Source organism: Mycobacterium sp., assembly GCF_052143115.1.
Lineage (GTDB): Bacteria > Actinomycetota > Actinomycetes > Mycobacteriales > Mycobacteriaceae > Mycobacterium.
Genome location: NZ_JBKQTQ010000191.1, coordinates 1 through 57591 on the forward strand (window position 1 = coordinate 1; position 57591 = coordinate 57591).

The 57591-nt window shown below is 64.6% G+C and carries 41 protein-coding genes and 2 pseudogenes; 25 read left to right on the forward strand and 18 right to left on the reverse strand.

Translation table 11 applies throughout. From position 1 onward, the window contains the following. Window positions 1-158 (forward strand): annotated as a pseudogene (locus ACLQI9_RS19965) (acyl-CoA dehydrogenase family protein); the annotation flags it as partial. Window positions 159-186: 28 nt separating this feature from the next. Here ACLQI9_RS19965 and ACLQI9_RS19970 read toward each other — a convergent pair. Beyond that, complete coding sequence (locus ACLQI9_RS19970; protein ID WP_442392053.1) at window positions 187-11277, reverse strand: type I polyketide synthase; 11091 nt, start codon at window positions 11275-11277, stop codon at window positions 187-189. A 293-nt stretch (window positions 11278-11570) separates the two neighbouring features. Here ACLQI9_RS19970 and ACLQI9_RS19975 point away from each other — a divergent pair, with 293 nt between their 5' ends. The 8 genes from ACLQI9_RS19975 (at window position 11571) to ACLQI9_RS20010 (ending at window position 24615) form a co-directional block, all read left to right on the forward strand. Continuing rightward, a complete protein-coding gene (locus ACLQI9_RS19975) occupies window positions 11571-12992 on the forward strand; it encodes a condensation domain-containing protein (RefSeq protein WP_442378629.1) in 1422 nt (473 codons plus the stop codon). A 142-nt stretch (window positions 12993-13134) separates the two neighbouring features. Next, window positions 13135-16101, forward strand: coding sequence for an MMPL/RND family transporter (locus ACLQI9_RS19980; RefSeq protein WP_442392054.1), 2967 nt, complete (start codon window positions 13135-13137; stop codon window positions 16099-16101). 44 nt (window positions 16102-16145) lie between these two features. Continuing rightward, window positions 16146-17276, forward strand: a complete 1131-nt coding sequence (pe, locus tag ACLQI9_RS19985) for an acyltransferase PE (protein WP_442382341.1) — start codon at window positions 16146-16148, stop codon at window positions 17274-17276. Window positions 17277-17325: 49 nt separating this feature from the next. Beyond that, window positions 17326-19059 carry an AMP-binding protein gene (locus ACLQI9_RS19990; protein ID WP_442382340.1) on the forward strand — a complete coding sequence of 578 codons (1734 nt, stop codon included), beginning with the start codon at window positions 17326-17328 and terminating at the stop codon, window positions 19057-19059. Between the two features lie 32 nt (window positions 19060-19091). Then, window positions 19092-19742 carry a GAP family protein gene (locus ACLQI9_RS19995; RefSeq protein WP_442382339.1) on the forward strand — a complete coding sequence of 217 codons (651 nt, stop codon included), beginning with the start codon at window positions 19092-19094 and terminating at the stop codon, window positions 19740-19742. A gap of 247 nt (window positions 19743-19989) precedes the next feature. Continuing rightward, window positions 19990-21054: an NAD(P)H-dependent amine dehydrogenase family protein gene (locus ACLQI9_RS20000; protein WP_442382338.1), complete on the forward strand. Its 1065-nt coding sequence runs from the start codon at window positions 19990-19992 to the stop codon at window positions 21052-21054. A gap of 184 nt (window positions 21055-21238) precedes the next feature. Further along, complete coding sequence (locus ACLQI9_RS20005; protein ID WP_442382369.1) at window positions 21239-21658, forward strand: MmpS family transport accessory protein; 420 nt, start codon at window positions 21239-21241, stop codon at window positions 21656-21658. Continuing rightward, complete coding sequence (locus tag ACLQI9_RS20010; protein WP_442382337.1) at window positions 21655-24615, forward strand: MMPL/RND family transporter; 2961 nt, start codon at window positions 21655-21657, stop codon at window positions 24613-24615. The genes ACLQI9_RS20005 and ACLQI9_RS20010 overlap by 4 nt, the downstream gene beginning before the upstream one ends. A gap of 1 nt (window position 24616) precedes the next feature. On the opposite strand, the gene ACLQI9_RS20015 is transcribed toward ACLQI9_RS20010, so the two are convergent. From ACLQI9_RS20015 to ACLQI9_RS20055, 9 genes are all read right to left on the reverse strand, one after another. Then, window positions 24617-25462, reverse strand: coding sequence for a DegV family protein (locus tag ACLQI9_RS20015; RefSeq protein WP_442382336.1), 846 nt, complete (start codon window positions 25460-25462; stop codon window positions 24617-24619). A 6-nt stretch (window positions 25463-25468) separates the two neighbouring features. Further along, entirely contained in the window at window positions 25469-26233 is a 765-nt protein-coding gene (gene octT, locus ACLQI9_RS20020) for a diglucosylglycerate octanoyltransferase (protein ID WP_442382335.1), read from the reverse strand. Beyond that, on the reverse strand, window positions 26223-26906 hold the full coding sequence (gene gpgP, locus ACLQI9_RS20025) for a glucosyl-3-phosphoglycerate phosphatase (RefSeq protein ID WP_442382334.1): 684 nt from the start codon (window positions 26904-26906) through the stop codon (window positions 26223-26225). Before gpgP ends, octT begins: the two co-directional genes overlap by 11 nt. Next, the gene (rsfS, locus tag ACLQI9_RS20030; RefSeq protein WP_442382333.1) at window positions 26903-27283 is read right to left on the reverse strand and encodes a ribosome silencing factor; all 381 of its coding nucleotides are present in this window, start codon (window positions 27281-27283) and stop codon (window positions 26903-26905) included. The genes gpgP and rsfS overlap by 4 nt, the downstream gene beginning before the upstream one ends. Beyond that, window positions 27280-27900, reverse strand: a complete 621-nt coding sequence (gene nadD, locus ACLQI9_RS20035; protein WP_442382332.1) for a nicotinate-nucleotide adenylyltransferase — start codon at window positions 27898-27900, stop codon at window positions 27280-27282. Before nadD ends, rsfS begins: the two co-directional genes overlap by 4 nt. 155 nt (window positions 27901-28055) lie before the next feature. Continuing rightward, a complete protein-coding gene (locus tag ACLQI9_RS20040; protein WP_442382331.1) occupies window positions 28056-29498 on the reverse strand; it encodes a vWA domain-containing protein in 1443 nt (480 codons plus the stop codon). An 8-nt stretch (window positions 29499-29506) separates the two neighbouring features. Beyond that, the gene (locus tag ACLQI9_RS20045) at window positions 29507-30382 is read right to left on the reverse strand and encodes an AAA family ATPase (RefSeq protein ID WP_442382330.1); all 876 of its coding nucleotides are present in this window, start codon (window positions 30380-30382) and stop codon (window positions 29507-29509) included. Between the two features lie 20 nt (window positions 30383-30402). Further along, a complete protein-coding gene (locus tag ACLQI9_RS20050; protein ID WP_442382329.1) occupies window positions 30403-31650 on the reverse strand; it encodes a glutamate-5-semialdehyde dehydrogenase in 1248 nt (415 codons plus the stop codon). A 77-nt stretch (window positions 31651-31727) separates the two neighbouring features. After that, window positions 31728-32039 (reverse strand): hypothetical protein, encoded by a 312-nt coding sequence (locus tag ACLQI9_RS20055; protein ID WP_442392055.1) that lies wholly within the window; start codon window positions 32037-32039, stop codon window positions 31728-31730. Between the two features lie 5 nt (window positions 32040-32044). On the opposite strand from ACLQI9_RS20055, the gene ACLQI9_RS20060 reads away from it, so the two are divergent. Then, the gene (locus ACLQI9_RS20060) at window positions 32045-32284 is read left to right on the forward strand and encodes a hypothetical protein (protein WP_442382327.1); all 240 of its coding nucleotides are present in this window, start codon (window positions 32045-32047) and stop codon (window positions 32282-32284) included. A gap of 4 nt (window positions 32285-32288) precedes the next feature. On the opposite strand, the gene ACLQI9_RS20065 is transcribed toward ACLQI9_RS20060, so the two are convergent. The 3 genes from ACLQI9_RS20065 to ACLQI9_RS20075 form a co-directional block, all read right to left on the reverse strand. Beyond that, window positions 32289-32543 carry a hypothetical protein gene (locus ACLQI9_RS20065; RefSeq protein WP_442382326.1) on the reverse strand — a complete coding sequence of 85 codons (255 nt, stop codon included), beginning with the start codon at window positions 32541-32543 and terminating at the stop codon, window positions 32289-32291. A gap of 174 nt (window positions 32544-32717) precedes the next feature. Then, window positions 32718-34133, reverse strand: a complete 1416-nt coding sequence (locus tag ACLQI9_RS20070) for a mechanosensitive ion channel domain-containing protein (RefSeq protein WP_442382325.1) — start codon at window positions 34131-34133, stop codon at window positions 32718-32720. Then, the gene (locus ACLQI9_RS20075) at window positions 34130-36301 is read right to left on the reverse strand and encodes an adenylate/guanylate cyclase domain-containing protein (RefSeq protein ID WP_442382324.1); all 2172 of its coding nucleotides are present in this window, start codon (window positions 36299-36301) and stop codon (window positions 34130-34132) included. The genes ACLQI9_RS20070 and ACLQI9_RS20075 overlap by 4 nt, the downstream gene beginning before the upstream one ends. 142 nt (window positions 36302-36443) lie before the next feature. Here ACLQI9_RS20075 and ACLQI9_RS20080 point away from each other — a divergent pair, with 142 nt between their 5' ends. The 3 genes from ACLQI9_RS20080 to ACLQI9_RS20090 are packed head-to-tail and all read left to right on the forward strand — an operon-like array spanning window position 36444 to window position 38811. Further along, window positions 36444-37301 carry a ribokinase gene (locus tag ACLQI9_RS20080; protein ID WP_442382323.1) on the forward strand — a complete coding sequence of 286 codons (858 nt, stop codon included), beginning with the start codon at window positions 36444-36446 and terminating at the stop codon, window positions 37299-37301. Window positions 37302-37345: 44 nt separating this feature from the next. Then, complete coding sequence (locus ACLQI9_RS20085; RefSeq protein ID WP_442382322.1) at window positions 37346-38188, forward strand: enoyl-CoA hydratase/isomerase family protein; 843 nt, start codon at window positions 37346-37348, stop codon at window positions 38186-38188. Window positions 38189-38190: 2 nt separating this feature from the next. After that, a complete protein-coding gene (locus tag ACLQI9_RS20090; RefSeq protein ID WP_442382321.1) occupies window positions 38191-38811 on the forward strand; it encodes a methyltransferase family protein in 621 nt (206 codons plus the stop codon). On the opposite strand, the gene ACLQI9_RS20095 is transcribed toward ACLQI9_RS20090, so the two are convergent. Further along, window positions 38808-39614, reverse strand: a complete 807-nt coding sequence (locus ACLQI9_RS20095; protein WP_442382320.1) for a GntR family transcriptional regulator — start codon at window positions 39612-39614, stop codon at window positions 38808-38810. The two genes, ACLQI9_RS20090 and ACLQI9_RS20095, sit on opposite strands and share 4 nt — an antisense overlap. A 90-nt stretch (window positions 39615-39704) precedes the next feature. Between ACLQI9_RS20095 and ACLQI9_RS20100 the strand changes: the two genes are divergently transcribed. The 7 genes from ACLQI9_RS20100 to ACLQI9_RS20130 all read left to right on the forward strand — a co-directional run bounded on the left by ACLQI9_RS20100 (window position 39705) and on the right by ACLQI9_RS20130 (window position 47201). Continuing rightward, on the forward strand, window positions 39705-41135 hold the full coding sequence (locus ACLQI9_RS20100) for an MmgE/PrpD family protein (RefSeq protein WP_442382319.1): 1431 nt from the start codon (window positions 39705-39707) through the stop codon (window positions 41133-41135). An 11-nt stretch (window positions 41136-41146) separates the two neighbouring features. Further along, window positions 41147-42034, forward strand: coding sequence for an isocitrate lyase/PEP mutase family protein (locus ACLQI9_RS20105; protein WP_442382318.1), 888 nt, complete (start codon window positions 41147-41149; stop codon window positions 42032-42034). Continuing rightward, window positions 42025-43272, forward strand: coding sequence for a 3-isopropylmalate dehydratase large subunit (locus ACLQI9_RS20110; protein ID WP_442382317.1), 1248 nt, complete (start codon window positions 42025-42027; stop codon window positions 43270-43272). Before ACLQI9_RS20105 ends, ACLQI9_RS20110 begins: the two co-directional genes overlap by 10 nt. 8 nt (window positions 43273-43280) lie before the next feature. After that, on the forward strand, window positions 43281-43829 hold the full coding sequence (locus tag ACLQI9_RS20115) for a LeuD/DmdB family oxidoreductase small subunit (protein ID WP_442382368.1): 549 nt from the start codon (window positions 43281-43283) through the stop codon (window positions 43827-43829). Next, window positions 43826-44377 carry a YbhB/YbcL family Raf kinase inhibitor-like protein gene (locus tag ACLQI9_RS20120; RefSeq protein ID WP_442382316.1) on the forward strand — a complete coding sequence of 184 codons (552 nt, stop codon included), beginning with the start codon at window positions 43826-43828 and terminating at the stop codon, window positions 44375-44377. The genes ACLQI9_RS20115 and ACLQI9_RS20120 overlap by 4 nt, the downstream gene beginning before the upstream one ends. After that, entirely contained in the window at window positions 44374-45711 is a 1338-nt protein-coding gene (locus ACLQI9_RS20125) for an MmgE/PrpD family protein (RefSeq protein WP_442382315.1), read from the forward strand. The genes ACLQI9_RS20120 and ACLQI9_RS20125 overlap by 4 nt, the downstream gene beginning before the upstream one ends. A gap of 89 nt (window positions 45712-45800) precedes the next feature. Next, window positions 45801-47201, forward strand: coding sequence for a DUF2252 domain-containing protein (locus ACLQI9_RS20130; RefSeq protein WP_442382314.1), 1401 nt, complete (start codon window positions 45801-45803; stop codon window positions 47199-47201). 34 nt (window positions 47202-47235) lie between these two features. Here ACLQI9_RS20130 and ACLQI9_RS20135 read toward each other — a convergent pair. After that, window positions 47236-47325, reverse strand: a pseudogene (locus ACLQI9_RS20135) (hypothetical protein); the annotation flags it as partial. A 256-nt stretch (window positions 47326-47581) separates the two neighbouring features. Between ACLQI9_RS20135 and ACLQI9_RS20140 the strand changes: the two are divergent. The 3 genes from ACLQI9_RS20140 to ACLQI9_RS20150 all read left to right on the forward strand — a co-directional run bounded on the left by ACLQI9_RS20140 (window position 47582) and on the right by ACLQI9_RS20150 (window position 50207). Further along, window positions 47582-48280, forward strand: coding sequence for a class I SAM-dependent DNA methyltransferase (locus tag ACLQI9_RS20140; RefSeq protein ID WP_442382313.1), 699 nt, complete (start codon window positions 47582-47584; stop codon window positions 48278-48280). 159 nt (window positions 48281-48439) lie between these two features. Further along, a complete protein-coding gene (locus ACLQI9_RS20145) occupies window positions 48440-49681 on the forward strand; it encodes a molybdopterin-dependent oxidoreductase (protein ID WP_442382367.1) in 1242 nt (413 codons plus the stop codon). A gap of 1 nt (window position 49682) precedes the next feature. Next, complete coding sequence (locus ACLQI9_RS20150) at window positions 49683-50207, forward strand: hypothetical protein (RefSeq protein WP_442382312.1); 525 nt, start codon at window positions 49683-49685, stop codon at window positions 50205-50207. Window positions 50208-50229: 22 nt separating this feature from the next. On the opposite strand, the gene ACLQI9_RS20155 is transcribed toward ACLQI9_RS20150, so the two are convergent. Further along, window positions 50230-52272, reverse strand: a complete 2043-nt coding sequence (locus ACLQI9_RS20155; RefSeq protein ID WP_442392056.1) for an NAD(+) synthase — start codon at window positions 52270-52272, stop codon at window positions 50230-50232. A 105-nt stretch (window positions 52273-52377) separates the two neighbouring features. Between ACLQI9_RS20155 and ACLQI9_RS20160 the strand changes: the two genes are divergently transcribed. Further along, the gene (locus tag ACLQI9_RS20160) at window positions 52378-53223 is read left to right on the forward strand and encodes an SIR2 family NAD-dependent protein deacylase (RefSeq protein ID WP_442384934.1); all 846 of its coding nucleotides are present in this window, start codon (window positions 52378-52380) and stop codon (window positions 53221-53223) included. An 11-nt stretch (window positions 53224-53234) separates the two neighbouring features. On the opposite strand, the gene ACLQI9_RS20165 is transcribed toward ACLQI9_RS20160, so the two are convergent. Both ACLQI9_RS20165 and ACLQI9_RS20170 read right to left on the reverse strand, forming a co-directional pair. Continuing rightward, window positions 53235-54494 (reverse strand): cytochrome P450, encoded by a 1260-nt coding sequence (locus ACLQI9_RS20165; RefSeq protein WP_442384936.1) that lies wholly within the window; start codon window positions 54492-54494, stop codon window positions 53235-53237. Between the two features lie 143 nt (window positions 54495-54637). Then, window positions 54638-55846, reverse strand: a complete 1209-nt coding sequence (locus tag ACLQI9_RS20170) for an IS110 family transposase (protein ID WP_442382788.1) — start codon at window positions 55844-55846, stop codon at window positions 54638-54640. Window positions 55847-56170: 324 nt separating this feature from the next. On the opposite strand from ACLQI9_RS20170, the gene ACLQI9_RS20175 reads away from it, so the two are divergent. Then, window positions 56171-57409, forward strand: coding sequence for an IS110 family transposase (locus tag ACLQI9_RS20175; protein ID WP_442382787.1), 1239 nt, complete (start codon window positions 56171-56173; stop codon window positions 57407-57409). The last annotated feature ends 182 nt before the right edge of the window (window positions 57410-57591 follow it).

Below are 57591 nucleotides of genomic sequence, written 5' to 3' on the forward strand. Positions count from 1 at the left end.
AGATGCACGGCGGCATCGGCATCACCGTGGAGTATCCGGTCAGCCACTACGCGGCCCGGCTCACCGCGATCGAGCAAACCCTGGGATCCTCGCAGGATCACTTGGGGGTGCTGATCGACCACATCACCGACTACGGCTTGGTCCGACTACAAGACTGAGCTACGGCCCATCTCGTTATTTGTTCGATCAGGTAGGCGCGGGCACCTCGACGGATTCTGCGTCTTTAGACTGTGGACCCGACTGTGCGGCCAGCTCCGGCATCTGGCCGGCCAGGTACTCGCCGAGCCCGCCGATCGTCGGGTAGTCGAATACCGCGGTAGCGCTGATCGTGAAGGCGCCGCCGAACTGGCTGTGCAGCCGGTTGCGGAGTTCGACCGCCATCAGTGAATCCGTCCCCAGGTCCAAGAACCGACTGGTTGCGGCCGGCGGTTGCGCGAGCCGCAAGAAACCCTGCACTTCGCGCTGCAGGAATTCGGTAATGAAACCGGCGCGCTGCGCGGCCGGTATCTCCTGCAACTGCTTGAGCATCTCACTGTCGCCGGTCGCCTCCGAGACAGCACTTGGCAACACCAGGTCGAGTATCGGCGGACGCGCACCGCCCAGCAGCTTGGCGACACGTTGCCAGTTGGCCTTGATGACGGTTGCCTGCCCCGTCCCGGTGGCGACAACCTCCGCGAGCGCGCCCAGGGCCGCCGTCGGTTCCAGCGGAATGAGGCCTTGCGCACCGATATTGGCGCGCGCGGCCTCCGAAGACGCCATGCCCCCCTGCGCCCAGGGACCAAAGTTGATCCCGGTTGCCGGCAGGCCGCGCGCCTTTCGATCCGCGACCAGTCCATCGAGCAACGCATTGGCGGTCGAGTAGTTAGCCTGACCGGGTGAGCCAAGCAAGCTGGACACCGAGGAGGACACGATGAAGAAGTCGAGGTCGTCGTCCTTCGTCAACCGGTCTAAGTACATCGCACCGAACGCCTTGGGCGCCAACGTCGTCCAGAACCGCTCCAGGGTCTGCCGTGACAGCAGCGCGTCGTCGAGCACGCCGGCCAAATGCGCCACTCCCGCGAGCGGAGGCAATTCCGCGCGGATCCGCTGCAGTAGATTTTCGACTTGCGCCTCGTCGCCGACATCGGCCGCGAAGGTATGGATCCCGCACCGGTAGCGCTCGGTGATGTCCTCAATTGCCCGCTGCGCCTGCGCATCGGGTGCACGGCGACTGGTCAGCACGATGTCACCGGCCCCGAGTTGGGCTAGATACGACGCGGTGTGCAGGCCGATGGCGCCGAGCCCCCCAGTGATCAGGTAGCTCCGGTCGCCTCGCAGCTGTAATGGGTTCGGCATTTGCAGGACGATCTTCCCGATATGCCGCGCTTGCTGCATGCGGCGAAACGCCGTCTTCGCCTCAGTGAGCGGGTAGATCTCGGCGGGCAGTGGCGTCCACTCGCCCGTGGCCAACCCGTCCGACACCTCATCCAGCAAGCCACGAATGCGGTCGGGGTCTTGCATGCTTGTCATGTCCAACGCGACGATCTCGTAGGCGATATCGGGACGGGCCGCCGCCATCTGCTCCGGAGTCCAGATGTCTCGCTTGGCGATCTCGACGAAACGGCCATTCTGGGCGGTGGCCCGTACCGTTGCCTCGATAAATCCCTCGTGGGTCAGGCTGTTGACCACCACGTCGACGCCGGCACCGTCGGTATCGGCAAGGATCTGGTCGGCGAAATCCATATTGCGCGAATCGTAGACATATTCCACACCCAGCTTGCGCAGGGTCGCGCGTTTGTACGTGCTTGCCGTGGCGAAGACAATCGCACCTTGGCGTTGCGCCATCTGGATCGCGGCCAATCCGACACCACCGCTTGCGGCGTGAATGAGCACACGGTCACCGGGCTTCAGCTGCGCCCAGTCGAACGCGAGCCGCGTCGTGAGTGCCGCAGCCGGAATGGTGGCCGCGGCCACCGCGCTGAGCCCGTCGGGCAACGGCGCCAGCAACTGAACCGGCACATTGAACCGGCTGGCGAACGCGCCCTGCATGAAGCCATAGACGCGTTGGCCGACCTCGAGTCCGGTGACGCCACTACCTAACTGGGTGACGATGCCGGCGAAGTCGCCGCCGAGCGGGCCCGGATCGCCCGGGTAAAGGCCCAACACATTGAGCACCTCCCGGAAGTTCAAACCGCCGGCCTCCACCCGGACCTGCACAAGGCCCTCGGCCGGCGGCGACACCTCCGCCTCGATCAGACGCAGGTTGTCGATCGCGCCGCGTTCAGTGGGCGCCAGCACGTAATCTGTTCCACGCGGAACCGCCAGGTGACCACCCCGCGCCCAGGGCAGTAACCGGGACGCCAACAACTTTCCTTGCCGCACAGCGAGTTCGGGTTCATCGACCGGAGTGCTGAGAAGACCGGCCAGCGCGTGCACGGCCTGCTCTGATCCGTCGGAGTCGACCAGCCTGCAGCGCATGACCGGTTCCTCGTTGACGATGGTGCGCCCGAGTCCCCACAGCGCCGCCTGCACCGGGTCGACCGGCTCGCCGGGTTCGGTCGCCACGGCCCGTTCAGTGATGATCCACAGACCACCGGGAAGTTTGACCGCCGCCGAGTCATCAGTGGCCTCCAGGGTATGCACCGCGCTGAGCAGATGGGCGATTTCGGTTTCCAGGCGCGCGGCAGATTCAGCGCTCGACTCTTCCGCACTCGGTCCCGAACTGCGCCAGACGATGCCGGCGAACGGCACGCCCCGGTCATGAGCCTGAGCCAACAGCTGACCCAAGAGCTCCGGATCCGTATTGCGGTCGAAAGAAATGCAGCCCGGCAGGTCGGCCGCCAGTTGGTCGAATCCGGCAACCAGCCAGGTGCCGTTTACGTTTCCGGCGCCCTCGCCATCACCGTTCGATGGCTGCGGCGGCACCTCGTGCCAGCCGAGGGTGTACAGCAGCCGGGTGGCATCGCCGCCGAGCCCACGCAACAACGCCTCGCGGGGCGCGCGTTTGACCGTGAACTCGTGGATCCCGCCCAGGTGGCGACCATCCCGATCGACGAAATCGATATCGAAGACTTGGGTTTCGCTGTCGAGGGGGCTGACACGCCACGTCCCGCGGCAATAAAACCGCCGAGGCATTTTCTCCCGCAGCTCCACCCGCCCGTACCGCAATGGCAAGAACAGATCGGTCATCGCTCGTTCCGCAGCCGTAAGCGCCGGGAACGCCGGGAAGACGACTCCGGTGCACAGATCGAGCAGTACCGGATGCATCGGCTCGGTTCCGAGGTGTTCGGCGAGTTCTTCGCCGACCGTGATATCGCCGATCGCCTCGCCGTCGCCGACCCACAGCGATTTGAGGGACGTTGACCAGGTAGTCCCCCATTCCAGCTCCTTCTCGGCGAAGGTCTCGAACAGGTACTGTGGACGACTGCGGTCCAACCGCTCGATGACGGTTTCGATGGACTCCGGCGGATCGGGCTCCGGCTCGACAGGCTCATCGGCGAGACCGGTCGCAACCGTGCCATCGGCGTTCAACGACCATTCAGCATCAGGGACGCCATATGGGCGGCTGTCCACCCGGAAGCTCCAGCCGCCCCCATCCTCCAGCGGATGCATGCTCAGTTGGACTTCGCGAGAAGCCTTCTCGGGCAGGATGATCGGCTCATAAAAATAGACGTTTTGCACCCGCCCCGGCGGCCCGACGGCGGCCAGGGCCATCGCCGCATATGTCGCCCCCGGGACGACAACGGTGCCATAGATGACGTGATCGGCTAGCCACGGCTGCGACTTGACCGACAGCCGGCTGGTGTAGACCGTGTCGCCGGAAGCGAGATCCTTTGCACTACCCAGCAGGCCGGACGCGGCAGCGCCCTGATCATCGATGCCGGCGACACCGGAAGTCTTGGGCCAGAAGCGACGGTGCTGAAACGGATAGGTGGGCAGTTCGAGTCTGCGTCGAGGTTGACGATGCAGCGCAGCGAATTTGGGCCGATGCCCGCTGACGTAAGTCGCGGCCAGTGCTTCGGCGATCTGGCGCCGGTCGCCGATGCCCTTGCGGAGGGAAACGATCGCACGCGGTGCGGCCAGATGTTCCGGCCAGACCTGCACCGCGGCCCCGGTCAGCACCGGTTGCGGACCGATCTCCATCAACACCGAGCACCCCAGCGCCGCCACGGTGCGCACGCTTTCTGCGAACTGCACGGGCTGGCGGGAATGCCGTCGCCAATACTGTGCGTCGAGCGGCGTTTCCGCCCTGAGAACGGTGCCGGTCCGGTTGCACACCAACGGCATCGTCGGCACAGCGAACTTCAATCGCGCTGCGTACGACTCGAATTCGCCGAGCACGGGCTCCAGCAACTCCGAATGGAACGCGTGGCTGGTTTCCAGCCAGCTGCAACGGATCCCGTCACTACCGCCCCTGGCGACGATCTGCTCTAGTTCCTCACCGGGACCCGACAGCACCGTGTTGGGGCCGTTGTAGGCGGCAACCGACACCCGGGGGACCTCGTTGGCGATCTCCTCGACGTATTTGGCGTCGGCGAACACCGCCACCATTCGGCCACCGTCGGGCAGACTGCCAAACAGCCGGCCGCGCTCGGCCATCAGCCGTGCTCCGTCCTCGAGGCTGAAAACGCCGGCCACACACGCCGCCGCGTACTGGCCCACGCTGTGCCCCAGCACCACGTCGGGCTCGACGCCCCACGACTGCCACAGCCGGGCCAGGCCCATCTCGATGGCGAAAAGTGCGGGCTGTGCAAAAGAGGTGTGCCGCAGTGCTTTTCCGGCTTCGGCGCCGGCGTCCCGGTCAGTCCCGAACAGCACTTCCAGCAACGGACGCGACAGCGTCCCGTCGACCGCTTCTGCGCATCGCTTCACGGTGTCGGCGAAAACCGGCTCAGCGTGGAACAACTCGCGTGCCATCCCCGGGTACTGGCTGCCCTGCCCGGTGAACAACCACGCCGTCGTCGGCGGGTCCGTGCACTCGCCGCGTACCACTCCCGGTCGGATCCGGTTCTCGGCCAGCTCGGCCAGCAGCTCGCGCGCGCTCTGAACCGAATCGACGACCAGCCCGGCGCGGTGTTCGAAATGCGAACGCCCTGCTCCCGCCGTGAGGCACACGTCAGCGATGTCGACCTTGGGGTGGGCGTTCAGCCAGTGCCCATATCGCTGCGCCAACTCCGCCAGCGCCTGCGGTGAGCGTGCGGACAGCGACAGCACGCCGACCGGCTCATCTTGAGTTTCCGCCTCCGATCCCACGTTGACGTCGGCCAAGATGTCGCCTGTGGAGTATTCGTCCGCAGTCGCCGATTGTGTTGGCGCCTCCTCGATCAGCACGTGTGCGTTGGTGCCGGTAAACCCGAACGAACTTACGCCGGCACGTCGCGGCCTGCCGTTCGCTTGCCACGGAATCGCCTTGTCCACCACCCGCACCGGCAGCGAGTCCCACGGGATATGTGGCGACGGTGTCTCGAAGTGCAGGCTCTGCGGCAGCACTTCGTGCTGTAGCGACAGCACGACTTTGATCAGGCCGGCGACCCCCGATGCCGACTCGAGGTGGCCGATGTTGGTCTTCACCGACCCGATCAGCAATGGCCGGTCCGCGTCACGACCGTCGCCATAGACGGCCCCGGCCGCCTGCACTTCGATCGGATCACCCAGCGCGGTGCCGGTCCCGTGCGCCTCGAGGTAGTCGACATCGCCGCCGGCCAGACCCGCGCGAGCCAGCGCCGTGGTGATAAGCCGTTGCTGCGCGCCCCCGTTGGGCACCGTCAAACCACTGGAAGCGCCGTCCTGATTGACCGCGCTGGCCGGGATGACCGCGCAAATCCGATCGCCGTCGCGCACCGCGTCGCTGAGCCTCCTGAGCACCAGAATGCCGCAGCCTTCACTGCGCACATAGCCGTCGGCGGAGGCGTCGAAGGTCTTGCATCGGCCATCGGGGGAAAGCATCCTGGCGCGCGATGCGGCGATGGTGGACACCGGACTCAGCAAGACGTTCACGCCACCGGCCAACGCCAAATCGCAGTCACCGGAGTGCAATGCCTGGCAGGCCTGATGAACGGCCACCAACGACGAGCTGCACGCGGTATCGACAGCAACCGCCGGCCCTTCGAGCCCGAGCGCAAAGGCAACCCGACCCGAAATGGCATTGAGCGCATTGCCTGTGATGAAGTGCGGCTCGATCTTCTCGACCGATTGCGCGGACAGCAGGTGCGAATACTCGTTGGTGGCCACCCCGACGAAAATGCCGCTTCGGCTGCCGCGCAACGCCCCTGGGGAATACCCGGCGCGTTCCAAGCCCTCCCACGCAGTTTCCAGCATCAGCCGCTGCTGCGGATCGATCCACACAGCCTCGCGCGGGGAAATACCGAAGAATTCCGGATCGAATCCGTCGATTCCGTCGAGGAATCCACCGAAGCGGCTGTAGATCTTGCCTGGAGTCTCTGGATCCGGGTCGTAAAACTCGTCGATGTCGAATCGATCATCTGGCACTTCCCGGATCGCATCGACACCGCCGGACAACACATCCCAGAAAGCCTCGGGATCGGGCGCGCCAGGAAAACGGCACGCCACCGCGACGATCGCAATCGGCTCGTCGGTGCGTGTCGTCGCTACCGCGGCTGGCGGGGGCCCGGCTTTGGCATCCGCTTGCTCGCTGAGCCCGAGCACGTCGCCCAGTAGGTAATCACCCACTTCGGACAGACGGGGGTAGTCCATCGCCAGAGTCGCCGGCAACTCCTGGCCCACTGCTTGCTCCAGGCGGCGGCGCAATTCGACCGCCATCAGCGAATCCATGCCGAGATCGAAAAATCCGGCGTCCTCGCGGATCTCCGCGGCATCGACCCGCGTCACCTCCGCCACTGCCTGGCGCAGATAATCGGCGACAAGTTTCTTACGCCGCTGCACCGGGGCCTGGGTGAGCTGCTCGACCAGCTGGGTCTTCCCAGCCGGCGTAAGTGTCGGCGCCAAATCAGGCACTTCGCGCTCCAACTCCGCCAAGAACGAGCGCCGACCCGCTTGCTGGTAGAGCGGCAGGAAGCGGGCCCAGTCGATACGGGCCACAGTGCCTTGTACCGAAGAAGCAGACATGAGGTCAGCCATCCCCGCCAATGCATCGGCGGGCGACAGCGTCCGGACCCCGCGCTGATCCAGTCGAGCACGGGCCTCCGCGTTGGCCATGCCCGCCGACCAGGGACCGAAATTAACGCTGATCCCCACGACTCCCTGTTCGCGCAGCCGCCAGGCCAGCCCGTCGAGGAAGGCGTTGGCCGCGCCATAGGCGGTCTGACCGAATCCGCCCCACACCGAAGCGATCGAGGAGGTGCTAAGGAAGAAGTCCAGCTCCAGATCCGCAGCAGCTTCGCTCAAATGCCATGCACCCCAGACCTTCCCGGCGAACACTCGATCTACTTCGGCGTCCTCGAGATCGCGCAGCGGGGTGGTACCGATCTCACCGGCGGCATGGACGATGCCGGCCACCGGCGGCAGTTCGGCCTGCACAGTGGATAACAGGCGCTCGACCTCGTGCGCATTGGCGACATCGGCCGCGACAACCCGGAATTCGCAGCCGTGCTGTTCGCGCAACGCATCGATGCGCCCTTGCACCGCATCGCTGGGTGAGCGTCGGCCGGTCAGCATCAGATGCCGGGCGCCGTGCGCGGCCAGGTATCCGGCGATTTCCAGTCCGACCGAACCCAGCCCCCCGGTCACCAGATACGTTGCGTCGGCACGCAATGCCAGCGGGGTAGCGGTCGGCCGCCCGATTCGTCGAACCAGCCGGGGAACATAGGCGTCTTGACCACGCAGCGCGATCTGGTCTTCCATACCGGCCGAGCCGGACGGTGCTGCCGCCACCTTGATCAACCGCGACCACTCGTCGGCTTCGTTTTCCCTGCCTTCTGACAAGTCTGCCAGTCCGCCCCACACTTGCGGATGCTCCAGCGACGCGGCGCGAGCGAATCCCCAGAGGCAACTCTGATCCGGTGACACGGAGTCTGTGTCAGTGACTCGTTGTGCGCCACGGGTTACCACCCAGATCGGTCTGCGCAGTTCTGCGGCGACGGCGGCGCGGAAGAGTCGGCGGGTTCCACCCAGCACTCGGTGTTGCATCCGCAACAGCGACCGCATCGATGGTGCGGTGTCGGCGTCTAGGGCCGCGAAGTGCACGATCCGTAGCGGCGGTTCGTCGGCCGCCGCAGCAAGCAACGTGGCTTCGAGCCGTTCCTCGTCCGCGTCGGTCACCGGCAACCCGAGAATCTGATGCCGGTACCCATGCGCGGTGAGCGCATCGGCCAACGGCTGAACCGCGTCGGAATCATCGCCGATGAGGAGCCAGGCAGATCCCTCGCCGCCTTCTGAGACCCCTGAGATCCCAGCGGCGGATTTCTCCCAGCGAACCTCGTAGCGATCATCCGCGATGGACCGCGTTGTACGTTGTTGGTTGTGTTGTGCGGCAAGCTTTGTCAGCATTTCTACGGTCTGCTGATTGTCACTCGTACCGTCGAGTAACGCGGCGAGTTCCTCGATCTGGCCGTCCTCGAGAAGTCGGACGGCGTCGGTGCGCACGGCTGCGTTCTGCTTCGAGGCCTGTTGGGTGGGCGGGACCCGCTTCTCTGTGAACCAGTGCTGGCGATGCTCGAACGGGTAGGTGGGCAGATCAAGCTTTCGCGCCGGTCCTATGACAGAGCCGAAGTCGGGCAGGTGGCCGAGGACGTACGCGTCAGCGAGGGCTTCGGTGATCTGGCGGTGGTCGGCGGTGTTACGACGCAACGACGCGATCGCGCGCGGTGCGGTGGACGGGTCGGGCCATGCCCGCAGTGCCGCGGCGGTGAGCACCGGTTGCGGGCCGATTTCCAGGAGCACTTTGCAACTCAGATCGGCCAGCGTCCGCACGCTCTTGGCGAATTCCACCGGTTGGCGCGCGTGACGACGCCAATAGGACCAATCGAGTTTCGCGCTCGTCCCGAGCGTGGCGCCGGTGCGGTTGCACACCAAAATTCTCTGTGGCGGGCTGAAATTGAACCGGTTCGCATAGGACTCGAACTCGTCGAGGATCGGATCGAGCAGCGCCGAATGGAACGCGTGGCTGGTGTCTAGCCAGTCGCATCGGACACCGTCGGCCGTCAGCCGGGCCACCGCTTGGTCCAGATCATTCCGGGGTCCCGACAGTACGGTGTTAGCGCCGTTGTAGGCGGCAACCGACAGGCTTGGGAACTCGTCGGTGAGGCTCTCGACGCGCTCGGCGACGGTGAACACCGCGACCATCCGACCGCCCGCGGGCAAACTGCCGAAAAGGCGGCCCCGCTCGGCCATCAGCAGCGCGCCGTCCTCCAGGCTGAACACGCCCGCGACGCAGGCCGCCGAATACTGGCCGACGCTGTGGCCCAACACCACGTCGGGTTCGAAGCCCCATGACTGCCAGAGGCGGGCCAGGCCCATCTCCACCGCGAACAGGGCGGGCTGGGCGTAGGAGGTCTGCCGCAGCGTCTCTTCGTTGTCTGGGCCATCCGCATCGAAAATAACGTCCAGCAATGGTTTTTCGAGAACGTCAGCGACCACTGCCGCGCACCGGGTCAGTGTCTCGGCGAACACCGGCTCGGTGTCGAACAGCTCCCGGGCCATGCCGGCGTACTGGCTGCCTTGACCGGTGAACAGCCACGCCGTCTTCGGCGTGTCATCGGATACTCCGCGCACCAGACCAGGTGCCGGGCGGTCGTCCGCGAGCGCACCGAGCAACTCACTGGCAGATTCCTTCGAATTGACCACCAACGCGGCCCGGTGCTCGAAGTGTGCTCGCCCCACCCCGGCGGTAAAGCACACGTCCGCCAAGGCGGCCTCCGGATGCGCGCTCAACCAGCCGCGGTAATCCTCGGCGATCTGCGCCAATGCGGCGGGCGTGCGCGCCGATAGCGGAAGTACGCTGAACCGTCGGTCCCCGGGCTGGTCGACCGGGCCCGGCGCCACAGCGACCTGACCTACTTCATCAGGCGCTTCCTCGAGGATGACGTGCGCGTTGGTCCCGGCGAACCCGAACGCGCTGACTCCCGCAATACGTGGCCCACCGTTGCGTTCCCAGGGGGTGGCCTCCTTGACAACCTGCACCGCAAGCCGGTCCCAGGGGATGTGCGGCGACGGATTTTGAAAGTTCAGATGTTTCGGCAAAGTCTCGTGCTCGAGCGACAGGATGACCTTGATCACGCCGGCGATCCCCGCGGCTGCCTCCAGATGCCCGATATTCGTCTTCGCCGAGCCGATCAACAGCGGCCGGCTCGCCTCGCGGCCAACGCCGAACACCGCACCGGCGGCCTGGGCCTCGATCGGATCGCCCAGCGATGTCCCGGTCCCATGTGCCTCCAGGTATCCGACGTCGCCGGGTGCGATGCCGGCGCGCTCCAGCGCCTCGGCGATAACCCGTTGCTGGGCGATGCCGTTCGGCACCGTCAAACCACCCGATGCGCCATCCTGGTTGACCGCGCTGCCCCGGATCACGGCCCGGATCCGGTCGCCGTCGCGGATCGCGTCCTCAAGCCGCTTCACGACAATGACACCGCAACCCTCGCCGCGCGCGTAGCCGTCCGCGGCCGCATCGAATGTCTTGCACCGGCCGTCGGGCGCGAGCATGTGCGCATGGGAAAAGGTGATCATGGTCGCTGGGGTGAGCAGGACGTTGGCGCCGCCGGCCAGCGCGAGGTCGCATTCCCCCAAGCGCAGCGCTTGGCATGCCTGATGGATTGCCACCAACGACGAGCTGCACGCCGTGTCAACGGCGACCGCCGGGCCCTGCAGCCCCAACCGGTAGCTGATCCGGCCCGCTGCTGCGGCATACGACGTCCCGACTGCCAGATAGGCTTCGATCTCGGGGTAAGTCAGCTGGTCCGCTGCCATTCCCTGGTAGTCATTGGTGGCTAAACCGATGAACACACCGGTGTTGGTGTTCGCCAAAGCCGTTGGCGCGGTGCCCGAATGCTCCACCGCCCGCCACGCCGTCTCCAGCAAGAGCCGATGCTGCGGGTCCATCGAATTGACTTCGCGCGTCGACATACCGAAGAACGGCGCGTCGAACCCCGTTACGTCATCGACGAAACCTGCCCGACGAGTCACAACCTTCCCGGGCGCATCGGGATCCGGGTCGAAGAATTCGTCGGCATCCCACCGGTCCTGGGGCACCTCCGATATCGCATCCCGGCCTTCCCGCAGCACCTGCCAGAATTCGTTTGCGTCCGCGGCGCCCGGGAAACGCGCCGCGTAGCCGACTATCGCAAAACCCGATGCCGGCTTCGCCAGATCTTCGACGGATACCATACGGTTGTCCTCCCTGCCATGGGGTTGTTTCCCTGCCTGGGCCTGTGAAGATTCGACCCCCCGCGGGCGGCCCGGCTGCACACCAGCATCGTTCCCGACGGCCACTATTGCAAATGGGGCGCCTGCTCCGGGGACCCTATCATCGCCATGCATTGCCTGCCGGTCTGCGTCCCACGCCGGGCCGTTCCGTCGCCGTCCCCGCACGCCGGCGACAGTGACCGCTGGGAGGGTTATCTTGATCTCGCTGCTAACGTGGCGGGATCGGAGCCGTTCACACGGAGGAGGACGAAGTTTTGCGCATCGGGAAGATTACGATCGGCTCACTCGATGATTGGACGCCGCCCCCAGGATCGGTCATCTCCTGGCACCCGACGACCGCAGCTCAGGAAAAGGCCCGACAAGCGCCGGCCAGTTCTGTGCCGGTCAGCTACATGCAGGGCCAACATCTTCGTAATTACTACGAACGGACAGCCGCGGGGCTGGACTTTTCGCGACTACTAATCACTACCTGTGAAGTACCCGGCCAGTGTGATATTTCTGCCATGAATCACGCTGTCAACGCATACCTGCGTCGGCATGACACCTTGCACAGTTGGTTCGCCCACACCGGTAATGGAGAGTTCATAAAGCATACCATCAGCGATCCTGCTGATATTGAATTCACGCCGATCGATTACGGCAAAATGACGGTTGACGAAATACGCGCTCATGTCGTGGCCATACCGAATCCGCTGGAGTGGGGCTGCTTCACCTTCGGGATTGTCCAAAACGAGAGTCACTTCACTTTCTTTGGCGCCATCGATCATGTCCACGGGGACGCGAGTTTGATTGGCGCAACGATGCTTGAGGCCAACGGAATGTATGCGGCGTTCAGCGGAGGCGGTGAACCCCTTGCGCTTCCCGATGCCGGCAGCTTTGACGATTTCTGCGCCCGCGAGCGCCAGTACGCGTCAACGTTAACCGTAGATTCGCCTGAGGTACGCGCATGGATTGACTTCGCCGAGAACAACAATGGTAGCTTTCCCGAATTCCCACTCCCACTGGGTAACCCGTTGGAGCCGAGTAACAGTGACATGGTCTCCGAGCTGCTGATGGACGCAGAACAGACGGAGCGGTTCGAGTCAGCCTGCACAGCGGCCGGCGCGCGCTTCGTCGGCGGCTTGTTCGCCTGCAACGCCCTGGTAGAGTATGAGTTTACGGGCGCTCTCACGTATTACGGCCTCACTCCCAGGGATACGCGCAGAACTACGGACAATTTTATGACGCAGGGTTGGTTTACCGGCTTAGTCCCGATCACCGTGCCAATTGCTGCGGCCTCTTTCGGCGATGCTGCGTGGGCAGCGCAGGCTTCTTTCGATTCAGGTCTGAACATGGCGAAGGTACCGTATTACCGCGTACTGGAATTGGCGCCGTGGTTGAGCTGGCCACAGCCAAACTTCCCGGTGTCGAACTTCTTCCATGGCGGCGCTGCTCCGCTCAACGCCGTCCTTGCAGCAGCCGACCTGGGTCTTGCGAACAATATAGGAATCCACTCTGACGGTCGGTATTCATATCAACTGACGATCTATGTATTTCGGTACGGGGAGGGCACGGTAATGGCGATCATGTATCCCGACAACCCGGTCGCCCAGAAATCAGTTGTCCGTTACATCGCGGCGATGAGGTCCGTGTGCGTGCGGGTCGCTGATAGCGGGCACTGGGGACGCGTCGCGTAGCGTGGAGCAATTCGATGGCTAGGGCTTTTCTAATATGCGCAATTTCCGGGCGGGCACGGTACGAAATTGCGCGGTTTGACAGGGCGTCGGCGAGTGTCGCCGGCGAGCGCGCACGACTGCGCCGACCGGGGGTGAGCGCGATATGCGACGACTAGCCGATTTTGTGGTGCGGTGGCCCTGGGTAGTAATAGGGCTCTGGGTCGCGATTGCGGTCGCACTACCACTGACGTTCCCATCCCTCAACGAGATGTCCCAGAAGCATCCGCTTGCCATCTTGCCCAGCGATGCACCGTCGAGCGTCACCGCTCGAAAGATGACCGAGGCGTTTCACGAATCGGGCTCAGAAGACCTCCTGCTGGTGGTCCTGACCGACGACAAGGGGCTTGGCCCCGCCGACGAAGCCGCTTACCGCAAACTGGTGGACGCGCTGCGCCATGACACGCGAGATGTCTTGATGTTGCAGGATTTCGTCAGCACGCCACCCCTGCGTTCGGTCGTGACCAGCAAGGACCACAAAGCTTGGGTGCTGCCGGTCGGCGTCGCGGGCGAGTTGGGCACTCCACGGTCTTACGCCGCTTTCAACCAGATCGGCGACATCGTCAAACACGCCGTCGCCGGAACGCCCCTGACGGCAAATATCACCGGCCCCGCGGCAACCGTCGCCGACCTTACGGTCGCGGGCACTCGGGATCGGCTTCCGATTGAGCTGGCGATCGCCGTTCTGGTGCTCATCGTCCTGCTGGTGATTTACCGCAACGTGGTCACCATGCTGCTGCCGCTGGTAACGATCGGGATATCCCTGGTGATCGCGCAGGCGGTAGTGGCTGGATTCTCCCAACTGACCGGCTCGGGCGTCTCGAACCAGTCCATCATATTTCTGAGCGCGATAATGGCCGGCGCCGGAACGGATTACGCGGTCTTTCTCATCAGCCGCTATCACGACCATTTGCGGTTGGGTGCGGATTTCGATCAGGCGGTCAAGGGGGCAATGATCTCGATCGGAAAAGTGATCACGGCATCCGCCGCCACCGTCGGAATCACTTTTCTCGTCATAAGCTTCGCCCGAATGGGCGTGTTCAAAACGGTCGGAGCGTCGTCGGCGATTGGGATCGGCGTGGCGTTCCTCGCCGCGGTGACGTTGCTGCCGGCGATTCTGGTGCTCGCCGGGCCACGCGGCTGGGTCAAGCCACGGCGCGAACTGACCACTCGGTTCTGGCGGCGTTCGGGCATACGCATTGTGCGCCGGCCGAAGGTCCATCTGGTTGCCAGTGTGCTTGTGTTGATCATCCTGGCCAGCTGCGCCGGCTTGGTGCGCTACAACTACGACGATCGCAAGGCCCTGCGGTCTTCTGCACCGAGCTCCATCGGGTATGCCGCGCTGGATCGCCATTCCCCCGTGAATCAGTCCATTCCGGAGTACATCCTCATCCAATCACCGCATGACCTTCGCACGCCGCAGGCCCTTGCAGACTTGGAGCAAATGGCGGACCGAGTCAGCCAACTGCCGAATATCGCTGCAGTCAGTGGCATCACTCGTCCCACCGGAGCTGTGCCAGAGCAATTCAGAGCCACATATCAGGCGGGCGCTATCGGCACCTTTCTGGCCAGTGGGTCAAACGAGATCAACGACCACACCGATGACTTCAACCGGCTGGCCGAAGGGGCCGGCACGCTGGCCGACAACCTCGGCGATATGCGAGGCCAAGTCAGCCAGCTCGTTATCGGTATCCAGGGCCTGATCGACGCTTCGTCATCGATGAGAACCCAGTACAGTGGCGACACGTTGGTCAAGGAGGTCGACACCGCAGCCAAGCTCGTCGACGCCGTCAACTCGCTCAGCAATTCCATGGGCTGGAACTTTTCGGCCGCCAAGGACATGTTCGGCTGGATATTCCCGGTTCTGACGGCGCTGCAGGGCAACCCGGTCTGCGATCTCGACTCGTCCTGCAGCGCTACCCGCGGGCAGTTTGAGCGGCTGGTCGGTGCGCGCGATCAGGGGGACCTCGACCAGATCAATGATCTGGCTCGACAACTGCAGACGTTTCCAGACAGGCAGACCCTGAACGCATCGATGGACCGCCTGCGTGGTGCGTTCGCGAACGTCAGTAGGGTGCTGCATTCCATGGGGATGGACCAACCCGGTGGCCTGCAGGCAAACCTGAACAGCCTGCAAGATGGCGCAGCCCGATTCGCCGGTGGGAGCCGGCAAGTGGCTGACGCGGTGGCACAACTCGTCGACCAACTCAAACAGATGGGTGCCGGGCTCAGTGAGTCGGCGGCGTTTCTGCTGACGCTGAAACATGACGCGGCGCAACCGGCCATGGCCGGGTTCAATATCCCGTCCCAGCTGCTGCACTTAGAGCAGTTCAACAAGGCCGCCAAGATATTCATTTCGCCAGACGGCCACTCGGTGCGGTACTTGGTTCAAACCAAACTCAGTCCGTTCAGCACCGAAGCCATGGATCAGGTCAACGCAATCAGTGGAACCGCTCGGGGAGCCCAACCGAATACCGCATTGGCGGACGCCACGGTATCGATGGCGGGATACACCGCCAGCCTGCGGGACACGCGCGACTATTACGAACACGACATCCGGTTCATCATCGCCGTAACCCTCATCGTCGTGCTACTGACCTTGATCGCGCTGCTGCGTGCGGTTGTCGCGCCGCTGTATCTAGTTGCTTCCGTGGTGATTTCGTATTTGTCGGCGGTGGGCATTGGCGCGCTGGTATTTCAATTCATACTCGGCCAGCAATTACATTGGAGCGTGCCCCCACTAGCATTCGTGGTGTTGGTCGCGGTCGGAGCCGATTACAACATGCTGCTCGTCTCGCGAATGCGTGACGAGTCTCCGCACAGCATGCGTTACGGCGTCATTCGCACCCTGAGTTCGACCGGCGGTGTGATCACTGCGGCGGGTCTGATCTTCGCTGCCTCGATGTTCGGTCTCTTGTTTTCCAGCATCAGCACCGTGGTCCAGGGCGGTTTCGTGATCGGCGTCGGAATCTTGCTGGATACCTTCTTGGTGCGCACCGTAACGGTGCCCGCCATGGCTGCGCTGGTCGGGCGGGCGAACTGGTGGCCGGGACGGGTTCGCGCGCACGAGTGATGTATGTGAGACTACGAGACGAAGCCGAGGGGTCAGGAGTAGGGATGAAGAAACTAGTCGCAGGAGTTACGGCGCTGGTAACTGTCAGCGCCACAGGATATTTCGGTTTCGGAACCGCCTCGGCCGACGACACGCCCATCAGCGGGCCGCCGAGTCCCGGGGCGCCTGGCGATCAGACCGCCTACGCCCTCGGCGGCGCTCACGTCCTCGGCATCCCCTACGACCAATACATCCGCATGGAGGGCGCTGACTGGTTCCCCGGCCAGCAGCGACAAATCGTTCGCTACCCGGCGGGGCAGGTTCAGGGCCACGTGCTAGAGCGACTCTTCCCCGGCATCGGCAAGATCGATGAATCCTTCCCGGGCCTGGGTATGGACGGTCCCAGCGTCGGCGAGTCGGTCGACGAGGGAATAAACAACCTCGACGCGGCGATTCGCACCACCGGTCGCCCCGGTACGGCGATCGGCTTATCCGAGGGTGGGTTCGTCGTCGATGGCGCGCAGGCCCGACTGGCGACTGACCCGACCGCTCCCCCGCCGAACACACTGAACTTCGCCACATTCGGCGACCCGATCGGACATCACGCCTTCGGCCAGAGTTTCCTGACCGCCATGTTCCCGGTCGGCAGCGTTGTTCCCGCACTCGACTACACCATGCCGCCGCCATACGAGAGCCAGTACGACACCAACAGGTTCGTGGCTGCGTACGACTCGATCGCGGACTTCCCCGACCGGCCGGACAACCTGTTTGCTCTCGCCAACACGGTCATGGGCCTCGCCACCGGTCACACCGCGGTGGCCTTCACGAACGCGAGCATGGTGCCGCCGCAGAACATCAGAACGACGATCAACTCCAGGGGCGCGAAAGACACCACGATCATGGTCCCGGAAAAGCACCTTCCTCTTGTCATGGCGCTGGCCTACATCGGGATCCCGGAAGACACGCTGAACAAGCTCGACGCAATACTGACACCCCGGGTGAATGCGGGCTATGCGCGAAACGACGACCCGGCGACCGCTCCGGTTCAGGTGGACCCGGTGCATGGGTTCGACCCAGCGGCCGTCACTGCGCCGGCCAACCAGGCGACATTCGGCGGCGGCGCAGACCCGTTCTCGCAGATCCTGGCCGGTGCCATGTCCGTGTTGTCGCACGGCGCAGGCGAAGCCGGCGCCTGACTCCGAGCCGACGGATTCGACGAGTTATTACGGACGTAATGTGACGCCTATGTCTCCGCCATCTATTCTCGCCATGCTGCACGGGCGTGCCAGCCTGCGGCCCCATGACGTAGCGTTCACTTTTACCAATTACGACGACGACTGGGCGGGTGTTCCCGAGAGTCTCACGTGGTCACAGTTATCCCGCCGAACCCTAAATGTGGCACGCGAGCTCGACCTTTATGGGTCGGTCGGAGACAGGGCAGTAATCCTGGTTCCCCAGTCCCTTGATTACATTGCGGCATTCCTGGGATCCATGCAGGCTGGGCTTATCGCAGTTCCGCTCCCGTTGCCGCACCGCGGCTCGCGTGATGAGCGTGTAAGTGCGGTCCTTGCCGATACGTCGCCCTCAGTTGTTCTCACAACGTCCGCGGTCGCCGAAGATATCACCGAATATGTTGATCAAGCACGCCTGGACGCTGTTCCAAAGATCGTCGAAATCGATTCGATGAATCTGGACGTCGATGGCGGAACAAGCGTTCGGACAGCCGACTTGCCGAGCACGGCGTATTTGCAGTACAGCTCAGGTTCGACCCGACTGCCAACCGGGGTGATGATCTCGCACCGCAACCTCCAGGTGAATTTCGAGCAGCTGATGCGCAGCTTTTTCGCGGACTCCCACGTTAAACCCCCATCCACGATTGTTTCGTGGTTGCCCTTTTATCATGACATGGGTTTGGTGCTGGGAGTCTGCGCACCAATCCTGGGCGGCTTTCGCGGCGAGCTGACGAGTCCGATTTCGTTCTTGGAGAGGCCGGCCAGATGGATGCGATCTTTGGCCGGGAGTCCTGCGACGTGGTCAGCGGCGCCTAACTTCGCCTTTGACTTGGCCGCCCGCAAAACAACCGACAGCGACCTGGCCGGGCTAGACCTCGGCGGGGTGGTGGGCATCATCAGCGGTGCCGAACGTGTCGAGCCGGCCACATTGCAACACTTCGTTGATCGGTTTGCTCACTTCAATTTTCGGGACCATATGATGCGTCCTTCATATGGCTTGGCGGAGGCAACCGTCTTCGTGGCGGCTGGCACCTGGAGTGGATCATCGGAGGCGGTTCACTTCGATCTCGGGGAGCTGTCCGCGGGCCGCGTTCAGCGGTGTTCGTCAGGGACCGGCACAGAGCTGGTCAAATACAAAGTGCCACGATCACCCACGCTGCGGATCGTCGACTCCGACACATACCGCGAGTGCCCTCAGGGCGTGGTCGGCGAGATCTGGGTACATGGCGCCAATGTCGCCGACGGCTACTGGCGCAAACCGCCGGAGGAGCAGCGCTGCTTCGGCGCAATGCTCGTCGACCCTTCGCCGGGCACGCCTGACGGACCCTGGCTAAGAACCGGCGACCAGGGTTTCATCTCCGAGGGTGAGCTGTTCATTGTCGGCCGCATCAAGGATCTGCTGATCATCCATGGGCGTAATCACTTTCCCGAGGACATTGAGGCGACGATCCAAGAGATCACACGTGGTCGGGTCGCGGCGATATCGGTCCCGCTGAACAGTACCGAGAAGCTGGTCACCATCATTGAGCTCAAGAAGCGAGGCGATTCCAACGAGGAGGCGATGCACCGGCTCAGTTTGGTCAAAAGCGACGTCACCTCCGCGATATCCAACGCGCACGGGTTGAATGTCGGGGACCTCGTTCTGGTATCGCCCGGGTCGATTCCCACCACGACGAGCGGCAAGATCCGGCGCGCCGCCTGTGTCGAGCAGTACCGCCAGGACCAATTCACCCGGTTGGACGCCTAAGCCGACCCGTGGGCGCGTTCCCAGAATTACCAATGTTGGTCACTGTCCTGGTAATGGCCTTTGCCGTCAGCGTCGAACCGTTCCGAATCGGTATGGCCGTGCTCATGCTGAACAGGCCCAGACCGGCGCTGCACCTGCTCGCGTTTTTGTTTGGCGGTTTCGCAATGGGAACGACGGTGGGTCTGCTTGTCTTGTTCGTGTTTCGACGCAGACTGCTGGAGTCTAGCTACTTCACTTTGCCCAAAGTTCAGATTCTGATCGGGTTCCTCGCGCTATTGGTCGCTGTAGTCGTGGCCGTGCCCGTCCCCGGACGATTGGGCTCGCGCCCGGCAAGATTGGCGAGGCCGGCCCAACGATTGCTGAGCGCGTATTCGCTGTGGGTCGCGGGAATCGCCGGTCTCGGCATCGCATTGCCGTCGGTCGACTATCTTGCCACGCTAGCCGTCATACTGGCCTCCCGCGCGACAGCCCTGACGCAAGTCGCAGTGCTGCTGATGTACATCGTCGTGGCCTTCGCGCTCGTAGAGATTCCGCTGCTGGCCTATCTACTGGCGCCCAAGACAACCGCCATGTCGATGACAGCGCTGCACAACTGGATTCGATCGCGTCGCCGCCTTGAAGTTGCAATCCTGCTGGCCGCGGCCGGCTGTGTGTTCATCGCGGTCGGCATGGCCGGGCTTTGACCTTTTCTCAAACGCGAAAGCCCAGCAGCTTCAAGCCAATTGCATATCGAGGATCACCATAGACGTCGACGCTACTGCAGCTGTTTGCTGTGTGGTCACAATCGCAGTCGCCGCAACACAGCAACAGATGACGGGCCAAATTTTTAGCCGCGGCTAAGTTCGCTCTGAATATTGGGACGCCCGGCTCGTGTGCACGTGGACCCGGTTGAACATAATGAGTCCAACCGCACCGGCAAAGGAGCACCCGATGAGCACGACCAGCGCAGACCGTCCGTTTCGTGTGATCCAGTGGACCACCGGGAACATCGGGCGGCGATCGCTGCACGCCATCATCGGCAGGCCGGACATGGAACTGGTCGGCGTGTACGCGCACGGGCAAGACAAAGTCGGGGTGGACGCCGCCGAGCTGTCCGGCTGGCCGGAGCCGACCGGGGTCAAGGCCACCAATGACATCGATGCGCTGCTGGCACTTCGACCCGACGCGTGTTGCTATAACCCGTTGTGGGCAGGCGTCGACGAATTGGTTCGGCTGCTCGAGTCGGGCGTCAACGTGTGTACCAGCGCGGCCTGGATCACCGGTGGCAAGCAGACCCCGCAGGACCGGCTACGGATCCTCGACGCCTGCGAGCGGGGCGGATCGACGATCTTCGGCAGCGGTGCGCACCCCGGAATGACGAACCTGGTCGGCATGGCGCTCAGCGGATCCTGCGAACGGGTCGACGAGATCCGCATCACCGAGTCGGTGGACTGCTCGACCTACGAATCCGCGGAGACTCAGACCGCAATGGGTTTCTCGCAGGACCCCGATGCGCCCGGGCTGGCCGAGAATGTGCGACGCGAAAGCGAGGTCTTCGCCGAGTCGGCCGCGATGATGGCCGACGCGATCGGGGCGAAGCTGGACAAGATGACCTTCGATGTCACGTTCACCGCGGCCACCGGCGACTCCGACCTGGGTTTCATGAAGATCCCGGCCGGGACCGTCGGCGGTGTCTACGGCTATCACCGCGGCTGGGTCGGCGACCACAACGTGGTCAGCGTCGGGTTCAACTGGACAATGGGCAACCACGTGGTCCCGCCGAAACCGCTTGAGCACGGCCACGTCATTCAGGTGTTCGGTCTGCCGAATATGCGCACGGTTATCCACTGCCTGCCGCCGAAGGATTGGACCGAGCCGGGCTTCATGGGCCTGGGCATGATCTATACCGCGATGCCGGTCACCAACGCGGTGCCCGCAGTGGTCGCGGCCAGGCCGGGGATCGTGACATTGGCCGACTTGCCGCCCGTCACCGGCCGTGCGGCGGCGCAGCATTAAGTGCTTAGACAGCTGAAGGGAACCTAGCGGAACGCGGACGTGCCCTACCGTCTAGCATAGTTAGCCGAGCGAAGGTTCTCATCATCGGCGATGATGACTGAGGGACACGAGCTCAATCGGCACGGAAAAGACTGCGGACGGGCCGGCGGGAGGAGACCGAGTGAGAGCGATTTCGATTGGCGGTTTGCTCAGACGCTGGTGGATACCGTTGCTTCTAGTGGTCGTTCTGTCGGTTTCCGGACTCGTGGTGTCGCGCCTGCACAAAATATTCGGCTCGCAAGACCTGAATGCAAACGCGGGGGCCGGGATCAAGATCGTGCAGTTCAACCCAAAGGTCGTGAAGTATGAGGTCGACGGGCCGCCCGGCAGCACCGCGAATCTCAACTACTGGGACGCCGACGCCAACACACACCAGGTCAACGGCGCGCCGCTACCGTGGTCGTACACACTTTCCACCACGCTGCCCGCCGTCAGCGCCAACATCATGGCCCAAACCGACGCTCACCACATCAGCTGCCGCATCACCGTCGACGGCGTCCTCCGCGAGCATCAGAGCGCAGACGGCGTCAACGCGCAAACCTACTGCCTGGTGAAGTCCGCATGACCCGCGCCGGCGACGATGCATCGCGAAGCGATGGTGAGGAGCAGCGCTTCGACAACGCCAGCACCCCTTCAACCGAGCGCACCGAATCCGGGCACCGGCACCGACCGTTTATCCCGCACTTCGTCCGCATCTTCGCGATCCCGATCATCCTGGGCTGGGTCGCCCTGACCGTCATCGTCAACGTCGCCGTCCCGAAGCTGGAAGTCGTCGGCGAGGCGCATTCGGCTCCGATGGCTCCCCTTGACGCGCCGTCGATGAAGGCGATGATGCGGATGGGACACAACTTCCACGAGTTCGACTCCAACAGCACGGTGATGGTCGTCGTGGAAGGCCAGCAGCCACTCGGCGAGGCCGCACACCGCTATTACGACGACATCGTGCGCAAGCTCCGCAAGGACACTGCGCACGTCCAGCACATCCAGGACTTCTGGGGTGACAGGTTCACCGCGGCGGGCGCGCAGAGCGCCGACGCCAAGGGCTCCTACGTGCAGGTCAACATCGCCGGTAACCAGGGCACCACCCAAGCCAACAACTCCGTCGAGGCCGTCCGCAAGGTCGTCGATAACGAACCCGCACCGCCCGGGGTGAAGGCCTATGTCACCGGTCCCGCGGCGCTATCCGACGACATGCACGTCATCGGCAACGGCAGCCTGGCCAAAATCACGCTGTTCACGTTGGCCGCGATCGCAATCATGCTGCTGCTCGTCTACCGCTCGATCGTGACCACGCTGATCCAGCTGTTCATGACCTTCGTCGCGCTGGCCTGTGCACGCGGAATCGTCGCCGTGCTGGGCTACAACAACGCGTTCGGGCTCACAACCTTCGCCGCGAACATCCTGACGATGCTGGCGATTGCCGCCGGGACGGACTACGGGATCTTCCTCATCGGCCGGTATCAGGAAGCGCGCCTGGCCGGCGAGGACCGGGAGACCGCCTACTACACGACATTTCGTGGAGTCGCGCCCGTTGTACTGGGGTCGGGCCTGACGATCGCCGGTGCGACGTACTGCCTGAGCTTCGCGCGGCTGCCCTGGTTCAACACCATGGGCCCACCGGTGGCCATCGGAATGATCGTCGTGGTGTTGGCCGGCCTGACACTGGGCCCGGCGGTCGTCTTCATCGGCAGCCGGTTCGGGCTGTTCGAGAAGAAGAGCCAGTCCCGCGGCCGACTGTGGCGGAGGGTAGGCACCGCGGTCGTGCGTTGGCCCGCACCGATTTTCGCGGTGAGCGCGGCGGTCGTTCTGGTCGGTATGGTCGCATTGCCCGGGTTCAAGCCGAGTTACAACGACCGCCACTACCTGCCCGCGTCGGCGCCGTCCAACCTCGGGTATGCCGCGGCCGACCGGCACTTCTCCGAAGCCCGGATGAATCCGGACATCCTGATGATCGAGGCCGACCACGACATGCGCAACACGGCCGACATGCTGGTGCTGGACAAGGTCGCGAAAAACGAGATCCGCACCGTCGGTATCGCGATGATCCAGGACATCACCAGACCCCTGGGGATTCCTATTCAGCACAGCTCGATTCCCTTTCAGAACAGCATTCAAGGCCAGACGACCATGCAGAACATGGGCTTTCTGAAAGACAGAATGAACGACATTCTGAAGATGGCCGACGAGTTGGGGATCACAATAGACTACTTGGAGCGGCTGTTTAAGATCACGAATCAGCTGGCCGACACGACTCATGACACGGCCCGCCTCACAAGAGAAATAGTGGACGTCACCAACGAATTGCGCGACCACATCGCGGATTTCGACGACTTTTACCGCCCGATCCGCAGTTACTTCTACTGGGAGAAACACTGCTTCGATATTCCCGTCTGCTGGTCCTTCCGGTCGCTGTTCGACGCATTGGACGGAATCGATCAACTTGATGAAAAGCTGCAGGGCGTGTCAAAAGACATCGGGATTGTGGACGTGCTCACGCACGAAATAGCCGCGATCTTGCCGCCGCAGATCCAATCGCTGAAAACCACTCGCGCAATTACGCTGACCTTACATAGCACCTTTCAGGCGATGATCAATCAAATCGAGGCGATGAGCAACACGTCGATCGTCATGGGCCAAAGCTTCGACGCCTCGCGGAACGACGACTTTTTCTACCTGCCGCCCGAGGCGTTCGGCAACCCGGAATTCCTTCGCGGCGTGAAGATGTTCTTCTCCCCCGACGGAAAGTCGGTGCGGTTCTTCATCACTCACCAGGGTGACCCAATGACACCCGAGGGCATCGCCCGGGTGTCGGCCGAGCGAACCGCCGCCCAGGAAGGACTCAAGCAGTCGTCGCTGTCCGACGCCAGGGTCTATCTCGGCGGAACCGCAGCCACCTTCCGCGACATGGCCGATGGCGAGAAGTACGACCTGATGATCGCGGTGGTCTCGGCGTTGACGCTGATCTTCATGATCATGTTGCTGCTGACCCGGAGCGTGGTGGCGGCCCTGGTCATCGTCGGGACCGCGAGCAGCTCGATCGCGGCGTCCTTCGGACTGTCGGTCTTGATCTGGCAGGACCTGTTCGGTATACACGTCCACTGGATCGTATTGGCGCTTTCGGTCATCATCCTGTTGGCCGTCGGCTCCGACTACAACCTGCTGCTGGTCTCCCGGTTCCGAGAAGAGATTCACGCCGGACTCAAGACCGGATACATCCGGTCGATGGCCGGCACCGGCGCGGTGGTGACATCGGCGGGTCTGGTGTTCGCCTTCACCATGGCGGCGATGCTGGGCAGCGATCTGACCGTGCTGGGTCAGTTCGGCTCGACGGTCTGCATCGGGTTGCTGCTCGACACCCTGGTGGTGCGCACGCTGTTCATGCCCGCGCTGGCGACCCTACTGGGCCGCTGGTTCTGGTGGCCCCAGGTTGTCCACCCCCGCGGTGACAACGCCAAACCAAAGCCACGGCCGGCACCCATCGATGAGGACAACACCGCGCCATTGGCAGTGCAGAGATCGTGACCTAGTCGGGCGCGTCGCCGCCGACCTCGACACACACCGCGAGCGCGCCGGCGCCGACGTGCAAGGCAAGCACCGGGCCCAGGTCCGTGACGACCGTCGGCTTAGCCGCAGGCAAGCGCTCGGCCAGCGCGGCGACCAGGTCGGCCGCTCCGTCGGGATTGGCAACGTGGTGCACCGCGATCGCGGCTGAGCGCTCTTCGACGACTTCACACACCCGGTCGATCATTGTCGCGACCGCTTTGTTGGCCGTCCGAATCCGTTGCGCCAGAACGAGTTTGCCATCATCGATGCGCAGCAACGGCTTGAGCGACAATTTGGTGCCCAGCCAGGCACCGGCGCCGCCGATGCGCCCGCTTCGCCGTAGGTTGTCCAGCTGGAGTACGACGATGAACCCGTGATTGCGCGCCACCGCCGCGGCGGCAGATTCCGCGACCGTGGCCAGGTCGGCGCCGCCGGCGGCCGCCCGGGCGGCGGCCAGCGCGACGAAACCCGTATTCATCGCAGCCGATTTCGAGTCGATCACCCGCACCGCTGGACCGATTTCGACCGCAGTGGTCTCGGCCGCGCCAAAGGTTCCGGACAGCGCCGCCGAAAGGTGCACCGCCACTACCCCATCGCCTCCGCTGTCGGCCAGCGCCTGCCGGTATACCTCGCCGAGTTCCGCCGGCGTGGCGGCGGCGGTGGTGGCCTGACCGTAGTCGTGGATGTCGTCGGGAACATCATCCACGCCGTCACGCAGGTCGCTGCCGTCGACCAGGATGTGCAAGGGCACCTGACGTATTCCCCACTGCAAGCCCAGGTCATCGGGAAGGCGCGCCGACGAGTCAGTCACTACCACGACAGCCATATGAATTCAGCCGCGCGGCTTCTCGGTTTGATTGCGCGACGTCTCGTTGGACACGCCGGCTTCGGACAGCGCCTTGAGCATCAACTCCGCGACCGCCTGGTGGGCTTCGAAGTTCCAGTGGATACCGTCGGGGTTGCCGCGACCACTCATAACATGTTCGGCGACTGCGGATTTCAGGTCAACCAGTGGGATGTCGTGCTGCTGAGCCCATTGGGTGATCGCCGCGACCGTGCCGGCCCGGCCGTGATGGGCCTTCCCGTAGGTCTCGGCGATGTGCACCGACGGCAGCGACGCCACGATCGGGATACCGGGCCGATTGAAATCGATTGCGCCACGCGTCTGTTCAAGGTATTCAGCGGACAAGTGCGGTGGCAGCGCGGCTCTGGCCATCGGAGATAGCCGCGGCTGCACCCAACCATAGCCGTCGCGAACCCAGCGCCGCAGCCACGGCGGCCGTACGTAGCGGACGAGTTCACGCAACGCCGTCGGCAGCGGCGACGGCAGCGAATCCATTCCGCCCGTCGCGAAGATCACCGCCCCGGCGCGGGGCAACGCCGCCCAGGCCCGCGGGTCCTGAGTCGCCGCCCACCAGATATCGCGACACGTCCAGCCGATGCGGCCGATCAGCTCCAGATCCCAATTTAACTGCGAGGCAACAATGTTGGGCCAGATGCGTGGGTCGTCTGCGGGCAGGCCACCGGTCGGTCCGTAGTAGGCCAGTGAATCGGCGAAGATCAGCAGCGCCGGCCGCCGCCGTGGCTCAGAGGACATCGCCGGCGACCTGTGCCGAAGCGTTCCACACGTCAAGGCGCCAGCGAATGTCATCGACGTTGTCGGCGTCGGTCTGCGCGTCGGCGGAGTGTCCGACCAGCTGCGTCCAGCTGGCATTGCCCATGCCGCCCAGCACGGGCCAGTTGGCAACCGGCAGCCGTAGCAGCGCCGCGGTCAGCGCCGCGATCAGCCCACCGTGGGCGACCAGCACCACCGGCCGCGCCGGCTCCTCGTCGGCACCCCATTCGGGTTCACCGGCGACCAGCTCGGCGATCAACGGCAGGCTGCGCGCGGCCACGTCGACCCTGCTCTCGCCGCCGTGTGGCGCCCAGGTGGCGTCCTCGCGCCAGGCCAGCCGGGCGCCCGGCGCGACGGCGTCGATCTCGGCGTGCGTCATGCCCTGCCAGTCGCCGAGGTGGGTCTCGCGCAACCGGTTGTCGACCTGCACCCGCAAGCCCGTGCGCTCCCCCAGCGCGACCGCGGTGTCGTAGGCGCGTCGCAGATCCGACGACACGATCAGCAGCGGCTGGCGTTTGGCGAGCGCCTCGGCTGCGGCGACCGCCTGTGCGCGGCCCAGCTCACTCAGCTCGGTGTCGAGCTGACCCTGCATTCGGCTGCCGAGATTGAAGTCGGTTTGCCCGTGCCGCAGCATCATCAAGCGCCGGGTCGTCATGACCGGCTCGCAGAGTCCGCTGACAGGTCCACCGCCAGCACCGGGCAGTCACCCCAGAGCCGGTCCAGCGCATAGTAATTGCGTTCGTCTTGGTGCTGGATGTGCACGACGATGTCGACGTAGTCCAGCAATGTCCAGCGGCCTTCACGCGCGCCCTCGCGGCGCGCGGGCTTGTAGCCAGCCCGGCGCATCTTCTCCTCGACTTCGTCGACAATGGCGTTGACCTGCCGTTCGTTGGACGCCGAGGCGATCACGAAGCAGTCGGTGATGACCAGCTGACCGGAAACGTCGATGACGACGACATCCTCGGCAAGCTTCGACGCCGCCGCGCGCGCGGCGACCGCGGCCATCTCGATCGCCTCCGCGGTGGCCGTCACGTGTCGTCCCGGGGCTTGCGGTAGAGCTCGCGTTTGGAGATGTACTGCACGACGCCGTCGGGCATCAGATACCAGAGCGGGCGTCCTTCTGCGGCACGCCGACGGCAGTCGGTGGACGAAATTGCCAGCGCGGGGATTTCGACCAATGTCAACGCGTCTTCAGGCAACCCGTCGAGGACGCCGGTGAGATGTTCGCGGCCCAGTTCGTAGCCCGGCCGGCTGACCCCGACGAAGCGCGCCATCGCGAACAGTTCCTCCAAGTCCTGCCACGACAGGATGGAGGCGAGCGCATCGGCGCCGGTGATGAAGTACAGGTCGGAGTCGGGGTTGAGTGTGTGCAACTCGCGCAATGTGTCCTTGGTATAGGTGGGCCCGCCGCGGTCGATGTCGACCCGGCTGACTGAGAAGCGGGGGTTGGCCGCAGTGGCGATCACGGTCATCAGGTAGCGGTCTTCGCCGGCACTGACCAGGCGGCTTTTCTGCCAGGGCTGATTGGTCGGTACAAACGCCACTTCGTCCAGGTCGAAGAGGTCGGCCACCTCGCTGGCCGCGACGAGGTGGCCGTTGTGGATGGGATCGAACGTCCCACCCATCACTCCCAGCCGCCGCTTTTGCATGGTTTGCCAGCTTACTTGAGCACTTCGGAGAACCCGATTTACGCGAGCGTCACTCCAACGTGACAGTGGTGGCCCGGCGCCACTCCAGCGTGTCCCTCGCAAGCGGGCGGTGCCCCCAGCTCGGCGGCCGGTGCTCCCCCAGCTCGGCGTACCGCTCAGACCGGCAGCAGTTGGTCGATCACCGCCGCCAGCTGCTTGGCGGAGCGGCATTCGTGCATGGTGATCACCTCTTGGTAGCGGGGTACGGCCGAGTCGCCGCTGCCCCACAGGTGCTTGGGCTCTGGGTTGAGCCAGTGCGCGTGCCGGCTGGCGGTCACCATGTGAGCCAATACGTCGGTGGCCGGGTCGCGGTAGTTGGTGCGGCCGTCACCGAGCACCAGTAACGAGCTGCGCGGTGACAGCACGTTCGGGTGCGCCTGAATGAACGAGACGAACGCGTTGCCGTAATCACTGTGGCCGTCGCGGGTGTAGACACCGGCTTCCCGGGTGATCCGCTGGATCGCCACGGCCAAGTCGGCATCCGGGCCGAACAGGTGGGTCACCTCGTCGGCAGTGTCGATGAAGGCAAATACCCGAACGCGGGAAAACTGTTGGCGCAGTGCGTGCACCAACAGCAGGGTGAAGTGGCTGAAGCCGGCGACCGACCCCGACACGTCGCACAACACCACCAGTTCGGGGCGCGCCGGGCGCGGTTTGCGCAGCACGAGGTCGATCGGCACGCCGCCGGTTGACATCGACTTGCGCAACGTCTTGCGCAGGTCGATCGCCCCCGCACGGGCACGGCGCCGGCGAACGGCCAACCGGGTGGCCAGGGTGCGCGCCAGCGGCTGCACCACCCTGCGCATTGCGCGCAGCTGCTCGCCCGAGGCACGCAAGAATTCGACGTTCTCGGCCAGCTGCGGGATGCCGTACATCTGGACGTGGTCACGGCCGAGTTGCTCGGCGGTACGTCGCTTGGTCTCGGCGTCGACCATTTTTCTCAATTGCGTGATGCGCTGCGCGGCAAGCGCTTTGGCGATCTGCTCTTGGGTCGGCGTGGGTTCGTCGCCGTAGGGAGCCAGCAGGCCGGCCAGCAGCTTGCCTTCTAACTCGTCCAGCGCCATCGCCTTGAGCGCCTGATACGACGAGTATGACGGGCCGCGGCTTGAGTTGTACCTGCCGAAGGCGTCGACGATTTGCGCGATCATCGCCACCAGCCGCTCATCCATGTCAGCGAGGTCGGCATTGTCGGTGAGCAGATCCCGCAGCATCTGCCGCATCGCCTCGACGTCGTCCGGCGGCAACTGGAAATCGGGATCGGCCTCGGCCTCTTCTGTCACCACCGCACGTGCACCCAGCGCGGCGGGCCACCACAGGTCGAACATCGCCTCGTAGGTCTCACGGTGCTCAGGTCTGCGTAGCACCGCACAAGCGAGGCCCTCGCGCAGCACCTCCCGGTCACCGAGACCAAGGACCGCCATCACCTTGCCGGCATCCACCGTCTCCGACGGGCCAACCGAAATACCTTGCCCGCGAAGCGCTTCGACGAATCCCACCAGATGACCCGGTAGGCCGTGCGGGGCAAGCGGATGGCTGGGACGAACGCGACGGACGGCCATCAATCCCCCTAGTTCAGCCGAAGTTCGCCGGTGGCGCGTTTCTGATCGGATTGATGTTTGAGCACCACGCCCAGCGTGGCGGCGATGGTCGCGTCGTCGATGGTGTCCATGCCCAGCGCTAGCACCGTGCGTCCCCAGTCGATGGTCTCGGCCACCGACGGCAGCTTCTTGAGCTGCATTCCGCGTAGCACGCCGATGATGCGCACCAACTCGTCGGCGATGTGTCCGGGCAGTTCGGGGACGCGGGACAGCAGGATGCGGCGTTCCAGCTCGGGGCTGGGAAAGTCGATGTGCAAAAAGAGGCAACGGCGTTTGAGCGCCTCGGACAGCTCGCGGGTGGCGTTGGAGGTCAGCACCACGAACGGCGCGCGCTGGGCGGTGATGGTGCCCAGCTCGGGGACCGTCACCGCGAAGTCGGACAGCACTTCCAGCAGCAGACCCTCGATTTCGATGTCGGCCTTGTCGGTTTCGTCGACCAGCAACACCGTGGGCTCGGTGCGCCGGATCGCGGTCAGCAGCGGCCGGGACAGCAGAAACTCCTCGGTGAACACGTCGGTCTTGGTCTGGTCCCAGTCCCCGGAGCCGGATTGGATGCGCAGAATCTGCTTGGCGTGGTTCCACTCGTAGAGCGCGCGGGCCTCGTCGACGCCTTCGTAGCACTGCAGGCGAACCAGACCGGATCCGGTGGCCTGCGCGACAGCGCGGGCCAGTTCGGTCTTGCCGACCCCCGCCGGTCCTTCCACCAGCAGCGGCTTGCCGAGCCGATCGGCGAGGAAAACGGCGGTCGCGGTGGCGGTATCGGGCAAGTAGCCGGTTTCGGCCAGCCGTTGGCCGACGTCTTCAATGTCGGCGAACAGCGGAGCCGGCCGCGCGGGCACACTCACTTTTGTTTTCTCCTCAGCATTCAGGCCGGGCGAGTCTGGCCGTCTCCCCAGACGATCCACTTGGTCGAGGTCAATTCCGGCAGTCCCATCGGGCCGCGGGCGTGCAGCTTCTGAGTGGAGATGCCGATCTCGGCGCCAAACCCGAACTGCTCACCGTCGGTGAAGCTCGTCGATGCGTTGACCATTACCGCGGCCGCATCGACTCCCTCGGTGAACCGTTGGGCGGCAGCCATATTGGCGGTAACGATGGCCTCAGTGTGTCCGGTGCCGTATTCGTTGATGTGCGCGATCGCCGCGTCGACACCATCGACAACGGCGACCGCGATCTCCATCGCCAGGTATTCGCGGCGCAAGTGGGCCTCATCGGGGTCGAGATGCACCGTCACACCGGCGTCTTGCAGGGCACCGATCAGCCGCGGCAAGGCCCGGCTGGCGATTGCGGTGTCGATAAGTAACGTCTCGGCGGCGTTGCAGACGCTGGGCCGACGGGTCTTGGAGTTCAGCAGAATCCGCTCGGCCATCTCGAGGTCGGCGGCATCGTGCACGTAGACGTGGCAGTTGCCGACACCCGTCTCGATGGTCGGCACTTGGGCGTCGCGGACGACGGCGTCGATCAGGCCGGCCCCCCCGCGCGGGATCACCACATCGACCAGGCCTCGGGCCTGGATCAAGTGGGTGACAGTAGAGCGGTCGGCGGCCGAGAGCAGCTGGACGCCGTCGGCGGGCAGGTCCTCCCCCTGCAATGCAGCGCGTAACACGGAAACCAGCGCCTCGTTGGACTTCGCCGCGGACGCACTGCCGCGCAGCAGGGCGGCATTGCCGGACTTGAGCGCCAAACCGAACGCGTCGACGGTGACGTTGGGCCGGCCCTCGTAGACCATCCCGATCACGCCGAGCGGAACCCGCTGCTGGCGCAGCGCCAACCCGTTGGGCAGGGTATAGCCGCGCAGCACCTCTCCGACCGGATCGGGCAGTCCCGCGACCTGCCGCAGGCCGGCGGCGATTCCCTCGACGCGCTTCGGGTCCAATGCCAACCGGTCGATCATGGGGGTCGGTGTCTCCGCCGACCGCGCCGCGTTCAGATCTTCGGCGTTAGCCGCCAAAATACGGTCGGTGTTGGCCACGATTGCTTCCGCGGCGACACATAGCGCCTGGTCCTTGGCGACCGTCGGCAATGAGGCCAGCACGCGGGCGGCGGCCCGCGCCCGGCGCGCGGCGTGGTGCACCTGTTGGCGCAAGTCGGGAGCCGACGGAGCATGCACACTCATTAACCAAGGGTATCGAGTTTCCTACGGCCCGGTTGACACGGCCCGGTCGACCGGGCCGTGCCACCCAACGGGACGCGCTAGATGGCGGCTGAAATCTCGTTGAGCATCGCAATTCCGGCGTTATCGGCCACCAAGTTCGGCTGAGTCTTGTTCCAGCAGCCGTTGAGTAGGACCGCGATACCCAGCGGCTCGTGGGTGGCGCTAGCCATAGTCATACCGACCCAACACGAACAGCCGCCCAACGATGTCAGGCCATTCTTCCAGATAATCTGCGGCGTTCCGGGTCTAACATCCCAGGCCAGTCCCATGTTCGCCGGTCCGCGCCGGGATTCGCCGCACATGTTCAGCGACAACGGGGAGTACTGGGTCGTCGAAGCCAGCGCTTCCATCAGCGGTGACGCTGATTGGCAGCCTCCAGATGCGTCAGCAGCCAGGTATGCATATCGGTAGCCGACGACTTGATATGCGCGATGATGACGTCACAGAAAGCTTGCACAAGGTGGCCCAACATGATTGGGAGAATTCGCGTCCGCTCGATTTAACCGACCAAGGACTGCTTGCCGACCTCGAAGAGCACTACGCGGACAGCGCCGAGAAGCTAGCGCTCGCCGAACACCACCAAAAGCACAAATAGGCGATCAGTTCGCCAGTGGCTTGCGTCCCCATACAGATTGGGTCAACTGGGTCCGGTAGGTGAAAGTCGGGTCCTCGTAAGCTTGCCGCATCTTGTGTACCTCGGCTTCGCTGAGCACGCCGCGATCGATGACCGCATCGTCGATCCGTTGCCAGGTTTTGATCCACATCTGCGAGAACGGGTCGCCCCCATGCACCACAGGCGTGACGCCCCCGTTGCCCAGCTCCACCAGCCCAACCGCCTCCATGTAGCGCAGCAAGACCCGAACCGGAAATCGGCAATCTTTGCCGCCGAAGCGAGCTCAACGCGTTTGCGATAGCACGAGTCGAACAGGTGATACGGCGCGCGAGTTCGTCTTGCCAGCCGGCGTCTGCGGCGAAGTAGTGGCCGCCTACCGGCATGGCCGACCCCACGTCATCTCGGCCGGCGAAACTTACGACCCTGAGCTGCGAAGGCGCTCGGGGGATCTGGCCACGGCTGATTCCTTTCGCCGGCCCTCGATGATGCGGCCCAGCTCCTGAAGCAGTAACGGTGACCGCATCACGAGATCTTCGATGTGCTCGCGATCGATCTCCAGGGCAGTGACCTCTTCCAGCGCATACGCCGAAGACAGGCTTGGTTGACGGGTCAGTGTGGTCAGCCCGAGGAATGAACCTGGTTCCAGCACGCTGAGCGACAGGACGGAACCGTCTTCGGCGGTAGTGGTGAGCCGGACGCAGCCGATGGTCAGAAATGTCATCGCGGTGGGCACTTCCCCGGCGAATTGCACGACTTCGTCGGTGCCGTATCGAACGATTCTCGCGTGCGGGGTCAGGGACTGTTGATCGGTGAGGCTCAACCGCAATGCCGGTGCCACGACAGTTCGCATCGCCATCTGTACCCGGGCCGTGGTGGAGAAGTCGTCGTCGGCGCCATCCAGGTGCAGACCCTCACGCCGCGCCGCGTACCAGATCCACCGCAGGAACGTCGTCCGCGCCGCGCCGTCCTCGGCGGGCGAGTTCAACCCGACGGTGACGCGGTACTCGCCGCTACCGGCGGCCACCGCGGTCGGTGTGGTGTGCTCCTTGCATTGCGGCAGCGTGCCGGCGACCCGCGATAGCAGACGCCGCACCCGGTCGGGCGGATCGGCCACCGAGAATGTCGTCGTTATCTCCAGTTGGTGTGCGCCGGGCGGACGGCTGAGATTCGTGAACGCGGTGGCGGCGAGTACCGAATTCGGTGTGATCTGCAATCCGGTGTCGGTTTGGATGTGAACGGCGCGCCAGTTCGCTTCTACGATGCGTCCCCGCGCCGTCGGGGTGTCCAGCCAGTCGCCGATCCGGAAGGGCTGCTCGAACAACATAAACAGGCCCGACACAATCTGACCGACGGAATTCTGCAGCATCAGGCCGATGACCACCGACGTAACGCCCAGCGCGGTGAACAGGCCACCGACACGCACTCCCCAGACGTAGGAGAAGATCAGCGCCAGTCCAACGGCGATCAGCAAAAGCCGCGTCACGTCGCGAAATATCGTCGGCACCCGCTCTCGCCACGAGCCCGGCGGGGCCCCTTCGAACATGGTGGCGTTCAGCCCGGACAACACCAGCACCAGTACTAAGAAGCCAAACACGGTCGCAAGCATCCGCACCGAGGTGACCTGCGCCGGAACCCGCGCCACCTTGACCAACAGCACCCAGAGCCCTGTCAGCGGCACCAGATAGTTGCGCAGCAGGTTGACTGGTCGGGCCAGAGCGCTCTGCCTGCGGGCGAGCGCGTGGTGTAATTCGGTGAGACCGATCAATGTGACGGGCAGTCCGATGGTCAGCCCGACGGCCCAGTAAAACCAGCCTGTGTCAACGATTTTCACTTGCGTTCCGCCAATCGCCAGATCGGCTGCTCCGAGCCGCCAACCGTAATGCTGCCTGCGGGCGTGAACTGCCGAATGTCACGCATCACCTCGTATACCTCCGAGGTGACGTAGACCCCCGACTCCGTTGCACCGGTATGCATCTGGTGGGCCAGATTTACCGCGGCGCCCCACATGTCGTAAATCACGCTGGTCCCGCCGACAAGTCCACTGATGACGTTGCCGGTGTTAACGCCGGCCCGAATGCTGAGGTGGTGGCCCGTCCGGCCATTGAATCGCTCGATGATCCGTAGCATCTCCACGGCAAAGTCGATGGTTCGGGGCACGCTGTCCAGCCGCGGAACATTTAACCCGCAACTGGCGAGGTAACCATTGTGCACGGTGCGAACCGGTTCAACGCCAAGGGTTTCCGCCGCCGAATCGAGTTCCCGGACCACCTCGTCGATAATCCCCACCAGTTCGTCACCGGAAAGCTCGTTGGAGATCTCGTCGAGGCCGACGATGTCGGCGAAGATGACAGCGACGTCCTGGTGCTCCTGCGAAATAGTCTGTTCACCTTCGCGATAACGCCGCACGACCGATTCGGGCATCAACGACAGCAGCAGACGATCGTTTTCCTTGCGCTGTTCGGTGAGCAGTTCTTCTTTGATCCCCAGATTCCGGCTCATCTCGTTGAAAGCGACTGTGAGATCACCGACTTCGTCCCGCGACGTCACCGGTATTCTGATGTCGTAATTCCCTGCGCTGATCTCCTGCGCGCCGGCTTGGAGCCGCCGGACCGGCCGCACGAATATCTGGGCGACGAGCATCGCGGCCACGCAAATGATGAAAACCAATGCCGCGGTGGTCAATACCAGTGTCCGGGTGAATGACCCGATCCGGTCGTAGGCCTCGGCGCTGTCCCTGGTCGCCAAGATCGACCAGCGCAGATCCGAATTCGGCACGTTCACCGGGGCGTAGGCGGCGAGTTCCTTGTCTCCCAGGTAGCCGGTATCGACAACCGTCCCGCTCTGCCCCCGCTGGGCGGCATGAAGAGCTTCGGTCGCCACAGGCTGGACCAGCGTCGTCCCGTGCCACCTGATCGCTTTGTCGACAATGTCGGGTGGGGTTCCTGCTGCCTCGGCCTCGCGCCGGTATTTATCCGGGTCCTCTAGGAACAACCGCGAATCCGAACGCATTAGCTTGTCGGGACCGGCCAAATACGTCTCCGCTGTCTCCCCCATGCCGGCGGCTTCCCAGCGCTTGTCGGCTGTCATGATCCGGTTGACTTTCGAGATCGGTAACGGCAGCGCCAGCACCCCCGCCGTCTTGCCCGCCGAACTGATCGGCGACACCAGCCATGCGATGGGCGCCCCGAGTGCGGGCTGGAAGGGCTGGAAGTCGGTGATCCACACGAAGTCCACGGAGTCGGCAGCCATCGCCTTTTCGTAGGCGCCGCGCAGGTTGGACTCGCGATACGGACCGGTCAAGATATTGGTGCCCAGCACGGGACCTTTGTTCACGCTGTAAACCAGATTGCCCCGAGCGTCGAGCAGCATGGCGTCCCGGTATTCGAAGCGGGTCGCGATCTCGCGAAAGTAGTTGTTGAAGCGGGCATTTGCGGCTGACCATGCGCTACCGTCACCCGCGTCGTCGGGCGGGGTTGAGGCGCCGTACGACGGGACGGTGTAGTGAAGTTGAAGATACTTCTGCGCGTTGTTGTTGGGCAGCACCGCGCCGAGACTCAGTGTGTCGCCGGTTGCCTGCTGGATCGGTTTGATCATCTTGTCGTTGTAGTAGTTCACCAGCGACTGCTGTTGGCCGGGATCGATCGGCGCGTTGGCCAGTTGGTCGAAGCCGTCGGTGAACGCCTGAACCGCCTCGATGGCGGTCGATCCGCTGCTGTAGACAATCAGCGAGTCGGTCAGGTCCGCGAACAACATCTCGATTGCCCGCTTCTGTCCCTCACGCAGCTGGACCATTCGTTCAGCCTCGGCAGGCAACAGGGCGCGACGGCCGGAGAAGTACTGGACGACACAGATCACCGCCAACGACGCAAGAGTGGAAACCAGCAGCATCACCATGATCTTGGACTGGATGCTGAACCGGGCCCGCGGGTGTCGCCGACCCTTGCCGGCCGGAACCGTCTGATCTTCCGGCACCGGATCAGTTGAGCGCCGCGGCGTCAATCGACTTCCTTTCGCTGACGGGTGAGGAAAAGCCCAGATCACGCAGCAGCGTAGCGCTAATGGCCTGCTGAAACCGGATTTGCCGAAAACCGTTATCAACACACCGTTGTGAAACCGGGTGCGACTCCATACCGTCGGCGTAATGACACGCGTATGCGTGGTGGGCAGCGTCAATATGGACATGGGTTTTGACGTCGACACATTGCCGCACCCGGGCGAGACGGTGCTGGCGGCGTCGTTTCGATCAACACCCGGCGGTAAAGGCGCCAATCAGGCGGTGGCGGCAGCACGTGCCGGAGCAGACGTGCAGTTCGTCGGCGCCGTGGGTGACGACTCCGCCGCCACGGCACTACGCGCGCACCTCAGCGCGAACGACGTGGGCATCGACGGGCTCATCACCGTGCCCGGCCCCAGCGGCAGCGCGGTCGTCGTGGTCGACTCCACCGCCGAGAACCTCATCGTCGTCGCGCCGGGTGCCAATGGCGGCCTGGCGCTGGACTCCGCCCGGCTGCGCGGGCTCGTCGCCGACTGCGATGTGCTGTTGCTGCAGTTGGAGATTCCTGTCACAACAGCGATAGCGGCTGCCCGCGAGGCCCATTCGGCCGGAGCGACGGTGATCGTCAATGCCTCACCGTCCGGTGCAGACCCAGCCGAGCTGGCCGAGCTGGCCGAGCTGACGGATGTGTTGGTGGTCAACGAAACCGAAGCCGCGCACTGGTTTTGGCCCGTTGCGCATCGGGTGATCACCCGCGGCGCCGACGGCGCCAGCTATGCCGGCGGCGGACAGGAGTTCACCGCCACGCCGCCGGCCGTGGCGGTGGTAGACACGTCCGGCGCCGGCGACGTGTTCGCCGGCGTGCTGGCCGCGGGCTGGGCCAACGGCCACGACCACGCGCTGCGGCGGGCCTGCGCCGCCGGCGCGCTGGCGACGCTGGTGCCCGGCGCCGGGGACTGCGCACCGTATGGCGAGGCGATCGACGAAGTGATTCTGCCGGACTGATGGAACATCGGAACCGATGGGTCGCGCCGCAAAGGAGAGACACAATGCCGCCAAACCCTGGAGACCCCCGAGACAATGGCGGCCCGCGCCCGCCCGAAGGTGACTGGCTGGGAACGCCGTATCTGACGTTTAGGCGCGACGGCCCGTTCGCAATCGTGACGCTGGACCGCCCGGAAGCCCGCAACGCCATGACACCGGCGATGTACTTCGGCATCCGCTACGCGGTTTCGCGGGTCAACGCCGACGCGGATCTGGCGGGGCTGCTCATCACCGGGACCGGTGACGTGTTCGCGCCGGGCGGCGACCTGGGCGGCGGCGGAGCCGACAACTGGATGCAGTGGGGATCGGCGCTGTCCATGGATGTGACACCGTTCGACACGCTGCGTAAGTCGGCCAAGCCGGTGGTGTCCGCGGTCAACGGCCTGTGTCAGGGCGGCGGGCTGCAGATCGCCATGTGCAGCGATGTCGCGGTGGTCAGCGAGCGGGCGAACTTCCGGGTTCCCGAGCTCTACCGCGGTATCGCCGACACCTATTACAGCCAGATGCTGGCGCGCATCGTGGGTCCGATCCGCACCCGCGATCTGATGCTGACCGGGCGGACGCTAACGGCGTCGGAAGCCGTCGAGTGGGGAATGGTCGCGCGGATGGTGCCGCACGACGAGCTTATGGCTGCCGCCAAGGAGGTGCTGGCGCAATGTTGCCGTACGGCTCCGGGGGCGCGACGGGTTGTCAAGTCCAGCCTGGATAACTACCTCGGCCTCTACGACCGCATCGGGATGGAAGCCAGCATCGAGAGCGCCGAGGCCGTCGAGGGTTTCGTCGCGTTCCGGGAGCGCCGGTCCCCGAACTGGGTGCATCCCGACTTGCGCGTCGACGGACGGCTGTGACGATGTCACCCATTTCCGCGGCGGCGGTCGCTTTGGTGCTGCTCGCGGTGTTCGGTCTGCTCGGATTCGTCTGGCGCGCTTGGCTTCAACGTCGGCGAACCGGATCGACCGGGTTTCACGGTATCAGCGGCAACATTGGTTCAGCGGAATGGGTTGCCGGGCTGGGCTTCGTCATATCGTTGATCGTCGCGGTGGTCGGCCCGGTGCTGCAGCTGTCGGGGGTCATCACCCCCCTGCCCGTTCTGCACGCCGACGCGATTCAGATCGCGGGAATCATGTTGGCGCTGCTCGGGATCGTGTTAACTCTGTGGGCGCAGCTCGACATGGGGGACTCCTGGCGCGTCGGTGTTGACGAGAGCGAAACAACCGCGTTGGTGCACACCGGCATGTTCGGACGGGTGCGTAACCCCATCTACACTGCGATGCTCACATTCGACGTCGGAATCGCGCTGCTGACACCGAATTTCGTGACGATCGTCGGGTTGATCCTCGCGGTCACTGCGCTTGAGCTGCAGGTGCGCCGAGTCGAGGAACCGTATCTGCTGGGCAAATACGGTGCGGCCTACCGTGGCTATACGGCAAGCGTCGGTCGGTTCATCCCGGGCGTCGGGCTGATCCGCTAGCTCGAGCCGCGCCGCACGTCATGGGCGATCGCAAGGCCGTCACCCGTTTGGAGTTCGGCGGCGGTATGGCTGATCAGCACGCGACTGCGGTTGGGCGAGAGCAGGATCGACACGTAGTGATGCGGCGAACCCGTCACGAACGCAAGACGGTTGATACGAAGCAACGCCGAACCGATCGCCACGTTGAGCAGACGCGCGTTGCGCGGACCCGCGATCTCCGCGGTGATCTCATGCTGCATCCGATCGATGACGACACCGGCGGCGGAGAGCAACTCGTAGAGCGGTTTGCGCCGCAACGCTGAGGTGGTCAGGGTGTCGACAAGATCCGCAGGCAGCCAGGCTTCGGTGACCATCAACGGCTCGTGAGTTCTGCGCTCTTGCCGCACCCGCAGAAAATGCAGCATCTCGCCGGTCACCCCGAGCGCGTCGCCGATCGAGGACGGCGGAGTTCGGACCTCATGCTCCACCACATCGATGGACGTCTGGAATTGCGCCTGCCGGAGACCGTCCATGTAGGAACCGACCGGGGGCGCTTCATCGGGTCGGCCGCGTTGACGGACGAACGATCCGACGCCTTGCCGACGTTCGATGTAGCCCTGTTCGGCGAGGTCGGCCAGCGCTCGGCGCACCGTAATGCGGGACACCCCGAACTGATCGCAGAGGGCCTGCTCGGTGGGTAACGCATTGCCGGGGGCCATCGCGCCGCGGGCGATCTCGTCGTGCAACACCAGGAAGAGCTGACGATGCAGCGGCACTCCGGCGCCGGCGGTCACCGGCCCGACCGCACCGCTGGTCTCCTGCATGAGGACCAATGTTTTCACACTCCCTTGCCGAATCGATTCGTATTTGTTATATGTATATAATAACCATACAACACGGATGGAGGGCCGACAATGACCGCGGTACAGCCGACCGCCGCCACCGATCCGGACGGACCGACCGGAAAGCTGGCCACCTGGGTGGCAAACCTCAGCCTCGGCGACATCCCGGAGACCGTGGTCGAGCGCGCCAAACATCTGCTGCTCGACGGCCTGGGCTGCGGCCTGATCGGCGCGCAGTTGCCCTGGTCGCGGGTCGCCACCGACGCTGTCCTTGACCTTGAGAACCGGGGCGACGTCGTGGTCATCGGCACCGGGAAGTCCACCAGCGGGCCCGCGGCGGCCGTGCTGAACGGCACCTTCATTCAGGGCTTCGAACTCGACGACTTCCACCCGATCGCACCCCTGCACAGCTGTTCGCTGGTCATTCCCGCGCTGCTCTCGACGGTGACCGCACAGTCGCGCCCCACCACCGGCGCCGACTTCCTGCTCGCGGCGATCATCGGTTTCGAGGTCGGACCGCGCGTCGGCTACACGCTGCACGGCGCCGAGATGCTCGACCGCGGCTGGCACTCCGGGCCGGTCTTCGGCACGCACTCGGCGGCAATGGCATCCGGCAAACTGCGGGCACTGTCGCCGGCACAGTTGGAGGACGCGCTGGGCCTGGCCGGCACCCAGTCGGCGGGGTTGATGGCCGCGCAGTACGAGGCGATGGGCAAGCGCATGCACCACGGGTTCGCCGCTCGCAACGGCTTTTACGCCGCGGGGCTGGCCGCGGCGAACTACACCGGCATCAAACGCGTATTCGAGCGTGAATATGGTGGATTCCTCAGCGTTTTCGGTGAGGGCCACAATCCCGACGCATCATTGCTGACCGACCAATTGGGTGAGCGGTGGGAGACCAGCATCATCATGGTCAAGTCCTATGCGGTCATGGGCGGTCTGCACGGAGCCGTCGATGCGGCCCGGCAACTGCGGGAATCACTTGCCCCCGAGGACATCTCGAAGATCGACATTACCGTGGGCGAAACCGTGTACAAGCACGGCTGGTGGGTGCCCGAGCGGCCGCTGACCGCGATCGGCGCCCAGATGAACATCGGCTACGCGACTGCGGCCGCGCTGCTCGACGGTAATGCTCTGCCCGAGCAATTCACCCCCGCGCGCCTGGATGCCGACGACATCTGGTCGTTGATCGACGTCACCGACGTGCACCTGGATGAGTCGCTGGCCAACGCCGGCCCCACCGAACGGTTCCGCACCGACGTCGCGGTGACCACCCGCGACGGCAGCGTGCATCGGACCCGTGTCGTCGCGCCGCACGGTGCGCCGTGGGATCCGGTGACCAACGACGAGCTCGTCACCAAGTTCCACGCCCTGGCCGACCGCGTCACCGACCGCGACCGCGCCAACGCCATCGAACGGGCGGTCGTCGGTCTCGAAGGCCTCGACGACGTCAATGAGCTGATCGATCTGCTGGCACCGGCGGTCGCCGGCGCACTCGACTGAAAGGACGACACATGGTCACCACACCGGCCCGGCAGAAACTACGTACCTTGCTCGATCGCGGCGAACTCGTCGTCGCGCCGGGTGTTTTCGACGGGATAACGGCACATCTGGCCCGGCGCACCGGTCAGCCGGCGGCGTACATGACCGGCGCAGGCGTGGCCGCCGCCGGGTTCGGCCTGCCGGATATCGGACTGGTCACCGGCACCGAGATGGCCGAGCGCGCCCGCATGCTCGTTGGTGTGCTCGGCGATGTCCCACTGATCGCCGACGCCGACACCGGCTACGGCGCAGCGATGAACGTGGTGCGCACCGTCCGTCTCTACGAACAGGCCGGCGTCGCGGCAATCCAGTTGGAGGATCAGGTATTCCCGAAACGCTGCGGGCACCTGTCCGACAAACACGTCATCGCCGCCGCGGAGTTCGAACAGACTTTGGCCGCCGCGCTTGACACTCGCGATGACGACAACCTGCTCGTCGTGGCGCGGACCGACGCGCGGGCCCCGCTCGGATTGGAGGCCGCGATTGAGCGGGCGAATCGGTACGCCCAGGCGGGTGCGGACGTCATCTTCGTTGAGGCCCCGCAGTCCATCGAGGAGATCGAACGCATTGCGCGCGACGTGGCGGCTCCGCTGCTGATCAATCTGGTGCTCGGTGGCATGACTCCGCTGGAGTCCGCAACGCGACTGCAGGAGTTGGGCTACGCCGTCGCCATCCACCCCAGCAACCCGCTTGGCCGCGCCGTTCTCGGCATGCTGGAGGGCCTGTGTGAACTCAACGGGGGCAACGTCGCCGACTACCTGCCCACCCGGCCCGCCGAATTCTTCAACCTGGTCGGGATGGCGGAGTGGCGTGCACTCGATGCCAAATACGCACGGATGGAGGACAGCTCATGGGCATGACGATCATCGAGAAGATCTTCGCCCGCAAGGCCGGCCTGGACCGGGTGTCCCCGGGCGAGACCGTCGTCGTCGACGTCGACATGACGGTGCTGATCGACCTGCAGTTCGCGACGATGTGGATCGAACCGCTTCGCATTCATAACCCTGACAAGCTGGCGATCGTGATGGACCACGCCGTGCCCGCGCCAACCATCAAAGACGCCGCCGGCGGACCGCATGCCCGAAAGTTCGCCGCCGAGTTCGGCATCGAGCGGTTCTACGACGTCGGCAGGCACGGCATCTGCCACCAGGTCATCGCCGAGAACGGACTGGCCCGCCCTGGAGAAATCCTGGCCTGCACCGACTCTCACACCTGCGCGGCCGGCGCCTACAACACCGCCGCCCGCGGGCTGGGCCCCGCCGAGGTGTACTCGATCATGTGCACGGGCAGCACCTGGTTTCAGGTCGCGCCGACGATCCGCTACCAGCTCGAGGGCGTCAAACCCGACACGGTGAGCGGCAAGGACATCTTTTTGCACATCGCCAACGAGTACGGCGACGCCGCGAACCTGAACCTGGAGTTCGGCGGCCCCGGGCTGGCCAGCATCCCGATGCACGACCGTCGCACCATCGCCACCCAGGGCGCCGAGGTGTCGGCCGACTTCAGCACGTTCGAACCAGATGAGGCGCTGACGTCATTCCTGCACGAGCGCGGCGTCACCGGATATGAGACTGCCGCACCGGATCCCGATGCGACCTACCGCGAGGTGCGGCACGTGGACCTGGCCGCTCTGGAACCCTATGTGGCCCGGCCCGGCACCGTGAGCCGCAACGGCCTGCCGGTCTCGCAGTTAGGCAGGCAGAGGATCGATCAGGCTTTCATCGGTTCGTGTGCCAACGGCCAACTCGAAGATCTTGAAATTGCCGCGGACGTGTTGCGTGGCAAGACTGTTGCGGCCGGCGTTCGGCTGCTCGTGACTCCGGCGTCACAGGCCGTCTATCGCGAGGCGATGCGGCGCGGCTACCTGCAGGACCTCGCCGACGCCGGCGCTGTGATCACCAACTCCACCTGCGGCGCGTGCTTCGGCTACCACATGGGCGTGGTAGGACCCGGCGAAGTCTGCCTGACGTCGAGCACCCGGAACTTCACCGGCCGCATGGGCAGCCCCGAGGCGCAGATCTTCATGGCCTCACCGGCAACCGTTGCCGCATCAGCGATCACCGGCTACATCACCGACGCGAGGAGTGCGACCCCATGACGCTCACCATCACCGGCAAGGTCTGGGTGTTCGGCGACGACCTGAACACCGACGCCATGTACCCCGCCTTCGCCATGAAGATGGATCCCCCGGAGGCGGCCAAGCACATCTTCTACGAGGTACGCTCCGGGTGGACCGAGCAGGTTTCCGCCGGCGACATCGTCGTGGCGGGCAAGAACTTCGGGCTAGGATCGTCGCGGCCGGTCGCGGCGCTGTTCACCGAGCTCGGCGTCGCCGGTCTGGTCGCCGAGGAATTCAATTCACTGTTCTTCCGCAATGCCGTCAACGCCGGGCTGCCCGCGATGACAATTCCCGACGTCACCACCGTGTTCCACGAGGGCGACACCGGCACCTTCGATCTCAGCACCGGCGAATGGCGCAACGACACAACCGGGGCGTCGGGGTCGGTGCCCAAGCTGCCCGACCTCATCCTCGACATCATCGCCAGCGGAGGCGTATTACCGCGGCTGGCGGCGCAGGGTTATCTGCCTACCGAATTGGGTGACGTGCTGCGGTCCAGCACGGTGGCGATCCGCGGCGCGGGCAGCGACGCATGACGCGCGCCGTCGGCAGACTGCTGCGCAATGTCCGCGCTGGCGAGCGTCGAAGCCCACTTGCCGGTGCGGGTATCACGGCGCCCTATGACATCTCGGTCACCAGCACCGCGTTCAGCGATGGCGGCGTGATGCCGGCGTCGAGCGCCGGAAAGGGCGTTGGCGAGAATGTTTCACCGCAGCTGCGCTGGACCGCGCCGCCGCCAGAGACCCGACAGCTGGTGCTGATCATCGACGACGTCGACGTTCCGCTGCCACGCCCGCTGCTGCACACCATCGCCTTGATCGAGCCCCGCATGCAGGATGTCGACACGGGCGCATTGCAGCCGGGCACGGCGGGAATGCGGTTCATCCCGGGCGGTTTGGGGCACCCGGGATACGCGGGCCCGCGGCCGATTCCAGGACATGGGCCGCACCACTACCGGTTCCACATGCTGGCGCTCGACGAGCCGATTCCGGACCATGTCTCCACCGCCAAGGCGCTGCTGAAGCAGATGGCCGGACACGTGATTGCCCGCGGGGTGCTGACCGGGACGTACGAACGCCCATGACCGGGTTGACATCGCAATTAGCCGAGCGTTCGGCGGGGCTGAGTTTCGATCGACTGCCGGACAACGTTGTCGCCATGTCCCGGTTGTGTGTGCTGGACTGGCTCGGCGTCACCATCGTCGGCAGCCGCGAACCGGCCCCGCGGACACTGCTGCGGACACTCGCGCCGGACGCTGTCACGAATGGCGCCAGCGTGATCGGTCACGGGATCCGGGTGAGCCCACTGCAGGCCGCGCTGGTGAACGGCACCTCATCGCACGTCCTCGACTTCGACGACGTGAACGCAAGGCTCATCGGCCACCCTTCGGTGGCGATACTCGGAGCGGTGTTGGCGCTGGCCGAATCACTGCAAAGCAACGGGCCAGAGTTCTTGTGCGCCTTTGTCGCCGGCTACGAGACCGCTTGCCGGGTTGCCGCCGCGGTCGGTCCGCTCTCGTATGTGCGGGGCTTTCACCACACCGGGACGATCGGCACGGTGGGCGCCGCCGCAGCCTGCTCGCGACTGCTGTCGCTCGACGCAGAACGCACCGCAATGGCGCTCGCGCTGGCCGCCACCCAGGCCGCCGGGCTGGGCTGCATGGTGGGCACGATGTCCAAGTCGTTCCACGCGGGGAAGGCATGCGAAAACGGGCTGCTGGCTGCTCTACTGGCCCAAAACGACTTCACCGCAAACGAATCGGCGATCGAATGCGCTAAAGGTTTCGCCGCAACCGCAAGCGGAGAGTGCGATGCGGCCGCAGCGCTGGCCGAACCGCCGGTGGGCTGGCACATCTTGAGCAACCTGTTCAAATTCGACGCGTCCTGCCATATGACCCATTCGACGCTGGCCGGCATCAGCGAGCTGCGTACGCAGCATGCGCTCAACACGGATGAGGTTGCCGAAATTCGGCTACATCTGGGCGAAGTGGAATTCGCCACCTGCGCACTGCCCAGGCCGGCAACCGGGCTCGAGGTCAAGTTCAGCGTCGCGCACCTGTCCGCGATGGCAGCCCTCGGCCGGTCGACGATGGTCATCGACGACGCGGCGGCTGCAGACTCGGCCGTCATCGCGCTACGCGAAAAGGTGACCGTCACCGACGACGGCATCTCCGGAGCACCCACCGTCGTGGAGATAATTATGAACGACGGCAGGCTGCTGACCACGTCCCGTGATGTGAACACACCCGAACGTGATCTGGCGCTGCAGCGTCGGCGGCTCGAGGAGAAATTCCGGACCATCACCACACCGCATCTCGGCGCCGACCGCGTCGAGGCGGTAATCACAGCGGTCGCCCTGCCCGCCGCCGACCTGGACGTGAGCGCAGTTTCCCGACTCACCCGGCATCTGTGTCTGTAAGCGGCGCGCCTCGCTGAGTTCAAAACTCTCTGGGTATGCGTTGCGGCGAAGCGCCGTATCCATCGACATGGGCTGAGTACGCTAATCAGATGCCGCAACGGGTGTTGCGTGAACGCCTGATCGATCTGGAAGTCCCAGGCGAGGATGCGGCACGGGGTCGGGCGTTGCGAAAGACCGCCCCACGGCGCGCTCTCGCACAGCTGACTCCTTCTCCGCGAACGGCCACTGAGATTCTCGTCGCTCAAAACGCCAGCCGACTACCCGAACTCGTCCCGCTGCGTTTTGCTCGGATGCTCGCCGACCCATTTTCGTTCTACCGAGGTTCGGCAGCGGTGATGGCTGCCGACCTCGCTGCAAGCCCGTCGACTGGGATCGAAGTCATGTGCTGCGGTGACGCTCACGTGTCGAATTTCGGCGTGTACGCTGCTCCGCACCGCTCAATAGTCTTCGACCTGAATGATTTTGACGAGGCCGCCGTCGCACCCGCGGAGTGGGACGTCAAACGGCTGATCACCAGCGCGATCATCGGGGGCCGCCATGCCGGTTACCCGGGCAAGGCCATCCGCCGTTGCGTCGAAAAGGCATTGGTGGGCTACCAAACCAGTCTGCAGGCGATGCTCGAGGAGATGAGCGTTCTGGACCGCTACTACCTGCGGCTGGAACCAGAACACTACACCGGGAAGGTATCCAAGGTATCGCAGGCTCTGATTCAGAAAACGATATCCCGGGCGCGCACGCGAACGTCGGCGCGTGTCTTCAAACAGATCACGGAGATCGGGCCCGAGGGAACGCCGCGCCTGCGGGAATCACCGCCGGTTCTCCAGCACGTCGACGAGGAGATCGAAGCCCCCCTGGTCGAGTCGATTGAGGAGTATCTGGCCGCAGTCCCGGCTGACATCGCGCTGCTGCTGTCGCACTTCCGCGTCACCGATGTCGCGCTGCGAGTAGTTGGCGTCGGCAGCGTCGGTACCCGGTGCTACTTGGTCATCATGGTCGGCCCCAACGACACACCGATGATCATGCAGATCAAAGAGGCCACTCGCTCAGTGCTCGAAGAGTACGGCGGTTGGTGCCAGCCAGACACACTGACCGCGGCCGTTGAGGCTAAGGGCCAGGGTGTGCGCGTCATCGACGGCCAGCGAATTCTGCAGGCGATGTCGGATGTATTCCTCGGGACGACACGCAAGGACGGCCGCGACTACTACGTCCGTCAGTTCCACGACATGAAGGGCACCGTCGACACCGAAGGCATGTCGGCCTCCACGTTCGGCGAATACGTCACTGCCTGTGCAGTGCTGCTCGCGCGGGCACACTCGCAAAGCGCGAATGCCTCAATACTGCGGGGATACGTTGGCTCCAACGACACCGTGCACGACGCAGTCGCGGAGTGGTCGTACGAATACGCCGACAAGTCGCTCGACGACTTCCACCAACTGCGCGCGGCTGCCGCCGCTGGCGACATCGACGTCGCCGACGATCCTGCCCGATAGCGGTCGGTGAACAACGTGCTCAAACGTGCAGTCACCGCTGCACGAAGACCTGCAGCCAGTGCCGAATCTCCTTCAGCGATTATGACGGTCGCTTGTTCCCCGGGAATCCCGGCGGCCGGTCGCCCGACTTGATGTATTTCACATCGCCGAATTAGCGCGTGCTCGCGTGTCCTGAGCTGCGTGCGGTGTGGGGACGCTCGGTCTCGCTCGCTCAACCCGGCGGTAACAGGCCCGGAATAACGATCTGCAAGCCGCTGAGGTTTCGATATCCAGGCTTCGGCAATCCGTAGTCCACTCAGCGCCGAATACCACTTAAGTGCACCGATGATGCGAACGGATGGGTAGATGGACATGAGCGCCGTAAGGTTTCGGAAGCGGCGATGACCAGTGACACCTGCGAGGCAGGTGCAGCGAGGTCTGTCGACCTGATCTATCGGTCGGCGGCGGCGGGCAGCTCGTGTTGGGCCCGCAATCATCACGGGCATTGCCGTGAATTGCCGATGACCCGCTGGATCGGGGGACCCGAGATCACACCACAAGATCGGCTCGCCGACGAGCACGTGCTCGGGCATTGCACTTCGTGCCCGACTCTGGATCTGGGATGCGGTCCTGGGCGGTTCACCGCCTCTCTGCGGCAGCGCGGATTCCCCGTACTCGGGGTCGACAGTTCGACCGCCGCGGTAGAGATGACACGTGGACGTGGCGGGACCGCGATCCGCCGCGACCTATTCGCTCCATTGCCCGCCGAGGGCAGCTGGGAACAGATTCTGCTCACCGACGGGAATATCGGTATCGGCGGGAACCCGGTCCGGACCTTGAAGCGGGCCGCGGAACTGCTCGCGCATGGCGGCGTTGTCATCGTCGAGATCGAGTCCGCGGCAATTGCGCTGTGTCACGAACTACTGCGCTGGGAAACCGAACAATATCTGGGGCATTGGTTTCCGTGGTCGCGCGTGGGAGCCGGCTCGCTCGGCGACATCGCGCGCGCTGCCGGGTTCCTTGTCACTCACGTCGTCGACGTTCACGCCCGGGTGATTGCGGTGCTGACTGGCGCCGCTCGTTCCGGAGTGGATCGGTAGCCGGACGGACACACGCTCGTGCACACCCAGCGAACAAACGCCGAGGCGACTGGCCACGACCATTCGCACAGCACCGCTGCGGAGGACGGCACGACCGAAGTGGTGTACGGATTTCCGGCGCGTTTGTGGCGCGCATTGGAACGCCACAAACCACCCGGGATGGGCCTGCTGCAGCGGTGGCGGAGCCCGCTGCGGGGGCCATGGTTGACGTCGGTGTTCGGCTCGGTGCTGCTCGTCAGCCTGCCGGTGGTGATCCTGACCGGGCTGCTGTCCTACATCGCGTACGGCCCGCAATTCGGGCAGGCCATCCCTCGCGATGTCGGGTGGCTCAAACTGCCCACGTTCGATTGGCCGACCCGGCCCTCGTGGCTTTACCGGCTGACTCAGGGTGTGCACGTCGGATTGGGTCTGATCATCATCCCGGTGGTGCTGGCCAAACTGTGGTCGGTCATTCCACGGCTGTTCGCATGGCCGCCGCTGCGGTCGATCGCGCAGCTTCTGGAGCGGTTGTCGTTGCTAATGCTGGTGGGCGGGATCCTTTTTGAGCTCATCACCGGGGTGCTCAACATCCAGTACGACTACATTTTCGGGTTCAGCTTCTACACGGCCCACTACTGGGGCGCGTGGATATTCATCGCGGGTTTCGTCATCCACGTGCTGATCAAATTGCCCAGGATGATCACCGGCCTGCGCTCCCAGTCGCTTCGCACCGTATTGCGCACCTCACGCGCCGACACCCGCCCCGAACCACCGGACGCGGACGGGCTGGTCGCCGCCGATCCCGCACCGCCGACGATGAGTCGCCGCGGCGCGCTGGCGCTGGTCGGGGGCGGGGCATTGTTCGTCGCCGTGCTCACCGCGGGCCAGACACTCGGAGGTTTCAGCCGTCGTGCGGCGTTCCTGTTGCCGCGCGGACGCAACCGCGGTACAGGTCCCAACGATTTCCAGGTCAATAGGACCGCTGCGGCCGCCGCAATCACGCCAGCCAACACCGGCGCGAATTGGCGGCTCAGCGTGCGAGGTCCTTCGGGGCAGATGTTGTTGAGCCGGGCCGCCCTGGAAGCGATGCCGCAGCATACCGCCGAGCTGCCGATCGCCTGCGTCGAAGGATGGTCGACCATCCAGACGTGGAGCGGAGTTCGTCTCCGCGATCTGGCGGACCTGGCCGGGCTGCCCAACCCGGCCCGAGCCACCGTGCGTTCGCTGGAGCGGGCCGGCGCGTTCAATCACGCTGTCCTGCAGGCTAATCAGGTGCGCAACCCCGACTCGTTGCTGGCACTTCGGGTCAACGGCGTTGACCTGTCTTTTGATCACGGCTACCCCGCGCGCATCATAGTGCCCGCGCTGCCGGGTGTGCACAACACCAAATGGGTACGGTCAATCGAATTCGGACAACGTTGATATGCGCAGACTGATCACCAGCTTCACCGCCTTCTACGGCAGTAATCCGTTACATCTGCTGGGCACGGTAGCAGCGTGGGCGCTGGCCGGGTATGTCGTGACTGTGCTCGGCCCGCAAGCCCTGTGGAACTCCAAGGTGTGGTGGCAGTCAATCGCGGTCTGGTTCCTCGCCGCTGTCGTCGCTCACGACTTGGTCCTGTTCCCGCTCTACGCCCTGGCCGATCGCTCCGTCTCGGCTGCCCTTGCCGCGCTGAGGAATCGGTGGGCAGGGCCGTCGCCGCGGGTGTCGCCGCTGAATTATTTGCGGGTCCCGACCCTGGCGGCGGGGCTGTCACTACTCCTGTTTTTTCCCGGGATCATCCAACAGGGGCAAGCCAGTTACTCCGCGGCCACCGGGCAGAGCCAACAACCCTTCTTCGGGCGCTGGCTGCTGCTGGTCGCCGCGCTATACGGTTTCAGCGCACTGGCATACGCGGCCCGGCTGTCTGTCGCCGGACGCCGCGAGGAAACGAAATCAGAACCCTGACCATGGGCTGGCTTGCTGCCTTCTACTCCTCGGGAACGTCGCGCTCGATCTCATCGAGCCACGCGTGTGCCGACATGTCCGACGGCGCACGCCAATCCCCGCGCGGGGACAGCGCACCGCCATGCGACACCTTGGGCCCGTTGGGCAGCGCCGAGCGCTTGAACTGGCTGAACGAGTAGAACCGCTGTACGAAAACCTGCAGCCAGTGCCGAATCTCCTTGAGCGAGTAAGACGGTCGCTTGCTATCTGGAAACCCCGGGGGCCAGTTGCCACGGTCAGGATCACTCCAGGCATGCCACGCCAAAAACGCGATCTTCGACGGTCGGAATCCGTAGCGCAGCACCTGGAACAGGGAGAAGTCTTGCAGGGCAAACGGCCCGACCTTCGCTTCACTGCTCTGCAGCTCTTCCTCCTCACCAGTCGGGATAAGCTCCGGAGTTATCTCGGTGCCAAGCACCGACTGCAGCACCTCGTCCACCCGCGATTCGAACTGGCCTGAGGAGATGACCCAGCGGATCAGGTGCTGGATCAGCGTCTTGGGCACCCCGGCATTGACGTTGTAGTGCGACATCTGGTCGCCGACACCGTAAGTCGACCAGCCCAGCCCCAACTCCGACAGGTCACCGGTGCCCAGCACGATTCCGCCGCGCTGGTTGGCCAGCCGGAAAAGGTAGTCGGTGCGTAGGCCGGCCTGGACGTTCTCGAAGGTGACGTCGTAGACCTTTTCGCCATCCGCGAAGGGATGATCGATCTCCTTGAGCATCAGCTTCGCGGTTTCGGTGATGTCGATTTCGGCAAAGGTGACACCAAGTGCTCGGCAAAGCTCGACCGCGTTGCGTTTGGTGTGTTCGCCGGTTGCGAAGCCGGGCAGTGTGAACGCCAGAATGTCGCTGCGCGGCTGGTGTTCCCGGTCCATCGCGCGGGCTGCGACGATCAGCGCGTGCGTCGAGTCCAGCCCGCCGGAAATCCCGATGACGACCTTCGGGTAGTTCAACGCCCGCAGTCGCTGTTCGAGCCCGGCGACCTGAATGTTGTATGCCTCGTAGCAGTCTTGCTGCAGCCGGTTGGGATCGGCGGGCACGAACGGGAACCGCTCGACCTTGCGCCGCAGTCCGATGTCGCCGGACGGTGGATCCAGGCGGAACTCGATTCGCCTGAACGACTCCGCCAGGGCCCGGTGGTGACGGCGGTTGTCGTCGAACGTTCCCATCCGCAGGCGTTCCGCGCGAAGCAACCCGGTGTCAACGTCGGCCACCGATCGTCGCTCTCCTTTGGGGAATCGCTCCGATTGGGCGAGCAGCACACCGTTCTCCCAGATCATGGTCTGGCCGTCCCAGGCCAGGTCGGTCGTCGACTCACCCTCCCCGGCCGCGGCGTAGACATAGGCGGCCAGGCAGCGCAACGAAGCGGACCGGGCCAGCAAGCTTCGATCTTCGGCGCGGCCGATCGTGATCGGGCTGCCGGACAGATTGACCAGCACCGTCGCGCCCGCCAGCGCCGCTTCCGCGCTGGGCGGAACCGGCACGAACATGTCCTCACAGATTTCGACGTGCAGCACGAAGTCAGGCAGATCGGATGCGGCGAACAACAGGTCTGGACCGAACGGCGCTTGCATGCCGGCAATCCGAATAGTGCCGCGCTCGTCGTCACCGGGCGCCATCTGGCGGCGCTCGTAGAACTCCCGGTAGGTGGGCAGGTACGACTTGGGCGCCACCCCAAGCACAACGCCGCGATGAATGACCACGGCAGTGTTGTAGATCCGGTGCCGGTAACGCAGCGGGGCGCCGACCACCAGCAACGGCAGCAGCTCGGTGGAAGCCGTGACGACATCACGCACGGCGTCCTCGACGGCGTCGAGCAACACGTCTTGCAGCAGGATGTCCTCGATGGAGTACCCGGACAGCGTCAACTCCGGGAAGACGGCCAGGGCGGCACCGTCGTCGTCGCACTGGCGAGCCAGCCGCAGCACCGACGCGGCATTGGCCGCCGGGTCGCCGATCGCGGCGTGGTGGGTGCACGCGGCGACACGGGCAAAGCCCTGGCTGTAGGCGTTGTAGAAATCCATCGCCCTTCCATTCTCGCCCAGCCGGTGTCAATATCCGGCCATTGGGTATCGCAAGTCCGTCCGGCGAGCAGCGTCGGCTCTCCACGTGCCCGTACCCTCGAAGGGGTGACGACCTGCCCAGAATCTCCGGAGTTGATCGCGCTGCTGGCCGGTCGCCGTATCGCGGTGTTGACCGGTGCGGGGATTTCCACCGACTCCGGTATCCCCGATTACCGAGGCCCTGATTCGCCGCCGAGCAATCCCATGACGATTCGGCAGTTCACCTCGGATCCGGTGTTCCGGCAGCGGTACTGGGCGCGCAATCACGTCGGCTGGCGGCACATGGACGAAACCCTGCCCAACGCCGGCCACCGGGCGGTGGCCGCACTAGAGCGCGACGGAGTGGTGACCGGCGTCATCACTCAGAACGTTGACCTGTTGCACACCAAGGCCGGCAGCCAAAACGCGATCAACCTGCATGGCACCTATGCGCAGGTGATCTGCCTGAGCTGCGGCGACTCGATGAGCCGCGCGGCGTTGGGCGAGAAACTCGATGCGCTCAACCCGGGATTCGTCGAGCGTGCGGAGGCAATCGGTGGGCTGGCGGTTGCTCCGGACGCCGATGCCGTCGTGGCCGACACTGCGTGTTTCCGCTACCTGGACTGTCCATCGTGCGGCGGCATGCTCAAGCCCGATATCGTCTATTTCGGCGAGAGTGTGCCCAAAGCAGTTGTCAAACAGGCATTTTCAGTTATCGAAGCGGCTGATGCGCTGCTGGTGGCCGGATCGTCGTTGACGGTGTTCTCGGGCTACCGGTTCGTGCGCCATGCCGCGGCGCTGGGCATTCCGGTCGCCATCGTCAACCGGGGACCTACCCGCGGCGACGATCTGGCCACGCTCAAGGTCCACGGCGGCTGCTCGGAGCTGCTGACGCTGCTGGCCGAGGAGCTCGCCGCGGCGTCGGTTGGTTAGGCGCCAAAGCCTCAAAAGGTGCAGGGCATGCTGCGGATCCCGTGGATGAAGTTGCCGGGCACGTATACGGGTTCGCCTGCCTGGATGTCCGGCAGCTGACGCAAGAGCTCGCCGAAGATCGCGCGCAGTTGCGCCCTGGCCACATGCGCGCCCAGGCAGAAGTGCACTCCGCCACCGCCGAAACCGACGTGCGGGTTGGGGCTTCGGCTCAGATCCAGGCGCTCCGGGTGCTCGAAGACTTCGGTGTCCCAGTTGCCGGACGGATAGAACATCACGACCTTCTCCCCCGCCCGGATGGCTTGGCCGCCGATTTCGAAATCCGTTGCGGCCGTGCGGCGGAAGGTCATCACCGGGCTGGCCCAGCGGATGAACTCCTCGATTGCCCCGCCGATGCGGTTTTCGAAATCCTCCAGCAGCCAGGCCCGCTGATCGGGAAAGTCGGTGAGCGCCTTCAGCGCGTGACTCGTAGTTTGCCGCGTGGTGTCGTTGGCCGCGACAGCGAGCAGCACGAAGAACGCGGCGATGTCGGCGTCGGCGAGCCGGTCACCGTCCACCTCGGCAGTCACCAGGCTGGTGAACAGGTCGTCACCCGGATGCTCGCGACGTTCGGCGGCGAGGGCGAAGGCCACCTGATGCACAGTTGTTTGGGCCTCGAACAGCACCTCCATCGGGTGGCGGCCGTTGAGGTAAACCGGGTCGGCCCACGAGACCGCCGCATCGGCGGCGTGTTCCACGCGGTGACGATCCGACTCCGGGATGCCTACCATGTCCGACAGCGTGCGGATCGGCAGTTCCTTGGCGCACTGCTCGACGAAGTCGCCGCCGCTGCCGGCCGCTTTGAGCTCCTCGACGATGGTCTTGGCGTTCGCGTTGATCGAATCCTCGATGCGCCTGACCTGCCGAGGCGTGAATGCGGCGCTGACAAGTTTGCGAAGGAAGGTGTGCCGCGGCGGGTCCATCGCCAAGAAGGACTGGGACGCTTCCAGCAGCTCCTCGGGAACGTTCTCGAAGAGGACCCCCTTGCCGGACAAGAACACCTCGTTGTTTCGGCTGACCGCCACGATGTCGTCGCGCCGGGTCAGGGCCCAGTACCCGGGGTCGTCGGGATCGGTCATCAGCGCGTCTTCGACCGGCGGATGCCAGCTCACCGGGCGTTCGGCCCGCAGGACGGCGAACGAACTTTCCCGCTGTTGCGCACTGGTGGACCAGAACGCGCCCGACGAGAGATCGATGGGGTCATAGGCCCGGGGGGTGGCGGCCGTCGCTGTCATGGTGGGGTCCTCCATCGGCTATGACGTCTGTCACAAATCTGACCGACACCGACCCTAAATCTAGACATACTGTCTAGTCAAGATGTCGAGCTTTCGGCTACGCTCTGGCCAGGGGTGCGATAGGAGGATTCTCAATGAAGTTGTCAAGCCGCCGCGGCGTTAGGTGCGGTGGGTTGATAGGTCGTGTGGTCGCGCAGCATGGCCCACAGGACGTTGAGGCGTCGGCGGGCCAGTGCCAAGACGGCCTGGGTGTGGGTTTTGCCTTCGAATCTTTTGCGGTCGTAGTAGGTCCGCGAGGCGGTGTCGGTGCGAATGGCGATGTGAGCGGCCAAATAGCAGGCGCGCAGCAGGCGCCGGTCGTAGCGGCGGGGGCGTTTGAGGTTGCCGTTTATGCGCCCGGAGTCGCGCGGCACGGGGGCCAGTCCGGATACGCCGGCGAGGCGGTCGACGGAATCGAAGGCGCTCATGTCACCGCCGGTGGCTGCGAGGAACTCGGCGCCCAGGGTGACACCGAAGCCGGGCAGGCTCAGGATGATCTCGGCGTGGCAGTGGCGGCGAAATCGCTCCTCGATCATCGCGTCGGTGTCGCCGATTTCGGTGTCGAGGGCCATCACCTCCTTAGCCAGGCGGGCGACCACGGCGGCGGCCAGCTGTTGGCCGGGCACGATGGTGTGCTGGGCGTGGGCGGCAGCGATCGCGGTAGCAGCGACGGCGTCGGCGTTGCGGGCCTTGCGGTTACGCAGCCAGGCCACCAGTCGGGCGGCTCCGGCGCGGCGCAGACCATCGGGGGTTTGGTAGCCGGTGAGCAGGATCAGCGCGGCCTTGCTCTTGCTGTAGTCAAAGGCGCGCTCAAGGGCGGGGAAGTATTCCAGGAGCTGGGCGCGCAGCCGGTTAATGGCTCGGGTGCGATCGGCCACCAGATCGGTGCGCCTGGCGGTCAGGATGCGCAGCTCCACCGCGATGTCATCGCCGACCCGCAGTGGCTGCAGGTCGCGGCGCATCCGGGCCTGATCGGCGATCACAGCGGCGTCTTTGGCGTCGGTCTTGCCGTCGCCGCGGTAGCCGCCCGAGGCGTGGTGCACGGTGCGTCCGGGGATGTAGAGCAACCGCTGATCGTGACCCAACAGCAGGGTGATCAACAGGGCGGCCCCGCCGCCGTTGAGGTCGATCGCCCAGGTCACCTCACCGCCGTCGGCCAACGCCGATACCGCACCAATCAGCTCCAGCAGTGCTGTTTCATCGTTAGCGATCCGCTGCGACAGAAGTCGCTTTCCGTCACCGTCGATGACCACACAGTGATGGTCAGCCTTGCCGGCGTCGACGCCCACCCACACTTGTTGTCGCACAACCACCTCCGTGATCGTTGTCGTTCGTATCGACCCAGCAGACGACCACGCCGACGTGTCCTTACACAGCGATCGAATCGCATCTCTCAATTAGCATCACCGGGGCCTATGGGCTCCACCCGGAGGGCGGGAAAATCGGCGGGTGGTCGCCTTGGCCGACGTCGTGACCGCTTGGCGCTTCCGAGCCCGGCAATTAGCAGGACGCGGGGATTTTTCGACAGGCACCCGGAAGTGGTGCTTCGAGCACGAGTATCAGACTCTTTCGCCTGCCCATCCCTGCCGGGGCGGCCACACCTGTGTGGGTCCGACAGACGGAAGGTGGGTGTGGCGATGGACGTGATTCATCAGCGATGCGCGGGCATCGATATTGGCAAGGCGGATGTGAAGGTGTGTCTGCGGGTGCCGGGGCCGGGAACCCGACGGCGCACCGAGGTCCGGACATTTTCATCGATGACGCGCGATCTGCTGGCGATGCGGGATTGGCTGGCGTCTGAGCAGGTGACCTTGGTCGGGATGGAGGCCACCGGAGCCTACTGGAAGCCGATCTTCTACCTGTTGGAATCTGAGGTGGAGTGCTGGCTGCTCAACGCGCGGCACATGAAGACCGTGCCCGGCCGCAAGACCGACGTCAAGGATGCCGAGTGGATCGCTAAGCTGGTCGAGCATGGTTTGGTTCGGCCGAGTTTTGTTCCACCTCAACCGATTCGACAGCTGCGGGATCTGACTCGCTACCGTACCGAGGTGGTGCGCGAGCGCACCCGCGAGGCGCAGCGACTGCACAACGTGCTCGAAGACGCCGGCATCAAGCTCACCTCGGCAGTCTCCGACGTGTTAGGCAAGTCCGGGCGGGCGATGCTCGAAGCGCTGATCGCCGGCGAGCGCGACCCACACACGTTGGCTGAGCTCGCCCTGGGTCGATTGCGCGGCAAACATGCGGTACTGATCGACGCGTTGACGGGACAGTTCACCGAGCATCACGCATTTCTGGTGCGCGCCATGCTCGATCGCATCGACGCCGCCACCGCAATGCACAACCGGCTCACTACACAAATCGACCAACTGCTCAAGCCCTATCGCCGTCACATCGAACTGTTGGCCAGCGTGCCGGGCGTTAGCGAGCACACCGCACAGGTGATCCTGGCCGAAATCGGTGACGACATCACGCGTTTCCCCAGTGCGGGGCACCTGGCGTCGTGGGCGGGCGTGTGCCCGGGAAACAACGAGTCCGCCGGCAAGCACTCGTCGGGAACGACACGTCCGGGTGATCCATGGCTAAAGTCCGTGCTGGGGCAAGCGGCTATTTCCGCCTCCCGCGGCAAAGACACTTACCTGGCCGCTCGTTATCGACGACTAATGGCCCGCCGCGGACGTAAGCGGGCCCTCGTCGCGGTGCAGCACTCGATTCTGATTGCCGTCTGGCACATGCTCACCAACAACGCGAGCTACTGCGATCTTGGCGGCAACTACTTCATCGAACGCGCCGGCAAGGGGCGCGCCACCAGACGCCTGATCGGACAGCTCAACCACCTCGGCTACCAGGTCACCCTTAACCCGCTGGCGGCCACATGAGTGGTCACCAGACGGCGCAAGTCACCACGATTTTCGTATCAGCGGTCGAGTCGTCGCGGGACGACGGGCGGCCAATCCTCCTCGGCCATCGACGGCTGAGCCATGAAAGCCATACCCGCCGTCCCTGGGTGAATCGAAGCCTACGGCCGACGGCCCCGAACACCCTGCAAGAAAGGTAAGGA

What these genes read in the sequence shown, in the direction of transcription:
- ACLQI9_RS19970 (WP_442392053.1), bottom strand. Translation starts at nt 11,277, where the DNA reads ATGGTATCCGTCGAAGATCTGGCGAAGCCGGCATCGGGTTTTGCGATA.
- ACLQI9_RS19980 (WP_442392054.1), top strand. Translation starts at nt 13,135, where the DNA reads ATGCGACGACTAGCCGATTTTGTGGTGCGGTGGCCCTGGGTAGTAATA.
- pe (WP_442382341.1), top strand. Translation starts at nt 16,146, where the DNA reads ATGAAGAAACTAGTCGCAGGAGTTACGGCGCTGGTAACTGTCAGCGCC.
- ACLQI9_RS19990 (WP_442382340.1), top strand. Translation starts at nt 17,326, where the DNA reads ATGTCTCCGCCATCTATTCTCGCCATGCTGCACGGGCGTGCCAGCCTG.
- ACLQI9_RS19995 (WP_442382339.1), top strand. Translation starts at nt 19,092, where the DNA reads ATGTTGGTCACTGTCCTGGTAATGGCCTTTGCCGTCAGCGTCGAACCG.
- ACLQI9_RS20000 (WP_442382338.1), top strand. Translation starts at nt 19,990, where the DNA reads ATGAGCACGACCAGCGCAGACCGTCCGTTTCGTGTGATCCAGTGGACC.
- ACLQI9_RS20010 (WP_442382337.1), top strand. Translation starts at nt 21,655, where the DNA reads ATGACCCGCGCCGGCGACGATGCATCGCGAAGCGATGGTGAGGAGCAG.
- ACLQI9_RS20015 (WP_442382336.1), bottom strand. Translation starts at nt 25,462, where the DNA reads ATGGCTGTCGTGGTAGTGACTGACTCGTCGGCGCGCCTTCCCGATGAC.
- octT (WP_442382335.1), bottom strand. Translation starts at nt 26,233, where the DNA reads ATGTCCTCTGAGCCACGGCGGCGGCCGGCGCTGCTGATCTTCGCCGAT.
- gpgP (WP_442382334.1), bottom strand. Translation starts at nt 26,906, where the DNA reads ATGACGACCCGGCGCTTGATGATGCTGCGGCACGGGCAAACCGACTTC.
- nadD (WP_442382332.1), bottom strand. Translation starts at nt 27,900, where the DNA reads ATGCAAAAGCGGCGGCTGGGAGTGATGGGTGGGACGTTCGATCCCATC.
- ACLQI9_RS20040 (WP_442382331.1), bottom strand. Translation starts at nt 29,498, where the DNA reads ATGGCCGTCCGTCGCGTTCGTCCCAGCCATCCGCTTGCCCCGCACGGC.
- ACLQI9_RS20050 (WP_442382329.1), bottom strand. Translation starts at nt 31,650, where the DNA reads ATGAGTGTGCATGCTCCGTCGGCTCCCGACTTGCGCCAACAGGTGCAC.
- ACLQI9_RS20055 (WP_442392055.1), bottom strand. Translation starts at nt 32,039, where the DNA reads ATGGAAGCGCTGGCTTCGACGACCCAGTACTCCCCGTTGTCGCTGAAC.
- ACLQI9_RS20080 (WP_442382323.1), top strand. Translation starts at nt 36,444, where the DNA reads ATGACACGCGTATGCGTGGTGGGCAGCGTCAATATGGACATGGGTTTT.
- ACLQI9_RS20085 (WP_442382322.1), top strand. Translation starts at nt 37,346, where the DNA reads ATGCCGCCAAACCCTGGAGACCCCCGAGACAATGGCGGCCCGCGCCCG.
- ACLQI9_RS20090 (WP_442382321.1), top strand. Translation starts at nt 38,191, where the DNA reads ATGTCACCCATTTCCGCGGCGGCGGTCGCTTTGGTGCTGCTCGCGGTG.
- ACLQI9_RS20095 (WP_442382320.1), bottom strand. Translation starts at nt 39,614, where the DNA reads ATGCAGGAGACCAGCGGTGCGGTCGGGCCGGTGACCGCCGGCGCCGGA.
- ACLQI9_RS20100 (WP_442382319.1), top strand. Translation starts at nt 39,705, where the DNA reads ATGACCGCGGTACAGCCGACCGCCGCCACCGATCCGGACGGACCGACC.
- ACLQI9_RS20105 (WP_442382318.1), top strand. Translation starts at nt 41,147, where the DNA reads ATGGTCACCACACCGGCCCGGCAGAAACTACGTACCTTGCTCGATCGC.
- ACLQI9_RS20110 (WP_442382317.1), top strand. Translation starts at nt 42,025, where the DNA reads ATGGGCATGACGATCATCGAGAAGATCTTCGCCCGCAAGGCCGGCCTG.
- ACLQI9_RS20120 (WP_442382316.1), top strand. Translation starts at nt 43,826, where the DNA reads ATGACGCGCGCCGTCGGCAGACTGCTGCGCAATGTCCGCGCTGGCGAG.
- ACLQI9_RS20125 (WP_442382315.1), top strand. Translation starts at nt 44,374, where the DNA reads ATGACCGGGTTGACATCGCAATTAGCCGAGCGTTCGGCGGGGCTGAGT.
- ACLQI9_RS20130 (WP_442382314.1), top strand. Translation starts at nt 45,801, where the DNA reads ATGCCGCAACGGGTGTTGCGTGAACGCCTGATCGATCTGGAAGTCCCA.
- ACLQI9_RS20140 (WP_442382313.1), top strand. Translation starts at nt 47,582, where the DNA reads ATGACCAGTGACACCTGCGAGGCAGGTGCAGCGAGGTCTGTCGACCTG.
- ACLQI9_RS20145 (WP_442382367.1), top strand. Translation starts at nt 48,440, where the DNA reads ATGGGCCTGCTGCAGCGGTGGCGGAGCCCGCTGCGGGGGCCATGGTTG.
- ACLQI9_RS20150 (WP_442382312.1), top strand. Translation starts at nt 49,683, where the DNA reads ATGCGCAGACTGATCACCAGCTTCACCGCCTTCTACGGCAGTAATCCG.
- ACLQI9_RS20155 (WP_442392056.1), bottom strand. Translation starts at nt 52,272, where the DNA reads ATGGATTTCTACAACGCCTACAGCCAGGGCTTTGCCCGTGTCGCCGCG.
- ACLQI9_RS20165 (WP_442384936.1), bottom strand. Translation starts at nt 54,494, where the DNA reads ATGACAGCGACGGCCGCCACCCCCCGGGCCTATGACCCCATCGATCTC.
- ACLQI9_RS20175 (WP_442382787.1), top strand. Translation starts at nt 56,171, where the DNA reads ATGGACGTGATTCATCAGCGATGCGCGGGCATCGATATTGGCAAGGCG.